The organism is Streptomyces sp. ISL-43, from assembly GCF_018614195.1.
In the GTDB taxonomy this organism is placed as follows: Bacteria; Actinomycetota; Actinomycetes; order Streptomycetales; family Streptomycetaceae; genus Streptomyces.
Genome location: NZ_JAGGOT010000022.1, coordinates 1 through 57,179 on the forward strand (window position 1 = coordinate 1; position 57,179 = coordinate 57,179).

General features: G+C 70.6%; 50 protein-coding genes (1 of these 50 running past the window's edge). 28 read left to right on the forward strand and 22 right to left on the reverse strand.

The features are described 5' to 3' along the window. Positions 1–855: 855 nt before the first annotated feature. On the forward strand, positions 856–1,446 hold the full coding sequence (locus J7F03_RS12165; RefSeq protein WP_214948756.1) for a hypothetical protein: 591 nt from the start codon (positions 856–858) through the stop codon (positions 1,444–1,446). A 262-nt stretch (positions 1,447–1,708) separates the two neighbouring features. On the opposite strand, the gene J7F03_RS12170 is transcribed toward J7F03_RS12165, so the two are convergent. Next, on the reverse strand, positions 1,709–2,149 hold the full coding sequence (locus tag J7F03_RS12170) for a hypothetical protein (RefSeq protein WP_214948758.1): 441 nt from the start codon (positions 2,147–2,149) through the stop codon (positions 1,709–1,711). 67 nt (positions 2,150–2,216) lie between these two features. On the opposite strand from J7F03_RS12170, the gene J7F03_RS12175 reads away from it, so the two are divergent. The 6 genes from J7F03_RS12175 to J7F03_RS12200 all read left to right on the forward strand — a co-directional run bounded on the left by J7F03_RS12175 (position 2,217) and on the right by J7F03_RS12200 (position 10,675). After that, positions 2,217–3,380: an acyltransferase gene (locus J7F03_RS12175; RefSeq protein WP_214948759.1), complete on the forward strand. Its 1,164-nt coding sequence runs from the start codon at positions 2,217–2,219 to the stop codon at positions 3,378–3,380. Further along, complete coding sequence (locus J7F03_RS12180; protein WP_214948760.1) at positions 3,377–4,657, forward strand: acyltransferase; 1,281 nt, start codon at positions 3,377–3,379, stop codon at positions 4,655–4,657. The genes J7F03_RS12175 and J7F03_RS12180 overlap by 4 nt, the downstream gene beginning before the upstream one ends. A gap of 198 nt (positions 4,658–4,855) precedes the next feature. After that, complete coding sequence (locus tag J7F03_RS12185; protein ID WP_214948761.1) at positions 4,856–5,890, forward strand: glycosyltransferase family 2 protein; 1,035 nt, start codon at positions 4,856–4,858, stop codon at positions 5,888–5,890. A gap of 43 nt (positions 5,891–5,933) precedes the next feature. After that, the gene (locus J7F03_RS12190; RefSeq protein ID WP_214948762.1) at positions 5,934–8,312 is read left to right on the forward strand and encodes a hypothetical protein; all 2,379 of its coding nucleotides are present in this window, start codon (positions 5,934–5,936) and stop codon (positions 8,310–8,312) included. A 555-nt stretch (positions 8,313–8,867) separates the two neighbouring features. Further along, complete coding sequence (locus J7F03_RS12195; RefSeq protein WP_251071807.1) at positions 8,868–9,938, forward strand: acyltransferase; 1,071 nt, start codon at positions 8,868–8,870, stop codon at positions 9,936–9,938. A gap of 230 nt (positions 9,939–10,168) precedes the next feature. Beyond that, on the forward strand, positions 10,169–10,675 hold the full coding sequence (locus tag J7F03_RS12200) for a hypothetical protein (RefSeq protein WP_214948763.1): 507 nt from the start codon (positions 10,169–10,171) through the stop codon (positions 10,673–10,675). Between the two features lie 96 nt (positions 10,676–10,771). Here J7F03_RS12200 and J7F03_RS12205 read toward each other — a convergent pair whose 3' ends face one another. The 3 genes from J7F03_RS12205 to J7F03_RS12215 all read right to left on the reverse strand — a co-directional run bounded on the left by J7F03_RS12205 (position 10,772) and on the right by J7F03_RS12215 (position 15,431). Continuing rightward, complete coding sequence (locus tag J7F03_RS12205; protein WP_214949058.1) at positions 10,772–12,277, reverse strand: ISL3 family transposase; 1,506 nt, start codon at positions 12,275–12,277, stop codon at positions 10,772–10,774. A gap of 171 nt (positions 12,278–12,448) precedes the next feature. After that, positions 12,449–14,719 (reverse strand): DPP IV N-terminal domain-containing protein, encoded by a 2,271-nt coding sequence (locus J7F03_RS12210; protein WP_214948765.1) that lies wholly within the window; start codon positions 14,717–14,719, stop codon positions 12,449–12,451. Positions 14,720–14,762: 43 nt separating this feature from the next. Further along, the gene (locus tag J7F03_RS12215; protein WP_214948767.1) at positions 14,763–15,431 is read right to left on the reverse strand and encodes a DUF4097 family beta strand repeat-containing protein; all 669 of its coding nucleotides are present in this window, start codon (positions 15,429–15,431) and stop codon (positions 14,763–14,765) included. A gap of 223 nt (positions 15,432–15,654) precedes the next feature. Between J7F03_RS12215 and J7F03_RS12220 the strand changes: the two genes are divergently transcribed. Then, a complete protein-coding gene (locus tag J7F03_RS12220) occupies positions 15,655–16,416 on the forward strand; it encodes a helix-turn-helix domain-containing protein (RefSeq protein ID WP_214948770.1) in 762 nt (253 codons plus the stop codon). 103 nt (positions 16,417–16,519) lie between these two features. Here the strand turns inward: J7F03_RS12220 and J7F03_RS12225 are convergent, their stop codons facing one another. The 3 genes from J7F03_RS12225 to J7F03_RS12230 all read right to left on the reverse strand — a co-directional run bounded on the left by J7F03_RS12225 (position 16,520) and on the right by J7F03_RS12230 (position 19,549). Then, on the reverse strand, positions 16,520–18,175 hold the full coding sequence (locus J7F03_RS12225) for an FG-GAP-like repeat-containing protein (RefSeq protein WP_214948772.1): 1,656 nt from the start codon (positions 18,173–18,175) through the stop codon (positions 16,520–16,522). Between the two features lie 99 nt (positions 18,176–18,274). Continuing rightward, positions 18,275–18,397, reverse strand: coding sequence for a hypothetical protein (locus tag J7F03_RS41975; RefSeq protein ID WP_285440436.1), 123 nt, complete (start codon positions 18,395–18,397; stop codon positions 18,275–18,277). Positions 18,398–18,415: 18 nt separating this feature from the next. Continuing rightward, positions 18,416–19,549 carry an epoxide hydrolase family protein gene (locus J7F03_RS12230; protein WP_214948774.1) on the reverse strand — a complete coding sequence of 378 codons (1,134 nt, stop codon included), beginning with the start codon at positions 19,547–19,549 and terminating at the stop codon, positions 18,416–18,418. 63 nt (positions 19,550–19,612) lie between these two features. Here J7F03_RS12230 and J7F03_RS12235 point away from each other — a divergent pair, with 63 nt between their 5' ends. Next, the gene (locus J7F03_RS12235; protein WP_214948776.1) at positions 19,613–20,584 is read left to right on the forward strand and encodes a YafY family protein; all 972 of its coding nucleotides are present in this window, start codon (positions 19,613–19,615) and stop codon (positions 20,582–20,584) included. Here J7F03_RS12235 and J7F03_RS12240 read toward each other — a convergent pair. The 8 genes from J7F03_RS12240 to J7F03_RS12275 form a co-directional block, all read right to left on the reverse strand. Next, positions 20,551–21,354: a gamma-glutamyl-gamma-aminobutyrate hydrolase family protein gene (locus J7F03_RS12240; RefSeq protein WP_214948778.1), complete on the reverse strand. Its 804-nt coding sequence runs from the start codon at positions 21,352–21,354 to the stop codon at positions 20,551–20,553. The genes J7F03_RS12235 and J7F03_RS12240 overlap by 34 nt on opposite strands. A 64-nt stretch (positions 21,355–21,418) precedes the next feature. Next, positions 21,419–22,360: an FkbM family methyltransferase gene (locus J7F03_RS12245; protein WP_214948780.1), complete on the reverse strand. Its 942-nt coding sequence runs from the start codon at positions 22,358–22,360 to the stop codon at positions 21,419–21,421. Positions 22,361–22,375: 15 nt separating this feature from the next. Further along, positions 22,376–23,212, reverse strand: coding sequence for a methyltransferase domain-containing protein (locus J7F03_RS12250; RefSeq protein ID WP_214948782.1), 837 nt, complete (start codon positions 23,210–23,212; stop codon positions 22,376–22,378). A gap of 30 nt (positions 23,213–23,242) precedes the next feature. Further along, the gene (locus J7F03_RS12255; RefSeq protein WP_214948784.1) at positions 23,243–24,244 is read right to left on the reverse strand and encodes a diiron oxygenase; all 1,002 of its coding nucleotides are present in this window, start codon (positions 24,242–24,244) and stop codon (positions 23,243–23,245) included. Between the two features lie 8 nt (positions 24,245–24,252). Further along, positions 24,253–25,458 carry an MFS transporter gene (locus J7F03_RS12260; RefSeq protein ID WP_214948785.1) on the reverse strand — a complete coding sequence of 402 codons (1,206 nt, stop codon included), beginning with the start codon at positions 25,456–25,458 and terminating at the stop codon, positions 24,253–24,255. Next, positions 25,455–26,690, reverse strand: a complete 1,236-nt coding sequence (locus tag J7F03_RS12265) for an ATP-grasp domain-containing protein (protein ID WP_214948786.1) — start codon at positions 26,688–26,690, stop codon at positions 25,455–25,457. Before J7F03_RS12265 ends, J7F03_RS12260 begins: the two co-directional genes overlap by 4 nt. A 4-nt stretch (positions 26,691–26,694) precedes the next feature. Continuing rightward, complete coding sequence (locus J7F03_RS12270) at positions 26,695–27,948, reverse strand: ATP-grasp domain-containing protein (protein WP_214948787.1); 1,254 nt, start codon at positions 27,946–27,948, stop codon at positions 26,695–26,697. A 280-nt stretch (positions 27,949–28,228) separates the two neighbouring features. Continuing rightward, a complete protein-coding gene (locus J7F03_RS12275; RefSeq protein ID WP_308379403.1) occupies positions 28,229–29,131 on the reverse strand; it encodes a helix-turn-helix transcriptional regulator in 903 nt (300 codons plus the stop codon). 311 nt (positions 29,132–29,442) lie between these two features. Here J7F03_RS12275 and J7F03_RS12280 point away from each other — a divergent pair, with 311 nt between their 5' ends. The 16 genes from J7F03_RS12280 (at position 29,443) to J7F03_RS12355 (ending at position 45,564) form a co-directional block, all read left to right on the forward strand. Continuing rightward, complete coding sequence (locus tag J7F03_RS12280) at positions 29,443–29,739, forward strand: hypothetical protein (RefSeq protein ID WP_214948789.1); 297 nt, start codon at positions 29,443–29,445, stop codon at positions 29,737–29,739. A 162-nt stretch (positions 29,740–29,901) separates the two neighbouring features. Continuing rightward, positions 29,902–30,135 (forward strand): hypothetical protein, encoded by a 234-nt coding sequence (locus tag J7F03_RS12285; protein ID WP_214948791.1) that lies wholly within the window; start codon positions 29,902–29,904, stop codon positions 30,133–30,135. Positions 30,136–30,313: 178 nt separating this feature from the next. Then, a complete protein-coding gene (locus J7F03_RS12290) occupies positions 30,314–31,357 on the forward strand; it encodes an iron-containing redox enzyme family protein (RefSeq protein WP_214948792.1) in 1,044 nt (347 codons plus the stop codon). 64 nt (positions 31,358–31,421) lie between these two features. Beyond that, positions 31,422–32,111, forward strand: a complete 690-nt coding sequence (locus tag J7F03_RS12295) for a 2OG-Fe dioxygenase family protein (RefSeq protein WP_214948793.1) — start codon at positions 31,422–31,424, stop codon at positions 32,109–32,111. 29 nt (positions 32,112–32,140) lie between these two features. Continuing rightward, on the forward strand, positions 32,141–33,022 hold the full coding sequence (dapF, locus tag J7F03_RS12300; RefSeq protein WP_214948794.1) for a diaminopimelate epimerase: 882 nt from the start codon (positions 32,141–32,143) through the stop codon (positions 33,020–33,022). Further along, positions 33,019–34,275: an MFS transporter gene (locus J7F03_RS12305; RefSeq protein ID WP_214948795.1), complete on the forward strand. Its 1,257-nt coding sequence runs from the start codon at positions 33,019–33,021 to the stop codon at positions 34,273–34,275. Before dapF ends, J7F03_RS12305 begins: the two co-directional genes overlap by 4 nt. 46 nt (positions 34,276–34,321) lie before the next feature. Continuing rightward, on the forward strand, positions 34,322–35,584 hold the full coding sequence (locus tag J7F03_RS12310; RefSeq protein WP_214948796.1) for an ATP-grasp domain-containing protein: 1,263 nt from the start codon (positions 34,322–34,324) through the stop codon (positions 35,582–35,584). A gap of 67 nt (positions 35,585–35,651) precedes the next feature. Then, a complete protein-coding gene (locus tag J7F03_RS42315; protein WP_214948799.1) occupies positions 35,652–37,733 on the forward strand; it encodes a molybdopterin-dependent oxidoreductase in 2,082 nt (693 codons plus the stop codon). Continuing rightward, on the forward strand, positions 37,730–38,719 hold the full coding sequence (locus tag J7F03_RS12320) for an aldo/keto reductase family protein (protein ID WP_214948800.1): 990 nt from the start codon (positions 37,730–37,732) through the stop codon (positions 38,717–38,719). Before J7F03_RS42315 ends, J7F03_RS12320 begins: the two co-directional genes overlap by 4 nt. 37 nt (positions 38,720–38,756) lie before the next feature. Next, a complete protein-coding gene (locus tag J7F03_RS12325; protein ID WP_214948802.1) occupies positions 38,757–39,917 on the forward strand; it encodes an aminotransferase class I/II-fold pyridoxal phosphate-dependent enzyme in 1,161 nt (386 codons plus the stop codon). A gap of 43 nt (positions 39,918–39,960) precedes the next feature. After that, on the forward strand, positions 39,961–41,118 hold the full coding sequence (locus J7F03_RS12330; RefSeq protein ID WP_214948804.1) for a branched-chain amino acid ABC transporter substrate-binding protein: 1,158 nt from the start codon (positions 39,961–39,963) through the stop codon (positions 41,116–41,118). 10 nt (positions 41,119–41,128) lie between these two features. After that, a complete protein-coding gene (locus tag J7F03_RS12335) occupies positions 41,129–42,022 on the forward strand; it encodes a branched-chain amino acid ABC transporter permease (protein ID WP_214948806.1) in 894 nt (297 codons plus the stop codon). Then, positions 42,019–43,026, forward strand: coding sequence for a branched-chain amino acid ABC transporter permease (locus J7F03_RS12340; RefSeq protein WP_251071810.1), 1,008 nt, complete (start codon positions 42,019–42,021; stop codon positions 43,024–43,026). Before J7F03_RS12335 ends, J7F03_RS12340 begins: the two co-directional genes overlap by 4 nt. Further along, positions 43,023–43,919, forward strand: coding sequence for an ABC transporter ATP-binding protein (locus J7F03_RS12345; protein ID WP_214948808.1), 897 nt, complete (start codon positions 43,023–43,025; stop codon positions 43,917–43,919). Before J7F03_RS12340 ends, J7F03_RS12345 begins: the two co-directional genes overlap by 4 nt. Further along, on the forward strand, positions 43,912–44,619 hold the full coding sequence (locus J7F03_RS12350; RefSeq protein ID WP_251071811.1) for an ABC transporter ATP-binding protein: 708 nt from the start codon (positions 43,912–43,914) through the stop codon (positions 44,617–44,619). Before J7F03_RS12345 ends, J7F03_RS12350 begins: the two co-directional genes overlap by 8 nt. A 3-nt stretch (positions 44,620–44,622) precedes the next feature. After that, on the forward strand, positions 44,623–45,564 hold the full coding sequence (locus J7F03_RS12355) for an ornithine cyclodeaminase family protein (protein WP_214948809.1): 942 nt from the start codon (positions 44,623–44,625) through the stop codon (positions 45,562–45,564). Positions 45,565–45,577: 13 nt separating this feature from the next. Here the strand turns inward: J7F03_RS12355 and J7F03_RS12360 are convergent, their stop codons facing one another. Continuing rightward, positions 45,578–46,345, reverse strand: a complete 768-nt coding sequence (locus J7F03_RS12360; RefSeq protein ID WP_214948815.1) for a TetR/AcrR family transcriptional regulator — start codon at positions 46,343–46,345, stop codon at positions 45,578–45,580. A gap of 130 nt (positions 46,346–46,475) precedes the next feature. Between J7F03_RS12360 and J7F03_RS12365 the strand changes: the two genes are divergently transcribed. Continuing rightward, on the forward strand, positions 46,476–47,975 hold the full coding sequence (locus J7F03_RS12365) for an MFS transporter (protein WP_214948817.1): 1,500 nt from the start codon (positions 46,476–46,478) through the stop codon (positions 47,973–47,975). An 84-nt stretch (positions 47,976–48,059) separates the two neighbouring features. Here J7F03_RS12365 and J7F03_RS12370 read toward each other — a convergent pair whose 3' ends face one another. The 5 genes from J7F03_RS12370 to J7F03_RS12390 all read right to left on the reverse strand — a co-directional run bounded on the left by J7F03_RS12370 (position 48,060) and on the right by J7F03_RS12390 (position 54,086). Further along, on the reverse strand, positions 48,060–49,553 hold the full coding sequence (locus tag J7F03_RS12370; protein WP_214948819.1) for a peptide MFS transporter: 1,494 nt from the start codon (positions 49,551–49,553) through the stop codon (positions 48,060–48,062). 419 nt (positions 49,554–49,972) lie between these two features. Further along, the gene (locus J7F03_RS12375) at positions 49,973–52,153 is read right to left on the reverse strand and encodes an MMPL family transporter (RefSeq protein ID WP_214948821.1); all 2,181 of its coding nucleotides are present in this window, start codon (positions 52,151–52,153) and stop codon (positions 49,973–49,975) included. 92 nt (positions 52,154–52,245) lie between these two features. Next, positions 52,246–52,812, reverse strand: a complete 567-nt coding sequence (locus J7F03_RS12380) for a DUF4865 family protein (protein ID WP_214948822.1) — start codon at positions 52,810–52,812, stop codon at positions 52,246–52,248. 175 nt (positions 52,813–52,987) lie between these two features. Next, positions 52,988–53,506, reverse strand: coding sequence for a MarR family winged helix-turn-helix transcriptional regulator (locus J7F03_RS12385; protein WP_214948824.1), 519 nt, complete (start codon positions 53,504–53,506; stop codon positions 52,988–52,990). Between the two features lie 79 nt (positions 53,507–53,585). Next, on the reverse strand, positions 53,586–54,086 hold the full coding sequence (locus J7F03_RS12390; protein WP_214948826.1) for an SgcJ/EcaC family oxidoreductase: 501 nt from the start codon (positions 54,084–54,086) through the stop codon (positions 53,586–53,588). A gap of 525 nt (positions 54,087–54,611) precedes the next feature. On the opposite strand from J7F03_RS12390, the gene J7F03_RS12395 reads away from it, so the two are divergent. Continuing rightward, complete coding sequence (locus tag J7F03_RS12395) at positions 54,612–55,349, forward strand: methyltransferase (RefSeq protein ID WP_251071812.1); 738 nt, start codon at positions 54,612–54,614, stop codon at positions 55,347–55,349. After that, positions 55,346–56,935 carry an FAD-dependent oxidoreductase gene (locus tag J7F03_RS12400; RefSeq protein ID WP_214948834.1) on the forward strand — a complete coding sequence of 530 codons (1,590 nt, stop codon included), beginning with the start codon at positions 55,346–55,348 and terminating at the stop codon, positions 56,933–56,935. Before J7F03_RS12395 ends, J7F03_RS12400 begins: the two co-directional genes overlap by 4 nt. Before the next feature lie 105 nt (positions 56,936–57,040). Here J7F03_RS12400 and J7F03_RS12405 read toward each other — a convergent pair whose 3' ends face one another. Beyond that, a protein-coding gene (locus tag J7F03_RS12405; RefSeq protein WP_214948838.1) for a hypothetical protein crosses the window boundary here: on the reverse strand, positions 57,041–57,179 show its 3' end. It continues 1,646 nt past the right edge of the window; the window shows 139 of its 1,785 coding nt (coding positions 1,647–1,785); its start codon lies beyond the right edge, outside the window; it ends in the stop codon at positions 57,041–57,043.

A 57,179-nucleotide genomic window follows, 5' to 3' on the forward strand; every position in this document is an offset into this window, starting at 1 on the left:
TTTAGACCGAAGCGCTACCTAACACCAGCGTGCTTCTCAACCAACCCGCAACAACCCCAGGTCAACCCACCCCCAGCCCCACGCAACCCGTTCTCACACGACCTGCAACACCCCAGCTCACCAGGCACCCGAGACACCAACAACCCTCCCCCTCAGCGACACATCATCAGCCCAGCCCGGCGCGAGACAGGCCTGGGTTCACCCGCGCGTGGGCGAACCCAGGCCGTGGCCGGTTCATCCCGGCCGGATGAACCGCACAGAAAATCCGTGTCAGAAACTCGGGCGAATCCCATAGTAGGGACCAATAATCTTTGCGAGTTTCCGCTGGATTGACCGCAGCAATCTGATTGTCGACGCGTCATCACGTCCTGTGGTGGTAGACCACTCAGTACCCGAGCCCACCAAATCACTCACGAATACAATCTCGGATGCCAGCAGCATGCGCGCCCAGTCCGCTGGCGCCAAACTTGCATCCTCGCTGAGCGATTTTCCCAACCTCTCAGTTTCGCTTACGAGGTCGCGTGCATTGCGAAACCCCATACCGAACGCCATCTCGTCACTACACCTAGCCGGTCCGCTCCATTCAAGCAAGGATCGCCGCAGTAGTGCAATCTCCGCCGATTCAAGAATCACGCTCGGCGCCAGAAAGTTATTAGACATCAGGTGAGCCCATCCCAGTAGGAATCAAGGTTAGTCGGCTTAAATATTGTCCCAGCGTCAGGATCCATGGGATTGTGAATTACGACCGTTTTACCGTCCGGCCCAAGGTACGCCTTACGATTACCGCTAAGATCCTTCGTCTTTGCCGGGCTTGTCATGACCTCTTCCGCGAGGCGCGCAAGGTCTTTCGTGCTCATGCCAGGGAAGTCGCCCGCATGCTTACCGCCTGCGTGCCCTGCCCTGCGCAAGGCCGACGGCAACTGGACCACCTTCGGTGAGGTTGCCGCCGTCGCCGGACCGATCGGCACCGTGACCTCGATCGCCACCGCCAGCGCGGCCGGCCAGCTCCAGGTCGCGGCCGTCAGCGGCGGCAAGGCCTACCACACCATCCGCAACACCACCGGCAACTGGGGCACGTGGGGCAACGTCGCGCAGGCCGCCGGCGCCACCGGCCCCATCAACTACATCGCCATGGCCGGCGTCGGGGATGACGCCCACATCGTCACCTCCACCGACAGCGGCGCCAACCAGTACCACGCCATGCGCAAGGCCAGCGGCAGCTGGGACCCCTTCACCAGCCTGAGCGGCGTCCTGGGCACCATCACCACCAGGTCCGTCAGCACCACCCACGTCAACGGCGAACTGCAGGTCGCCGTCGTCACCACCGCCAACCAGCCCCTGCACACCATCCGCCACGCCGACCGCACCTGGGCCCCCACCACACCGGTACCCGTCACCGGCATCAAGGGCAACCCCGGCAACATCACCATCACCGGCACCCTCTAACACCGGGCCGTCCCTGGCCCTCCCCGCTCGGCTCCGCCGACCGGGGAGGGCCGACGTCCTTGACCATGGACAACATCTCGGGGTGCGGGGCCGCGTGAACCCCGACCTGGTGCAGGGCGCGGCCCCGGTCGGGTCCATGTCCCTGGCATTCAGACCCGCACTGAGCTACCCCATGAGCGCCTCGCCTCCACGGATGCGCCCACAAGACCGACGGCCTCCTGCGTCTCTTCCGGAGCAGGCGCCATAGCGGGCCTTGATGCCTTCAGCGGGTGCTGCAGGGCGTCTGGGTTCCGGTGCCGAGGTGGTCTGCGAGGGCGAAGAGACATAGCCGCACGAGCTCGGGAAGGTGGCCGCCCTTCTGGAACAAGTCCATGAGGTAGAGCTCTCGCTCTTCAGCGATCTCTGGAGTGTTGAGGCTGGCGCGACGCTGCGCACGGAAGTCCGCCCACTCGGAGTCCTCGTGCTGGATGGTGCGGGACGCGTTGCGTATCCAGACCGGAAGCAGCCCGTCCACCAGGTTCGGGCACAGTTCGCGCAGCATGCCGATGACCGTGTCCGCGTCGGCGAAGGTGAGCTGCTCGACGAAAAGGAACTCGAAGTGCTCTCGATCACAGGGCGGCGTGGGCCCGTACTCCCCGTAGATGCAGTGCCCATAATGCGTCGAACCGTCATGAAAGTAGGTTATCCGCCGGCGCCTACACACCCCCTCTCCTGGCCCGTCCCACTCCCCGCTGCACGAGGGTTGATTCCGCGTCCGTAAAATCTGCCGGATGGTTGACCACCTGATACCCAACCCATATCGCGCGGATGTTGCGGCACCGGCCTCAACCGCCGCAAAACGTCCGAGACTTGCCGCTTTGGACGGGCTGCGACTTATTGCGGCTCTTATGGTGGTTTTCCATCACTATGTGGGATTTGGCGGCAGCGCCGAGGCCGCCAAGAACGCTTGGACCAAGCCGGTGGACGTGGTCTTCCCCACCGCCTCGTGGCTGGCTTCCTACACCTGGACCGGGGTCGAGTTCTTCTTCATCATCAGCGGCTTCGTCATCTGCATGAGCAGCTGGGGGCGCAGCCTGGGTGAGTTCTTCACCTCCCGGGTGGTCCGGCTCTACCCCGCGTACTGGTTCGCCATCCTGGCGACCACGGTCGTGGTCACGCTCTGGCCGATGGTCGCGCAGCGCCTGAGCCTGCAGGGCGTGCTCGTCAACGCCACCATGCTGCAGGAGCCCTTCGGCGTCGGTTCGGTGGACGCCGTCTACTGGACCCTGTTCGCGGAATTGCGCTTCTACCTGCTGTTCGCCCTGGTGGTGTGGAAGGGCGTCACCTACCGCCGGGTGGTCCTCTTCTGTGCGCTGTGGACCGTCGCCTCGGTGCTGTCCCTCTCCGTACACGCGCCCAAGATGGCCCGGTACATCCTGATACCCGAGTTCTCGCCCTACTTCATCGCCGGCATCGCGATGTACCTGATGCACCGCTTCCGGCCGACCATGCTGCTGTGGGGCATCGTCGCGATCTCGTGGCTGTTCTCGGTTCGCCAGGTCAGCCTCTACAACGAAGGTCTGGCCGTCTACCTCGGCCGGACGATGGACGCCAAGCCGGCGATCGTGCTGATGACGCTGGGCTACCTGGTGATGATCGTTCTCGCCCTCGGCGGGCTGTCCTGGGTACGGGGCAAGTGGCTCACCGTGGCCGGCGCCATCACCTACCCGCTCTACCTGCTCCACGAGGACATCGGCTGGACCGGCATCCGGCTGCTCCGCAACCACCTGTCGCCATGGACCCTGGTCGCCGTGATCACGCTCGGCATGCTCATCGTCTCCTGGCTGGTCCACCGCCTCGTCGAGCGCCCCGCCGCCGCGATCCTCAAGCGCGGCCTCACCGACGGCCTCACCTCCCTCCGCCGCAACTCCCCCACGGCGAAGGAACTCGGGTGAGATGGTCCCACGGCAGCGTTGCCGATCTCCTGACAGGCCGGAACAACAGCATGGGCCTGCTCCGTCCATGTCTTTCCATAGCGGTGCTCGTCGCTCACGCACGCATCCTGGGCTTCGACCGGGCGGAGTTCGGCCACTCCTTCACCCACGGCCAGACCGACCTGGGTAAATGGGCGGTCTACGGATTCTTCATCCTCTCAGGGATCCTCGTCACCCGCAGCGGTGCCCGCCTCCCACTCGGCCGGTTCCTCTGGCACCGGGCACTGCGCCTACTGCCGGGCCTGTGGGTGTGTCTGTTCCTCACCGCGTTCCTAGCGGCCCCGCTCGTGTACTGGCGGGTACACGGAACACTGGACGGCTTCCTGGGCCATTCGCACGGCCCGCTCGAGTACCTGCGGTCGAACTGGCGAGTCGCGCTTCACCAGCTGGACGTATCGGATGCCATGGCAGACGCGGTCCAGGCCGGCCTCGCACACGACGGCGGCATCAACGGGGCGCTGTGGTCGCTGTACAGCGAGGTCTTCTGCTACTTAGGTATCGCCGTGCTGGCCGTGACCGGGGTCCTTACCCGGGCTCGCCGGGTCGTCTTGGTGGGCGCCCTCGTTCTGGGATGGCTCGTCATCCGCCAGGCGGGATCCGGCCGGTTCTGGGCGGGCCCGCAGGACAGCTCCTATCCCCAGTACTTCTTCATCCCGCTGTTCGGATCGCTCAACCCGGGGTGGATCATCTACCTCGGATTCGCGTTCGCCCTGGGCGCCGTCATCGAGATGTACAAAGAACGCATCGCCGTCAGCGACGCCCTCGGGATCATGTCACTGCTGGTCCTGCTCGCCGGCGCACGCTACGGATACCTCTTCGTCGTAGGCCTGCCCGCTTTCGCCTACCTCCTGGTATGGCTCGCGGTACGCCTCCCAGCGCCCTTTCGCCGGATCGGTGCACGCCACGACTACTCGTACGGCATCTACATCTACGGCTTCGTCTGCCAGCAAGTACTCCTCGTCTACGGTTTCGCCCGCTGGGGCCTGATCCCCTACCTCGCCGCGTGCCTCGCACTGACCACTGTGCTTGCCGTGCTGTCCTGGCACTGCGTCGAACGCCCCGCGATGCGACTCAAGGACGTCTGGAAACCCGGCCCGACACCAACGCAGACAAAACCAGCCGACCAGCCAGGCCCCACCACGCCCCCGGGGTCGTGGGCTCGCCAACAGCACCCGCCGTCCGACAGCAGCCTCGCAACCGATCCCGACACGGTGAGCGCCCGGCAATCCCAGGTCTGACTGCGTGACAGCGGTACCCGTGAGTACTTTGTCGCGGCGTAAAGGGACCTGTGTCACCCCACGGGCCGCACGCTAAGCAGCTGATATGATCATGGGAATCGTATCCAGGCATTCGCCTGATTCACATCTGGATGGGCCGTCGGTTCGCTCCGAGCCTTTTTCGACGCTCTTATTGGTATTGGGGACAGACGGCCAGTCATGCACGACGCAACAGTCTCGACGCGCAACGAGTCCGGACCTCCGCATCCCACGCTGTCGGTCGTCATCCCGATATACAACGAGCAAGAGGCGTTGCCGCTGACCGTGGCCCGGCTGCGTCCGATCTTGGACGGGCTGGGCGTGGACTACGAGGTCGTCGGCATAGACGACGGCAGCACCGATGCCACCCCGTTCATCCTGCAGAAGATCCGCCAGGACTGGCCCGAGCTGCGCATCGTTCGCTTCTCCCGCAACTGCGGGCACCAGGCCGCGCTGACGGCGGGCATTCACCGGGCCTACGGCGCGTATGTCGTCAGCATCGACGCGGATCTGCAGGATCCACCGGAGAAGATCGCGGAGATGTTCACGCTGGCCCGCGAGCAGGACCTGGACATCGTCTACGGGGTGCGCGGAGACCGCGGTACCGACACGTTCTTCAAGCGGCGCACGGCCGGAGCTTATTACTGGCTGATGCGTAAACTCGTCGGCAAGGACATGCCGAACCAGGCCGGCGACTTCCGTCTCCTGAGCCGGGCAGCCGTCGACGCGCTGAAGTCCCTGCCTGAGCACCAGCCGGTCTACAGGCTCCTCGTGCCGTGGCTCGGCTTCCGCAGCGGCGAGGTCGTCTACGTCCGCGAGGAGCGGGTCGCCGGCAGCACGCACTACCCGCTGTCCAGGATGGTGCGCCTCGCCCTCGACAGCATCACGAACTTCTCCGCGGCCCCGCTGCGTCTCGCGACCTGGCTCGGCCTGCTGAGCTTCCTGGTTTGCTTCTTCCTGGCGGTCTACACGGCTCTGCAGCACACGTTCGGCTCGACCGTGCCCGGCTGGTCCTCGCTGTTCATCGGCATGCTCTTCATCGGCGGTGTCCAGCTGATCTGCGTGGGCCTGCTGGGTGAGTACATCGGGCGGATCTACTCCGCCGTCCAGGCCAGGCCGGCCTACTTCATCGGCTACGACTCCGCGGCGCAGGACGGCACCGAGGGAGCCGAGACCCCCGCGGCAGGCTCCAAGACCTCTGCGTACGCGGCCTGATCCCGAGACGGCCCAGGCGCGACGGGCGAGGAGAGACAACAGCATGGCTACCACCACGATCGCCGCCTCTGAGCGGGAGGCCGCCCACGCCGACCGGGCCCAAGCCGGAAGGGCCCTCGGGCACGGGTTCCGGCCGTTCCTGCCGGGCATCGCCGCCTACCTGGTGCTCGTGGGGCTGCTGTTGCTGGCCGATACCTCCGTGAGTGACATAGCCAGGTACACGGGCTACGCGCTCTGGGGCGTCATGCTCCCGGGCACCCTGGTGTTCCGGGCACTGCGCCGCCACCCGCACACCCTGGTCGAGGACCTCGCGTTCGGTGTAGCCACCGGGCTCGCCCTGGAACTGGCCGCCTGGTACGTCCTGGTCTCGCTCGGAGTCCAGTCGCTCGCCACCGCCTGGCCGCTCCTCGTGGTGATCCTCTTCCTCGCGGTTCCGGGCTTGCGCAAGCACTGGCGTCCTCGTGGCTACGCCCCCACGTCCCCCGGCTGGTCCTGGTCGGTCTCCGGGCTGGTCATGTTCACCGGTGCGTACTTCTACCAGGACTTCCTGTCGAAGTACCCGGCCCTGTCCGACACGGAGACCTCGCGGATCTTCGGCGATCTGCCGTACATGCTGTCGCTCGCCGCGAATGCGAAGAGCAACGCCCCCCTGACCTTCCCCCAGGCAGCCGGCGAACCGCTCCATTACCACTGGTTCTCCTTCGCCCACATGGCCATGACCTCCATGGTCGGCCACATCGACCTGCCCGTAGTCCAGACCCGGCTCATGGTCCCCGCACTCACCGCGCTCGCCGTGGTGCTCACCGCCGTGGTGGCCCGACGGCTCACCGGCCGTGCCTGGGCCGGGCCGCTGGCCGCCGTCCTGCTCTTCGTCGTCACCGAGTTCTCGGGCGTCTACCCGAACAACGTGGACACCTGGACCCTCGGCGCCGCGTCCGTCCGGCTGATGTACTGGTCGAGCCAGTCCTACACCTACAGCCAGCCTCTCCTGATCGCGCTGATGGGCGTCATCGGTGAGGCATTGCTCCGACGCGGCCGGGGAGCCGAGAGCACGCCCGACGCTGTTCCTCCGCTCGGCCGCGGACTCTTCGTCCTGGCCGCCGCGTTCGCGCTGGCCTCCAGCGCGGCCAAAGCCAGCACGCTGCCGGTCACCATCGCCGGACTGGCCCTCGCCGGACTCGTCCTGCTCATCACCACCCGCCGCGTCCCGTGGACGGTGGTCGGACTCGGTACGATCCTCGGCCTCGCCCAGCTCTTCGCGACGGCGGTGATCTTCAAGTTCGAGACCTACGGCCTGCGGGTGATACCGCTGGGCAACCTCGCCCCCTTCTGGTCCGACCAGCAGAACAAGCGACCCGAGCTGGTCCAGGCCCTGGTGGCCGGGGCGGCGGTGTTCGCGTTCGTACTTCACCACCAGATCAAGCTGGTCGGCATGATCCCGCTGATCTGGCGCAGACGGTTCAAGCTCGACCCCCTCCAGTGGTTCCTGCTGGGTGCCACCGTGGCGGGACCTTGCGCGTACTTGCTGGTTCACGGATACAACGCCAGCTACTTCACCATGGCCTCCCTGCCGTTCGGAGCGGTCCTCTCGGCCTGGGGCTTCTGCGAGGCCTTCGACCGCGCCGCGCTGCCCCGCCGGGCCAAGGCGGCGCTCGCCGTGGGCACCGTGGCCTTCATCGCACTGCTCACCTACGTGATCTACCGCTACTCGGCCGGGTGGAGGGCCTACGTCGTACGCGAGTTCGCCGACGGCGACCCACACAAGACCTACGCCCTGCTGCTGCCCCTCCTTCTCGCGGGCGCGGCGTTGGCCGCGGTCCTGCTCGTCTGCACCCTCCTGTGGTGGGCCGCCGGCCGGGTACTACCCGCACTGCGCGGCCGGGGCTCCGTCGTGCTGATGACCGTGGTCCTAGCGGCGGGCGCACCGGGCGTATTCCACGACGCTCTCCAATCCCGCAAGGACTGGTGGCACGGTTCCTGGACACTGCCCGCATCCCAAGTCGATGCGGCGCGCTGGATCCGCGCGCACAGTAACCCCAAGGACGTGTTGGTCACCAACAGCCACAGCTGGGAATGGAACCTCTCCCACGGGCCGAGTTCCGAGAACACCCGCTCAATGTGGCTCAGCGCCTACTCCGAGCGGTCGGTCCTGATCGAGGGCTGGGCCTATGCGCCCCGGATGGTGGCACTGACCCACGGCGCCAGCGCGTACGACGGCCTGTTCTGGGACCAAGACCTCTTTAAAATCAACGAGGCCTCCGTATACCAACCCACCGCGGCCATCCTGCACCGGCTGCACGACGAATACCGGGTCCGCTACATCGTGGTCCTCCGTGCGATGGGCACCGAGTCACCACACCTGGGAGAACTCGCAGAGAAGGTGTTCGACAACCAACGAGTCGGCATCTACCGAATCCAGTAACCGACCGACGCCAACGCCAGGTACAGAGGTGGGCACAGCAACGAGCGCCCGCTCCAAACCCCGCCACATCGTCCACATCCAAGCGCAGCCGGCGCCGCACCTCGCCTCAGTCGATGGTCTGCGCTGACCTCGGCCACCAGGGTTTGGCGGTTCAACGTCAAAAACGTCAGTAGGTTCGACCCAATAGCCGGGTGATCTTCATACGCATCAGGGCCGGGCGGCGGTGAGCCCTCCCTGTCAGCCGTGGCAGAGACATCCCGCTTTGTCGGGTTAGAGTCAGAAGGCCCAAATAGGAGTTCCCCCGTCGGAACGATCATCGGCGGCGCCCCCGCGCTGGTCGACGCCTCCCACCAGCTCCGCGACAAGGGCCCTCGGCACGCGTTCGTGGTCCACGACGACATCCATCGGCCAGACCGCATGCGCCGCGGCCGCCCGGCGCAGGTTCTTAGTAGCATCTGCGAGATGTTGTCCCCTCTCATACCCAGCCCGACTCCTGAGGCTGTTCCAGCGCCCGCGCCCGCGCTGGCCGCCCGGAAGCGTCCGAGACTGGCCGCCTTGGATGGGCTGCGCCTGATCGCCGCGCTCATGGTGGTCTTCCACCACTATGTGGGGTTCGGGGGTGGTGCCACAGCTTCCGAGAACGCCTGGGCTAAGCCGGTCGATGTGGTCTTCCCCACAGCCTCCTGGCCGGCCTCGTACACCTGGACCGGGGTCGAGCTCTTCTTCATCATCAGCGGCTTCGTGATCTGCATGAGTAGTTGGGGCCGCAGCCTGGGCGACTTCTTCACGTCCCGTGTGGTGCGGCTCTATCCCGCGTATTGGTTCGCTGTCCTGGCCACCACGGCGGCGGTCACTCTCTGGCCGGTGGTTGTCCAGCCGCTGGGCGCGAAGGACGTGCTCCTCAACCTCACCATGCTGCAGGAAGCGTTCAAGGTCAGCTCGGTCGATGCCGTGTACTGGACCCTCTGGGTCGAGATCCGCTTCTACCTGCTGTTCGCCCTGGTGGTGTGGAAGGGCGTCACCTACCGCCGGGTGGTCCTCTTCTGTGTGCTGTGGACCGTCGCCTCGGTGCTGGTCACCGCTGGGCGGGCGCCACTGGCCAACTACGTCCTCATGCCCGAGTACTCTCCGTACTTCATCGCCGGTGTGGCGATGTACCTGATGTACCGCTTCAAGCCGACCCTGCTGCTCTGGGGCATCATCGCGATCTCGTGGCTCTTCTCGGTCCGCCAGGTCACCCTCTACAACGACGGCCTGGCCGGCAGCCTCGGCCGGACGATGGACGCCAAGCCCGCCATCGCGCTTATGACCCTCGGCTATCTGGTGATGCTCGCGCTCGCACTCGGCAAGCTCTCCTGGGTCCGCGGAAAGTGGCTCACCGTCGCCGGCGCCACCACGTACCCGCTCTACCTCCTCCACGAGCACATCGGCTGGACCGGAATCCGCCTGCTGCGCCACGACCTCTCGCCCTGGGCGCTGGTCACTGTGATGACAGGTGGCATGCTCACCGCCGCCTGGCTGGTCCACCGCTTCGTCGAACGCCCCCTTGCCGCCATCCTGAAGCGCAGTCTCGCCCGAGCCCTCGAGCCCCTGCGCCGCCCCTCGGGCACAGGAACGGGTACTTAAAAAGCCTTTTGTCCTGGCAGGCGTGTTGGGTAACTGGCACGCCGCCGGCGACTTTGGGCGGATCGTGCGGGCGTGTGAGGATCCGTTCGTGGAGTGCGATGCGGGCGGGCGGGCGGGCGGGCGATGTGGCGATGGCCGGTGCCGCCGACTGCGTGGGAAGAGGAGACCTGTCGGTCAGCTTGAGATCTAACTCGTAGGAGCCCTCGACGCTTGGCTCGCATACTGGTCCGATGAGTCCGATTTCCACACACCATCGGTTCCGGGACCCACGCAGCACGAAGTACGACTTCCTCACGTCTGTCCTCGTGCGCTGCCCCGGATGCGAGAAGGTCGCACACGTCGGGACAGCACCAGACACGGCCGGTGGGCACGACCAGGACCCCTTCGTACCAAGGCGTCTCGTTTGCCAGAACTGCGGGACGGCGAAGGAATGGAGCCGTGGATATGTGGCCTTTCACCGGGACCCGTGCGAGCCAGCCACGGACCCGTACTTCGACGTCCGTCTGTGGCTGCAGACCGAGACCCGGCACGGGTGGGTGTGGGCCTACAACCTGGAACACCTGGACCTGATCAGGCGATTCGTGCAGGCACCGCTGCGTGAAGGGATTCCCTGGCACGACCACGGCCGAAAGATGACCGTGGTGGCCCGCCTGCCTGCCTGGATGCAGCAAGCCAAGAACCGCGACGAGGTGCTGCGGGCCATCGCCCGCATCCATGCCTCACTGCTCCGCACCTGATCCAGGAGCACTGAGCTTGTCGCTTATCCCGTGACGCGTCTGAGGAGACTGTAAAACGTTCGGCTCTGTGCCGTAGTCGGTGGTGACGTTCCGTTGTCACGGCAGGAGGATGCGGTGACGGAGGAGATCGAATCCTGCTCGGCCATGCATCTGCCGCATGATCCTCTTGGTGCGGGTGTTGACGCCTTCGGTACGGCCGTTGTGATAGGGCAGGGTCAGGCCGGCGTTGACGGCAGCGCGGTCGAGTTCCAGGCCGTTGCAGAAGCTGTGCAGGTGGGGCAGGTCGGCTGCACGGACGGCGGCGATCCACTCGGTGAGCCGGGCGTCGTTGCCCTTCGCCGGGGTCAGTAGCTGGGCGAATGTGCCGACGACTCGGGCGAGTTCGGCTGTCTCGGGGCATGCGGTGGTGAGGGTTGCCAGGAGGGTGGTGTCCTTGGTCCACAAGTGTTCGGGGTGTGTGAGCAGGAGCCGGGTCGCGTGGCGCGGGGTGATCACCGGCCGGTTGCCCTCGGCTCGTCCCTGGGTGAGGTAGCGGACCAGGAGGTTGTGGCTGCCGGTATAGCCCTGGGCTTTGATCTCGCGGAACAGCTGGGTGACGGCCACTGCGGGCTCGGCCGCACGTCGAATCCGTAGGTGCTCGCGGTAGGGGTCGACCAAGGTGGTCCGGTAGCGGGGCGCGATGCGGTCGGCCGAGGGTTCGGGGATGCGGGAGTAGCGCTTGACGGTGTTCAGGGTCAGGTCGAGGCGGCGGGCGCATTCCAGCAGTCCGACGCCCTGTTGGAGGAGATCGTGGACCTGGTGCCAGCGCTCGCGGATCGTCTGTTCGTGGACCCCGCCGGGGCGGGCCGGGTTGACCGTGGCCCAGCACGAGGCATGGGCCCGTACTTCGGCCAGGACCTTGTCGCACAGATTCCGCCACAGGTGCCATCGGTCGCTGACCTGCACCGCGTCGGGCAGGGCCCGGCGGATCGCCTCGGCGTAGGTGGCCGAGCCGTCCCGGCACACGGTCTCGATGCCGGGGTGCTCGAGCAGCCAGGCTTCCAGACCGGCGGCCTCGCGGCCGGGCAGCACGTCGATGCGCTCGCCTGTTTCGGCGTCGATGATGATCGTGGCGTACCGGTGCCGGCGGCGCAGGGCGAAGTCGTCGACCTCGACCACTCGCGGGGTTCGCACCGGGGGTATGGGGATGCGCCGCAGCAGGCGCAGGGCGGTGGCGAACGACATGGGCACGGCCAGGGAGTGGGTGAGCCGGGCAGCCGCCCGGCCGCATAACTCCTTCACCACCGCACAGACCTGGCCGGTCAGGCGCGTGGTGCGGCGCTGAAGACGCTCCATCAGCCCGGGGACCTGTTCACGGAAGGTCTGGCGTCGGCATTCCAGGACCGGGCAGACCAGGCGTCGCACCTGGACGTGGACCACAACCTTGCGGCCGTCGACCGGCACATCCGCCATGGTCCGGCTGTGGTATCCGTGGACTTTCCCGGTCAGCACCCCGCACACCGGGCAAGGCGAGGGAACATCCCGGGTCCGGGCCGCGACCCGGATCACCTCACCGTCATCGGCCACCTCCTCGATGACCAACGCTGAGAGCCCCGAAAACACAGTTGCCACAAGGCAGTTGAGATCTCGCATGTGATGTCAACGAAACCCGTCACGTGCCGTCACCACCGACTACGGAACAGAGCCGTTCGTTTGACAGACCCGCACCTGAGGTTGTCGCTGATGGATTTGCGCAGCTGCTCGGTGGCCGTGGTTCCTCGTGGGGTGTCGGGCTCAGGCGAAGAGTTCGGGGCCGAGGGGGATGGGGGTCGGGCGGTAGGCGGGGGGCTGGGTGCCCATCAGTTCGCGTACCAGGAAGTCCCAGCCGCGCTTGCGGACGTAGGTCAGGCAGTCGATGAAGGTGTGCTCGGCGCCGGGGACTATGACCAGCTCGAAGTCCTTGTCGGCGGCGATGAGGCGGTCGGCCAGGCGCAGTGTGTGGTGCGGGTGGACCTGGTCGTCCAGTTCGCCGTGGATGAGGAGGAGTTTGCCTGTCAGGCGGTCGGCGAGGTCCACATTGGACGTGCGGGTCCAGGCTTCGGGGTTGTCCGCGCCGTCGTAGGTCTCCACGAAGCCCAGGTTGAAGTGGCGGGCGTCGTGGGAGCCGGAGAGGGCGACTGCGGCCTTGTACACCTCGGGGAAGTCCAGCATCGCCCGTGCTGTGGCGAAGCCGCCTCCGGAGTGGCCGAACGCGCCCACGCGGTCCAGGTCCATCCACGGCCGGGTCTCGGCCAGTTGGCGGAGGGCCGCAACGTGGTCGGCCAGGCAGCCGGCGTCGGCCAGGTGTCCGTAGGAGGCGTCGTGGAAGGATTTGCTCCGGCCCGGGGTGCCGCGCCCGTCGAGTGCCACCACTGCGAAGCCCAGTGCCGCGAGGGGTTCCGCGTCGAGGCCCATGCCGCCGGGGTCGAAGCAGGGGGCGACCCGGGTGACCTGCGGGCCGGGGTAGAGGTTGTCCACCACCGGGTAGCGCTGGGCGGGGTCGAACCCCCGGGGGTGGTACAGGACTCCGTAGATGTCCGTCACGCCGTCGGCCGCCTTGACGCGGAACCGTTCCGGCGGCGTCCAGCCGGTGGCGGTGAGCTTGGTGATGTCGGCGCGCTCCAGCTCGACCAGGACCTGTCCTGACCAGTCACGGACCGTCGACACCGGCGGGGTGTCGACCGTGGACGCGGAGTCTATGAAGTACTGCTGGTCGGCGGGGATGGTGACGATGTGGTCCAGGTCGTCGTCGGTGACCTTGGCGAAGGCGGAGCCGTCCAGGCCCACCCGGCACACCGTGCGCCGGTACGGGTCCTCTTCGACCAGGCCGGAGGCGGTGAAGTACACGACCCGCTCGGCCTCGTCGACGCGCAGGATCTGCCGCACCGCCCACTGTCCGGAGGTGACCTGCCCGAGCAGCTCGCCGGTGCGCAGGTCGTAGCGGTACAGGTGGCCCCAGCCGTCCCGCTGCGAGTACCACAGCACCTCGTCGGCCAGCACTTGCACGATCGGCGGCTCGTACATCCACTGGTTGGGCTCCACGCGGGTGGCCCCGGTCTCGCTGAGCACCGTGGTGACCTCGCCGGTGACCGGGTCGAGCCGGTGCAGGGTGAGCGTGCACAGGTCGCGGGGCCGGTCGAGGTAGTACACCGCCGAGCCGTCCGGGGCCCACCACGCCCACTTGATCGTGATCGGCGACAACTGCGGCATGAGCAGCGGCTCGGCCTGGGCGCGGAGCACCGTGCCCGCGGCGATGTCCAGCACGACCAGCTCGGCCTGCGGCATCGTCTCGTCCCCGGGGTGGGCGTACCGCTGGGTGTGCAGGAGGGGCGCGCCGCCGTCGGCGGGCCTGGCCTCCACGAGGTGGGTCTGCCGGACGCCGCGCTCGTCGGTTCGATGCGCCAGCACCTTCGTCGAGTCGGGGGACCAGGCCACCGCGGGCGGCAGGTGCGGCAGGCCGATCTTGCGCAGCAGGGTGGCGTTGCTCGTGCAGTCCGGGCCGGAGCCGTAGCGGTGGTCGCTCTCGCCGTCGGTGGTCAGCGCCCACTCGCGGCCGTCGGACAGCGAGCGCGCCCACAGGTCGTGCCCCCGCTGGGACACCGCGATCTTCTGGTCGGGTGACGGCACGTCCAGCGGGCTGCCCGGCGGCGTGAACTCGGCCGGCTCGCAGGCGTAGCCGTCCAGGCCGCAGCGCCAGTACGCGTCGAACGCGGCGAACTCCACGGCGTTGCCGTTCTCGGGCAGTTCGATGGCCATGAACGGCAAGGCCTCGGGGTCGACCTGCCGGCCGGATGCGGTGGCCAGCGCGGCGGCGAGCCGGGTGTGGTCGAAGGCCGGTTCGCGGGTGCCCGCCGCCGGGTCGACCAGGACGAACCGCCTGCCGACGCCATTGTTCACGGCGTACCAGAAGCGGGCGCCTCCCTCGATCCACTGCGGCCTGACCTTGTCGCCGGTGACGAGCTCGCCGGGGCGGGCGGGCCGGCGCAGGAGTCGCTCCGCGGCCTGGTAGTCCTCAGTGGTGCTCATTCTTCTTGTCCTTCCTTGACGGTCCGGTCCTCAGAGCTGCGGGTCACAGGCTGCGGGCGGTGATGTCGCCGTAGCCGGTGGTCGCGTGGATGTTCAGGTCGGCGGCGGCGCCGTCGGTGTTCTTCAGCGCGTTGTGGATCCGGCCGTAGGAGGTGCCGGCGTCCAGGGAGGCGGAGACTCCGCGGGCGGCGCCGACCGAGATCTCGCCGGCCTCGGTGCGCAGTGTGACCGTGCCGCGCACGGCCTCGGCGATGTTGAGGTCGCCCTTTTGCGTGCTGATCTCCGCGGGGCCGCCCAGGCGGCCGACCGAGACGTCCCCGGCGAGGAGGGTGAGGCGGGCGCTCGCGGTCTCGTCGAGCTTGACCGCGGCTTGCGCGCCCTCGAAGGCGACGTCGCCGAGGCGTCCGACGCCCCGGAACTCGGCGCCGGCCGCTTTCGCCTCGACGCGGGATCCGGCGGGCAGCTGGATGGTCACTTCGATGGAGCCGGAGGAGCCGAGGAGCTGGTTCTTCGCCGAGGCCTCGATCCGCAGGACTCCGTCGCCGTATTCGACCGTGGTCTGCTCCGCCGCCTTCACGTCGCGGCTCTTCGAGGCGTCCGCGGGCAGGACCTCGACCGTGGTGTCGGCCCGGTCGGCGGCGATGAACCGGATGCGTCCCGCGGGGATGTCGAGGACGGCGGAGATGGGGGCGGGGGTGTCGAACTTCTGCATCGCGCTTTCCTTCGTTTCGTTGTTTCCGTTGATGGAAAAGCTACGTTGCATTCAGAGATGCTTCAACATGTTCGTTGCGCATGATTGATATATATGCAGGTCAGAGCCGGCAAATCGTTGCAATGGTCTTTGAGATGAATGCAACGAAGGCGGTCTGGCCGTTGCAATGAACTGAAGGTGAACGCTATGCTGGAGGCACCAAGGAGAACCGGAGGAGACTGTGATGCCGGGAGGCAGACTCACCCAGCAGGAACGCCAGCAGATCGCGCTGGGGCTGGCCGACGGCCTCGCCTACGCGGAGATCGCCAGACGCCTCGACCGCCCCACCTCGACGATCACGCGCGAGGTGATGCGCAACGGCGGCGCCACCGCGTACCGCGCCGACCTGGCCCACCGTGCCACCGAACGCCGCACCCAGCGGCGCGGGCAGGCCCCGCCCCGAGGGGCGGAGGCGCCCCCGCAGGCCTACGGACGCGACGCCGAGGCCGTGCGCGCGTACGAGGAGACGTTCACCAGCGTCCTCATGGCTTCGGGCATGCCCAAGATGATGGCCCGGGTGATGGCCTGCCTCACCCTCACCGACGCCGGCAGTCTCACCGCGTCCGAACTCGTCCAGCGGCTCCAGGTCAGCCCGGCGTCCATCTCCAAAGCGATCACGTTCCTCGAGAGCCAGGCCTTCATCCGCCGGGAACGCGACGAACGCCGCCGCGAGCGCTACCTCGTCGACGACGACGTCTGGTACCAGTCCATGATGGCCAGCGCCCGTGCCGCCACCCACCTCGTCGAGATCGCACGACAGGGCGTCAACGTCCTCGTCCCCGACACCCCGGCCGCCACCCGCCTCGAGAACATCGCCCGCTTCCTCGACTTCGTCAGCGAGAGCATCACCCGCGCCGCGGAGCAGGCCCGCGACATCCTCCACACGAAAACCGAACCGCCCTCAGGCGGCGCCGTCAGCGTGCCTCCAACCACCGGCACCGCTTGACCGGGGCGACGATCACCCGCGGTGTCGCAGCGTTCGTCCGGATCGCACGCGAGCTCGGGACGATGCGGCTCTGCGGCCTCGGGCGACCGCCTCCTCACGTCCCTCAGAAGAGCAGTTCCCCTGCCGGGTAGCCGGTGCCGGCCTTGACGGGAGCCGCGAATCCGCCCGTGCCGTTGCCCTTCAGCAGGAAGAGACCGCCCGCGGTGTCGCGGGCCAGCAGGTCCGCCTTGCCGTCGGAGTTCACATCGCCCGGGTGGGTCATCGCGTCATAGCCGGCGAGTCCGGAGGCGACCTTCAGCCGGGGGGCGTAGCCTCCGGACCCGTTGCCCTTGTACAGGTACAGGTCGCCGACGGAGTCCCTGCCCAGCAGATCCGTCTTGCCGTCGCCGGAGAAGTCCCCGGGCGAGAACAGCAGGTCGTAGATGTTCCAGCTGTTTCCGATCTTGACCGGGGCGGCGTAGGCGCTGCCCCCGCTGCCCGTGTGGAGCCACAGATCACCGCCGGCGTCACGCGTGATCAGGTCCGCCGTGCCGTCGCCCGAGAAGTCCCCGGGCGAGACGAGGAGGTCGTGTGGCGACCAGCCGGTGGCCGCCTGGACCCGGGTGGCTCCTGTGTACGCGTGGCTCGCGTCGGCCGGGTAGTGCCACAGCGTGCCGTTCCCGTCGAGGGCGGCGAGGGTGGTGGTGCCGGGCAGCCGGACCACCTCCTTCATGCCGCTCCAGCCGCTGCCGGTCTTGCACGCGGCGGCCAGGGTGCCGTCACCACGGGCGGTGTAGCGGAAGAGGGCGCCGGAGCTGTCGCGACGAAAGAGGGCACCGGTCGCGGGGGCGAACGTCGCGCAGTCGGCCCAGGAGGCGGCGCCGCGAACCATCCGGTGGTCCGAGACCACGGAATCCGGCGGGAGTACATCGCCCACGGGGGACTGGAAGTGCTTGGAGCTGAAGAAGAGGTAGTCGAGCTTCTTGTCCTCGCGGGTGGGCTCGCCCGAACGGCAACGCGGGTCCGTGCCCACCGCGCAGGCCGCCGGGTCGAAGAACTCGGTGTCGGTCTCGTCGGCCTCGATGAAGGTGCCGTGGGCGCCGTCGTCGACGCCCGGGTCGTAGAACTCGCTCAGCGGTGCCGTGCGGGGGCCCGCGTTGAAGTCGCCGCCCAGCACCACCGGTATGCCCTGGTCCTGCCAGGTCTTGGCCTGCGCCGCGAGCTTCTTCGCCTCCAGCAGGCGTATGGACGGATCCCTCCAGTACAGGTGCACCGAGCAAGCCCAGTTCACCCGGTTCTGTATGTAGTTCCTGACGCACGGGACCTTGACCGGCTCGACCTCGCCGCCCACGGTCAGGTCCAGTTCCAGGGTCTCGGTGACCGGGCCCCGGACGAAGACCGCGTTGCCGTAGTCGGCGCCTGCGCAGGAGGGGTCGGCGCCGGTGAGGGTCGCGCTGTACATGCCTTTGAATCCGAGCGGCCCCAGCCTCGCGAGGATCTTGTCGTACTGCGGGCGGCAGACCTCCTGGAGGAAGATCTGGTCGGCGTTCCAGGTGGAGACGGACGCCTGGGCGACGACAGTGTCGATCCGCTTCTCGTCGTCGTACCCCTCCAGTTGGTCGCCGCATTCGTGGCCGCAGATGTTGTAGCTGACGAACCGCAGGGGCGGTGCGGTGGAGGCGGTGACCGTGTCGGCGTGGGCCGGGAGTGCCAGGGCCACGGCGCCGGCCAGGGCGAGGGCCGCCGAACCGGCGGCGGCCCGGAGGGTCTTGTGACGCATGACGGGACTCCAGTGGTGCGAGAACTGTGGGGACGGCCAGGGTAGGTGTGTCCGGAGACCGGCCGAAGGGCCGGGGGGCACCCCTGTCCGGTGGGTCGGCTACCAGTTGGTGCCGATGCCGCCCTTGCCGTCGCCCGTCACGTCCGCGACGCCCGCCAGGTCGTGCGTGCCGTCCCCGTTGGAGCCGAACCGGCCGGCCGACGTGGGAGGTTTCTCGACCACGTCGGCCAGGAGGGCGGGTCAGGCGAAGAAGGCGCGGACTTCGGTGATGAAGGTCTGCGGCTGTTCCAGGGCCAGGAAGTTGCCGCCGTGCTCCAGCTCGGTCCAGTGGGTGATGTTGTGGTCGCGCTCGGCGAAGCGACGGATGGCGATGTCGGTGGGGAGGGCCACGGCGACGCCGGTCGGGACGGTGCCGCGCGGCTTGGGGGCCCAGGCGCTCGGGTCGTGGCCCGACTCGTAGTAGAGGTTCGCCGAGGAGCCGGCCGTGCCGGTGAACCAGTAGACGCTGATGTTGGTCAGCAGGCGGTCGCGGCCCACGGCGTCCTCGGGGAGCTCGGCGGCGGGGTCCGTCCACTCCTTGAACTTCTCGGCGATCCAGGCGAGCTGGCCGACGGGCGAGTCGTGCAGGCCGTGGGCGAGGGTCTGCGGGCGGGTCGACTGGATGGCGACGAAGCCCATCTTGTCCTGCTGGAAGTCCTCCAGCCGGGCGAGGCGCTCCTGCTCCGAGGCGGTCAGCCCGTCGAGTTCGGCGGGGTCCCCGGAGGGGAAGGTGACCAGGCCGTTGACGTGGACGCCGGTGACCCGGCCGGGGGCCTGGCGTCCCATCTCCGCGGCGATCCAGGCGCCGCCGCCCGTTCCCTGGACTCCGTAGGAGGCGTACCCGAGGCGGTCCATCAGCTCGACGAACGCGCCCGCGATGCGGCCGGTGTTCCAGCCGGCCTCGCCGAGCGGGCCGGAGAAGCCGGTGCCGGGCGTGGAGGTCACGATGACGTGGAAGTCCTCCGCCAGCGGCCGGATGACGTCGATGAACTGCACGAACGAGCAAGGCCAGTCGTGCAGGAGGAGCAGCGGGAGGGCCGCCGGGTTCTGCGAGCGGACGTGGAGGAAGTGGATGTTCTGGTGGTCGATCTCGGTCGTGAACTGGGGGAACTCGTTGAGCTCTGCCTCCGCCTTGCGCCAGTCGTAGCCGTCGGCCCAGTACGCGGCGAGGGCCTTGAGGTAGTCGGTGGGCACGCCCCGGCTCCAGCCGGCGCCGGGGATCCCGCGGCTCCAGCGGGTGCGGGCCAGGCGGTCGCGCAGGTCGTCGAGTTCGTCCTGCGGGACGTCGATGCGGAAGGGGTGGATCCGGGCGTCGGTGTTGCTGCTGCTCTCCATGGGTAGGACGATATTCTCGATATAGGAACGATTTCTTCCTAATGACAGAGCGGGCTGAGTTTTGTGATGGATACTTCCGCGCGGTTGCTGCGCCTGCTCTCGCTGTTGCAGACCCCGAGGGCCTGGCCTGGGTCCGAACTGGCCGAGCGGCTCGGGGTGAGCGGCCGTACCGTGCGCAACGACATCGACCGGCTGCGCGAACTCGGCTACCCCGTGGACGCCACGCGCGGAACCACCGGCGGCTACCGGCTGGGCGCGGGCGCCGCGATGCCGCCGCTGCTCCTCGACGACGAGGAGGCGGTCGCGGTGACGGTCGCGTTGCGTACGGCGGCGCAGGGCTCGGTCCCCGGCACCGAGGAGACCTCGCTGCGGGCGCTGGGCAAGCTGGAGCAGGTGCTGCCCTCGCGGTTGCGCCGGCGGGTGCGGGCGCTGGCCGCGTACACCGTGGCGGTGCCGGCGGACCGCCCGGTGCCGGTCGTCTCCGCGGACGTGCTGACCACGCTGGTCTCCGCCTGCCGCGACCGGGAACGGCTGCGCTTCGACTACCTGGACCACGCGGGCTCACCCACCCGACGCACCGTGGAGCCGTACCGCGCGGTGAACTGGGGGCGGCGCTGGTACCTGGTGGCGTGGGACGTCGAGCGGGAGGACTGGCGGACCTTCCGGGTCGACCGGATCCGGCCCCGCACCCCGGCCGGACCGCGCTTCCCCCCACGCGAGCCGCCCGGCGGCGACCTCGCGGCGTACGTCTCCCGGCGGGTGTCGGGGGCGGCTTGGCGCCACCACGCGCGGGTGACCGTGCACGCGCCCGCGGCGGCGGTGATCGAGCGGATCAACCCGGCGGTCGGCACGGTCGAGGCGCTCGACGCCGATACCTGCGTGCTGGTCACCGGCGGCGACACCGTGCAGACCATCGCCGTGCACCTGGGCATGCTCGACTGCGACTTCGAGGTCACCGAGCCGGCGGAACTGGTCGACCACCTGCGCCGGCTGGCGGGCCGTTACGCCCGCTCCACCCCTCCGCCGGCCGGCTGAGCGGAAACCGCGTGGCCGTCGGGCCGGCCCGGCGCGCATCTTCCGCTGAGGGGCGCCGGGCCGCCGGTGGCCGCGGTGGCCAGGGCTTCGGACAGGCGGAAGTCGTCGGTGGCCTCCGGATGCCATTGGACGCCCAGGACGAAGGGGGCGCCCGGTAGTTCCACCGCCTCGATCGTGCCGTCCTCCGCGTGGGCGCAGGCGCGTAGGGCCGCGCCCGGATCGGCCACGGCCTGGTGGTGGTAGGTGGCCACCTCGACCGGCTCCGGGTGGAACGTCGCGAGCAGGGTGCCCGCCGCCGGGTGCACGGTGTGGCGGCCGAAGGCGCCCGGCCGGCCGGAGTGGCCGTCGTGGCCCACCCGGTCCGGCACGTGCTGCTCCAGGGTTCCGCCGAGGGCGACGGCGAGCAGCTGGGCACCCCGGCAGATGCCCAGCAGGGGGATGCCCCGTTCCAGCGCGGCTGTGATCAGGGCGAGTTCCCAGTCGTCCCGGCCGGGGGACGGCGGGCCGCTGCGGGGGCCGCGGGCGGCTCCGTAGCGGGCGGGGTCGACGTCCGGGCCGCCGGGGACGACCAGGGCGTCGATCCGGGCGACGGCCGCGGCGGCCAGGGCCGGGTCGGCCGGCGGGAGCAGCCCGACGAGGCCTCCGCCCTCGCGCAGCCAGTGGGTGTAGCCGTGCGGGACGAGGTCGGCCGGCAGGTCCCAGGCGCCCCATCGGGCCTGCTCCCGGTAGGTGCTGACGCCGATCAGCGGCCGGCGCGTCGAGGCGCTCACCGTGGCCCGCAGGCGGTCGGCGGCGCGTTCGGGACGGGCGCCCGGGCCCCGCGGTCGGCGCCGGTCACGGCGTGCGGCAGGCGTACAGGAACCGCATGTAGTACAGCTCCTCGGGCGTCCAGGTCTGCGGGTCGCACATCCGCTTCTTGCGTTCGGGTGTCAGCCGGACCAGGGCGCCCTTGCTGTGGCGGAAGCCGCGTACCTCGAAGAGGGTCAGGCCGGCGTCCTCGATGATCTCGAAGATCTCCTCGTATCCGGTGTCGACGAGGTAGTCCGGGGTGTGGAGTTCGAGGAAGAGGTGCTGGACCGAGCGGGCCAGGGTGTCGCGCATGCCGCGCAGGACCAGGCCCTCGCCGCCGTGCACGTCGATCTTGGCGACGGTCGGCGACCAGTCGGCGCGCAGGGCCCAGGTGTCCAGGTCGATGCCCGGCACGCTGTGTGACTCGTCCACGGCCGTCTTCTTGCGGCGCTTGACCTGCCAGGTCCGTCCCGGTACGGCGAGCAGGCCGGCCGCCGGGGCGTTGTGGCCGGCGACGATCCGGCGTTCGAAGCCGGTGGCGGAGAGCCGGTCGCGGACGCGCGAGGGCAGGTTGCGCAGCGAGGACAGGTAGTCGCGGCGCCAGTTGGACCATTCCCCGTCGGGTTCGACGGTGCGGCCGTGGAAGGAGACGTCGCCCTCCTTGTCGGTCAGTGCCACCTGGGCCACCCGCACGTCGACGCCGTTGCGGGCGATGTTGCGGTGCATCACGTCGACGTAGGTCGGCTCGGGTTCGAAGGCGACGACGCTCAGGCCCGGTACGTGGCGGGCGGCCCAGCAGGCGAAGAAGCCGTACAGGGCTCCGATGTCGGCGAACTTCGCGCCCGGTTCGCGCAGGGCCGAGGACAGGAGCGAGGCGACGACCGGCTCGTAGGCCTGGCCGGGGACGCAGTCCCGTACGACGCTGAACTCGGGGTCTTCGAAGAGGAACTGGGTTCCCTCGGTGTAATAGGTACTGATCGTGCTCATGGTGGCCCGAGCCCCTTACTTGATAGCGAGAATGCCTTCGAAGGACAGGTACTTCTGGATGGTGACGATGCTGCTGAAGCCGGCTCCGCGCAGCAGGTCGTAGGTGGCTTCGGTGGGCTGCGGGGCCATCACCGAGCGGAGGCTGCGCGCCTTGTTGTAGATCTCGTCGGCGCCGAACCCGTTGTCGAATTTGAACTCGAGGTAGAGCTGCTGGACCATGTCCTGGAGCCGGGAGTCCGGGTAGAGGACCTTCTCGAAGAGGAGCAGGGCGCCGCCTTCGACCAGGCCGTCGCAGATCCGCTCCAGTACCGCCTTGCGCTGGTGGGGCGGCGCGAACTGCAGCGTGTAGTACATGATCACGGCGTTGGCGCCGGAGTAGTCCGTGGTGAGCGCGTCTCCCTGGGTGATCGTCACGTTCTCCAGGTGCGCGCAGTTGGCGCGTGCGGCGCGGACCATGTCGGCTTCGATGTCGATGCCGACCAGGGTGATGTCCTTGCTGGTGGGCTTCTCCGCGATGCCCACGAGCAGGGTGCCGGTGGAGCAGCCGACGTCGATGATCGTGCCGCCCGGCCGGGAGAAGAACTCGACGCACTTGCGGATGAGTTCGTGTCCGTGCAGGTAGAGCGGGACGCTCTTGTTGACGTGTGCGTCGAAGCGGCTGGGGGTGTCCCCGGCGAAGCTCCAGCGGGTGTCGGTGGCGACGATGTCGTCGCCCACGGTGATCTGGCCGCCGGGGGCGCCGCCCGTCCGCGCGGCGGGGAACACCGTCTGCGGGGGTACGGCGCCGAGGGCCGGTGCGGGGATGTCCGCCGGGGCGAGGGTGGCGGCTGCCGAGGTCGTTTTCGTGCTCATCTGCTTCTTCTCATCCTTCGGGGCCGGTACTTAGAGGGGCGCGGGGAGGGGGGAGGCGAGAGGGACGATGTGCGGGCCGGCGAACGGAGCCGCGAGCGGCCGGAGGGCGGCCGCGGAGCCGGGCAGGAGCAGCCCGGCCTCCTCGAAGGCGTCGCGGCCCTCGGCGCTGTCCAGGACGCCGGTGTTCTGCATCAGGCGCAGGGTGTGCCGGGCGGTCTGGCGGGTGTTCGCCGACACCTCGTCGGGGGCGTAGCAGTCGCGGATCACGTCCTCGGCGGTGTCCCGGGGCAGGCCCGCGTCGGCCAGGGCGGCGCGCGAGGTGGCCAGGTCGGGGGCGAGGCAGGCGTTGATCAGTCCGGGCAGGTCGCGGGCGGCGATCAGCCGGGTGGAGGGGTCGATCGAGGTCCACACCTCGGGGAAGAACCGGGAGAAGAACGCGTGGTGGTAGCGCTCGTCGTAGGCGTGGTCGGCCGCGAGGGCGCGGATGGTGGGGTGGACGGAGTCGTCGGCGGGGAGCTGGTCGAGGATGGAGGTCACCATCGTCTCGAAGACGCATGCCTGGAGCAGGTGGCGGACGGAGTCGTAGCCGGCCGTCGGGTTGCGGACGGGCACGTCGAGGCGGTCCAGGACGGGGTCGAAGTCGTAGGCGACGGGGGTGACTCCGGTGGCGTCGACGACCTGGCGCAGCATGTTCATGCTGGCGAGGGCGTGGAACCCCTCGTCGGTGAGGATCTTGAGCGCGTCCTCCCGGGTCTGTGCGCTCAGGTCCATCGCCACGTCCCCGGTGGCCATCCGGGTCAGTGCGCGGTTGACCACCCTGGTCTCCAGGTTCACCGTGTACCGCAGGTAGCGGTAGAGGTGCTGGGTCAGGATCCGGGACCGCACGCGCGGGTCGAGGGCGAGGACCGCCGGATGGTTCATCTCGGGGACGGCGGCGGCCGAGAACGGCAGGTGTCCCGGGAGCGAGGCGTCGAATACGCGGGGCGGCTGCGTGCGCACGCCGGACTTCGCGTACCAGTCGTCAAAGAGCATGGGGATCGTCAGTTCTGTTTCGTCGGGGCGCCGCGGCGGTGTGCCGCGACGCCGTCGCAGAGGCCGGCCAGGCCCGAGGCGAGGGCCAGGGCCAGCAGGAAGGTGACCGCCGAGGAGTCCGAGGCGAGCGAGAAGCGCACGCCGGCGTACGAGCCGACGGACTCGCCCAGTCCCATCCCGATGGCGGAGAGCGTGAACGCCGCGGTCAGGGCCCGGGGTCCGAGCCGCTCGGCCAGTTCGGCCTCGATCAGCGGGAGCAGCAGGCATTCGGCGACGCTGGCCAGGGCGGTGGCGGCCAGGACGCCCCACACCGAGTCCCACAGGGCCAGGACGAGGAAGGCCAGGGCGAAGATCGCCAGGCCCGCCCCGCTGCCGTAGCGGCGTACCGCTTCGCTGCGGTCGGCGAGCGCCGTCACCGGCAGCTGCAGGGCGATGACGACCACCGCGTTGAGGGTGAAGACGGCGCCGAGCAGGCTGTCGGAGCCGGTGCGCTCGTGGAGGAGGAGCGGGAAGGTGGCGTACAGCTGGGCGTAGAAGCAGAAGGCGACCGCGAGCAGGGCGACCAGCTTCACCACCCGGCGGTCGATCAGGAGCTTCAGGGAGGCCCGGTCCAGGCGGACTTCGCTGCGGGCCCGGCCTCCGGGCAGCAGGGCGGCCATGGCGGCGCAGGCCAGGGAGCCGCATCCGAGGATCAGGAAGTTGGGGCGGCCGCCGAGCGCGGCTTGCAGGACACCGCTGAGCAGGGGGCCCAGTGCGGCGCCCACGTTGAGGGCGGTGGCGAGCAGTCCCAGGCCCCGGAAGACCTCCCGGGGCCGGTCGTTGACCAGGGCGACCTTGATGGAGAGGACGACGGCCCCGTAGCCGACGCCGAGGAGGGTGAGCGCCACCCAGGCGAGGCCCGGCGCGGGGGACGCGGCCAGCAGCAGGAATCCGGTGCCGACGGCCGTCATGCTCGTCATGGTGACGGTACGGACCGAGCCCCTGCCCAGGAGCGGCGCGACGGCGATCCGGCCGAAGCGCATGGCCAGCGTCGCGTAGGCGACGAGGAGCGCGGTGAGTGCCGGGGACCAGCCGAGGTCGTGGGCGCCGATGATGCCGAGGACGGCCAGGCCTCCGCGGACGAAGAGGTTGACGGCTCCGAAGAGGGCCACCGAGGCGGCTCGTCCGCGGGTGGACAGGGCCGGCGGCGGTCCGGCGAGTGCCGTGTCGCTCATTCGGTCTCGAACCGCAGGCCGGCGGCTATGCGTCCGGCGAGGGCGGCCGCGTCCTCGCCCCGGTCGGTGCCGGCGGCCACGACCGCGCCGCGGGCGAAGGAGTCCCGTAGCGGTGCGATGAGCTGTCCGGGCCGGGCGACGACGTCCACGGCGATGCATCCGGGCTCGGTGCGGGCGGTTTCGGCCCCCAGCACCTTGGTCAGCCGGCCTGCCGGGGGGACCGCGACGTGGACGGCGGCGCGCCTGGCGGGGTCCGCGACGGGCAGGTGCACCGGGCGGCCCAGTACGTCGTCCAGGACGCTGCCGAAGAGTTCGAGGCCGGGCCTGCGGTGTTCGGTCAGGGCGTGGATCCAGTCGCCGCCGGTGCGGGAGTGGACCTCGCCGCAGACGATCCGCCGGTCCGCGGTCACCCAGAACTCGACGTGGAAGAGGCTGTGGGTCAGCCCGACCGCGCGGACCGCGCGGTGCACGGTGTCGATGGCCGCCTCCCGTACGGCGCCCGGCAGTGCGGCGGGCTGCTCGTGGCCCAGTTCGACGAAGAAGGGGGGTTCCGTGGTGCGCTTCGCCGTGATTTCAAGGACGTGCGGGACGCCGCCGACGATGATTCCCTCGGCGCTGTACTCGCTGCCGTCGACGAACTCCTCGACCAGTGCCTCGTCGCTGAACTCCAGCGCGGCGCCTACCAGTTCGGCGAGGTCTTCGCGGCCTGCGCCGGCCTCGTAGAGCTGGACCCCCTCGCTGCCGAAGGCGTCGCGGGGCTTGACGATCCACCGCCCGGTGCGGGACTCCAGCAGCCGCAGCGCGTCCTTGGGATCCGCGATCCGGTGGCACTGCGGCTGGGGCAGCCCGGCGGCCGCCAGCGCGGCGCGGCACAGGTCCTTGGTGCGTGCCGTGCGGATCGACTCCACGCTGTTCCAGGGGAGTCCGAGCGCGGCGGCGGCGCTCGCGGCCGGCAGCAGGGAGTACTCCCTGAAGCCGACGACGGCGTCGAGCGGGGTGCGCGCGTGGATCGCGGTGGCGAGCGCGCGGCACGCCTCGGCGTCCCGGTAGTCCGCTTCGGCGGTTTCCACGACGGAGGGAAGGCCGGCGGTGCCCGCCAGGTTCTCGGGCAGGTCGGCGACGATCAGGCCTATGCCGCGCCGGGCGGCTTGTCCGGCGGTGCGGCGGGACCAGTCGGCGACGTGGCCGGCCGGTCCGCCGCCGCCGAGGACGAGGACGAGGGGCTGGTTCATGGGATTACCCGACTTCCGAGCGTACGAGGGCCTGTGCGGCTTCCAGGGCTGTCGTCACGCTCTCGTGGGAGGGCCCGCGGGAGATGAGGCTGCCGAGCACGGCGCTGGTGAAGCTCGCGGGCGGCTGGGCGACCGCGCTGCCGATGGGCGCGTCCTGGGCGAAGTGCAGCACTCCGGGGACGGCGAGTGCGGCGGCGACGCCCTCGACGGCGCCGAGCTTGCCCTCCCGGTCGCAGAGGACCTGCCAGGAGCCGGCCACCAGGTGCGCGTAGGGCATCGGCGTGTTCGGGCCGAGGCCGCAGACGGCGATGAGCACTTGCTGGAGGAAGGAGTAGCCGCGGCTGAGCGGGATCAGGTGGGTGGTGATGTAGCCGCCGCCGGTGCGGCTGTTGAGCTCCAGCACCACGGGCAGGCCGTCCGGGGTGACCTTCAGCTCCAGGTGGATCGCCGTGGTGCCGAGGCCCAGGGCGCCGACGGTCCGCGCGGCGGCGTCCAGTACGCGTTCCTGGACCTCCTGGGGGAGGCTGGTGGGGTGGGTCTGGAGGTACTCGATGAAGAACGGCTCCCGCACGAACTTGTCGGTGACCGCCGCCGCGACGAGCCGGCCGTCCCGGACGATGCCGTCGACGCTGTGCTCGGTGCCCTCGATGCGCTGTTCCAGCAGGAGCTGCCCGGGGTTGTAGCGGAAGATCGGGTCGTTCGCCGGGTCGGTGTAGCGCCGCAGTTCCTCGAAGGCGTCCCTGGCCTCCTCGTAGGTGGAGACCGAGAAGATCCCCTTGCTCGCGGAGGCGCTGACCGGCTTCAGGACGGCGGGCAGCGGCACCCGTACGAGGGCCTGCTCCAGTTCCTCCGCGGTGCTCACCCGGGCGAAGGCCGGGGTCAGGTCGGGGCAGGAGTCCGCGAGGGCGGCGCGGGTGAGCGCCTTGTTGCGGGCGGCCCTGGCGGCGAGGGGCGTGTTGCCCGGCAGTCCGAGGGCCTCGGCCACCGCGGCCACGCCTTCGACGTCGCGGTCGCCCCAGCACACCACTCCGACGACGTCACGGACGTCCGCGACCCGGCGGGCCGCGGCGACGAGCGCCGGCAGGTCGAAGGTGTCCACCCGCACCCACTCCGCGAGGTACCCCTCCTGCACGGTCACCGGGTTGTCCGCGAGCAGGACGACGTCCAGGCCCAGCGAACGCGCCGCCTCGTAGCAGGGCTCGGCCTCCGCGGGGCTCGGCCGGGTGTTGACGAACAGCACGGTTCTGCCGTTGGACATGACCGCTCCCCTTCCACTGGTCGGTTCCCGGCTCGGATGCCGGACCGCCGCGAGGCCGTCGGCTTCGCTTCAGCAGGATCATGAGTCACCGGGGGGAGCCGCAGGGGGGATCGCCCCTGTCCAGTAGGAGACATGACCTCTGAAGGCCAGTCCGCCGGGGTGCCGGGGGAGCCGTCCGGGGCAGGTACTTCCAGGTCGCCGCCGTCGGCCGACGTACGGGCGTACGGCGGCCGGGCGGGTCCGCGAGGGGGCCGCCCGGGCCGCTGCCCGTACGGAGGGGCTATTCGGGCGAGGGAGGGAGGTAGCCGCGTTGGACGGCATGGACGCCGGCCTGGAACCGGCTGCGCGCGTCGAGGTGCTGCAGGAGGCCGGCCGAGGCCCGGCGCACGGTGCGCGTCGAGACGCCCAGGCTGTTGGCGATCGCCTCGTCGGTGCGGCCCAGGGCCATCTGCCGGATGAGTTCGACCTGCTGCTTGGTGAGCTCTCCCGGGTCGGGCCGGGCCGGGGAGCCGAGCGGCTCGGCGGACTCCCAGACGCTGTCGAAGAGGGCGCACAGGATCGCGATCAGGCCGGGGCTCGTGACGACGACCGCGCCGACGGCGGTGTTGTCGGTGTCGGCGGCGATCAGGGCCACCTCCCGGTCGTAAATGATGATCCGGTTCGGCAGGCTCGGAGTGGTACGGATTTGCGCGCCGAGGCTCTCCAGCCACTCGGCATGCACTACGGTCGGCGGGTCACGGCGGATGCTGTCGAGATAGACGGTCCGCATCTTCACGCCGCGTTCGAGCAGACTGCGGTTGATGGGCCGGGAAGCCTCCATGTTGGCGGGTGTCTGCGGCCCGCCGGGGGCGAAGGTCAAGAACTCCTCCCTGACCTGGCTGTTGAACGTCTCGATGTGTTCGCGGATGGAGTCGATCCCGTCCAGGTACTGCATCCCGACGCCCGCGGCCGGCGAGTGCTGGTGCGCGTACTGCGCGACCAGTTCCGCGACGGCGGCCCGGCTCGCCTCGACCTGCTGCTGCTGTGCGGCCAGATCGGCCTGCTGACGCGCGATCAGGGCTTCCAGGCCCAGGATCGGGTTCACGGCCCTAATCTGGCACGAGTCGTCCGCGGAGGCGCGCACCAGCGCCAGCTCACTCAGCCGGCCCAGGGCCAGGCGCACTTCCGCTTCGGACAGTCTCAAAAGGGCGGCCCACCCTGGGACGTCGCCCTGCGGGTGAGCCAGCATGGTTCGGTACACGGATTCGGTGACCGAATCAATCCCCAGTCGAGTCAGCATTCAATTTTCTCCCGTTACACACCCATTCCGCTTTCGCGCGCGGAATAGTGACAGCAAGACTATCCGACCGCATCCGGCCGGACACGGGAGTTCCTCCCGGCTCCTTAAGCGTGGAATCCGGTTTCGGTCGCGTTTCCTGGCTGGAAATCGGTGTTCGGGAGCGGCTTTCAGCCCAAATCGCACGGTCAGTCCCCCAACCGTCCCCAAGGTCACCCATGTATCTCGTCCATGTCTACTTGTCGTCCCATCCGGCCGGCGAGCTGCTGCCGGGCCACACCGCCTCGGTGATGACCGCCGTCGCCGAGGGCCGCGCGGAGGTCGTGCACGTCGCCGTCCACGCCGACACCGCGGCCGACCCCGTCATCGGCGTCTACCTGCGGGCTGCCTCCCTGCACGCCGCCGAGGCTTCCACCAGGGCGCTGTGGTCGGCCGCCCGGGCCGCCCATCCGTGGCTGGACGGGTGGCAGCTGCTGCGCGCCGAGGTCCCGATGCTGCCCGTCCCCGAGTGGTGACGGCGCACCCGGGCGCACCCCAACCGCCTTTGTCCTCCTGAGGACATGGCCAGTTTGCCCGTCCCGGATCCCCTTCAAGTCGGATCGGCCACTGACCAGAATCAGAATCAGTGATCGGCGATGAGTGAATCCGCCGAAGCCGCATACGGGGAGGGAATGACGATGCGTCGAGCGAAGGTCCTGGGAACGGCAGTCGTACTCGCAGTAGCAATGGGCATCAGCGCCTCGGTCGCCGCCGGCACCGCGTTCGCCCAGCTCGCGGCCGTCGAGGTCGCGCCGGGCTCGGACCGGCAGAGCTCGGATCCGCTGCCGGCCCCGGCGAACGACGCCGGCTGGCAGGGCCCCACGCCGCAGCCCACGCCGTCGGCGACGACCGCCGACGCCGGCTGGCAGTAAAAGCCCGGAATCAGGCAATCCGCTCGCCGGCTTCCGCCCGGGCGTGATGAATCGAAGAATTCAGGCGCGCGCTCGCCGAAACCGAACCGACAAAGCCGTCGGCGCCGGCCACCCCTCATGCCCTGACCATTCAGGCAGCTGGGCCATTGGCGTGAACACATACACAAGGAACTTATCTATGGAAACCCGTGAGCTGCACGCTCGGACCGCGGCACCGACCGATCCCCTGGCTTTCGTCAACGAGATCTCCGAGTGGCTGACCAAGCCCATCGCCGAGGTCGACGCCGCCTATGCGGGCGAGGCCCGTGAAATCCTCCTCGCCGGCATCCGCGGCCTGAACGACGAAGCCCTGATCGGCAATCAGAAGGCTTTCTACGCACAGCAGTTGCTCCTTGCACGCATCTACCGGCTGCACACGCTGATCCCCGACGGCCCGACGGCCGAGGGTTCGGTCGTGGTGCACGAGATCACCAGGCTGATCGAGGACGCGACGGCCCACGCGGAAGACGCCCGGATCGAGCCGGGCCTCCTGAACGAGGCTCCCGAGGACCCGCACGCCTACCTGTCGTGGCTCAAGCGGCTCGCCCGCGGCCACCGGGTGTTCAAGCACGCGTACTACCACGAGTTCATCCGCGACCAGGCGACCGCCGACGACCTGCGCACCTACGTGATGCAGGAGTCCGTGGTCGACGGACGCTTCGACGACCTCCTGGCGATGATGCAGGTCGGCACCTCCGGCGCGGCCAAGATGGAGATCGCCGCGAACTTCTGGGACGAGATGGGCAACGGCGATCTCGAGCAGGTGCACACCCTGCTGTTCAACAAGATCTTCGAGGTCTTCGAGATCCCGGAGGACGAGCTGGAGCGCAGCCTCACGGCCAACGCGCTGCTGTCCGGGAACCTCGCGGTGATGCTCTCGCGCTACCGCCAGTTCTACCCGGAGGCCGTCGGCTTCCTCGGGATGACCGAGTGGATGGTTCCCGACCGCTTCGTGCAGGTCGTGCACGCCTGGGAGCGCCTGGGCCTGCCGGACATCGGCATCGTCTACCACCGCCTGCACATCACGATCGACTCGCAGCACGCCGCGGGTTGGTTCCACAACGTCGTCGTGCCGGCCGCCGAGTCCGCCCGGATGCGCCGGGCCATCGCCCGCGGCACCCTGTGGCGCCTGAACTCCTCCGCGCGCTACCTCGACGAGCGCATGCCCGTAGCGGCCGTCTGAGCCCGCCGGGCGCGGTGCGCCCGCTCGTCATCCCCCTCGGCTCCCCTGCTCGAAAGGCTTTGTCATGCCCCTGAACTCCCAGGGCTTCTCCGTCATCGACCTGCCCGAGGTCTCCCCGGAGATCTTCGCCAGCTACGAGGCCCTCCCGGTCGACGACTACATGGGCAACGGCACGCGCTTCAAGCGGTTCGACCAGTACCGGCTGTCCCCCAAGGACGACACCTGGCACTTCGAACTGCTGCCGCACCGCGACTACACCACCTACAAGACCTTCAACTCGGTCGGCGGCGGCATGCGACGCGGCTACGAGCCGATCGAGGTGGACTTCACCCCGCTGATCGCGGTCGGCGCCGAGGCGCTCGGTCTGGACCGGTCCGAGGACTGGCAGATCAACGTCCACCAGAACCGCACGCGTGCGGACGGCGGGCGGCCCGGCCCGCTGACGCCCGAGGGCGTGCACCACGACGGACACGAGTTCGTCATGATCGCCGTCTTCCGCCGCGAGAACGTGGCCGGCGGCGAGACCCGGCTGTGGGAGCCCGGCGCGGACGCCCCCTTCTGGGAGGGCACCCTCGACCCCGGCCAGGCCGTCCTGCTCGACGACCGGGCGCTGGCGCACGACGTCACGGACGTGCTGTCGGCCGACGGGGGCCCCGGCCACCGGGACATCGTCATCGTCGCCTTCTCCCGCTGGAGCGAGAAGTGGTACGGCGACGACCACGACGAGGCCGCGCTCGCCGACCGTCCGGCCTGACCCGTACCGCGACCCGAGGGCGAAGAGCGATGAGCGACTTCACGAAGTATCAGGCGCTGGGCAACGACTACCTCGTACTGGACCCCCAGCGGGTGGAGTTCACCGCCACCGCCGAATCGGTCAGGCTGCTGTGCGACCGGCACGTGGGCGTGGGGGCCGACGGCGTACTGATCGGCCCGCTGGGCGTTCCGCGGCCGGGCGCCCCGGTGGAGCTGCGGATCTTCAACTCCGACGGCAGTGCCTGCGAGAAGAGCGGGAACGGCCTGCGGATGTTCGCCCTGTACCTGGCGGAGAACTACGAGGCGGCGCGGCCGTCCGTCGTCCTGCGGACGGTGGCGGGCGACTCCCGCGCCGAGGTACTGGACTTCGCCGCGGGCCGGGTCCTGGTGGAGATGGGGCTGCCCGCCTTCGAGGAGGGGGTGACCTCCGAGCTCGCCGTCGGGGACCAGCGCCTGACCGTCACCAGCCTGCATCTGGGCAATCCCCATACGGTCGTGGTGCGGGACGAGGTCTCGGCCCCGCTCGCCAAGGAGCTGGGGCCGCTCATCGCCTGGCACCCGCGGTTCGCGGCGGGCACCAACGTGCAGTTCGCGCGGGTGGTGGACCGCGGCACGATCGAGATCGAGGTGTGGGAGCGCGGGGCGGGCTACACCCTCGCCTCGGGCAGCAGCGCCTGCGCCGCCGCGGCGGCGACCCACCGGCTCGGCCTGGTGGACGGGCGGGTCACGGTCGAGATGGCCGGCGGATCCGTCGGGATCTCGATCGGCGAGGACGGCGCGGTCACCATGACCGGCGAGGCCGAGCCGGTCGCCGAGGGCCGCTTCGCCCCCGCGTTCCTCGACCGGCTGCGGGCCGCCGCGGCGGACGGCCGGACGGTCGCGGCAGTGGACGGCCGGAGGACCGCGGCATGACCTCGCTCGCTCCTGCGGGCCCGGGGCTCGCCCCGGGCGGTTTCCTGCCGCTGCTGGCCACCCGGCTCACCTCGGTCGCCGCAGCCGGGATCTTCTTCATCGCGGCCGCCTGGCTCCTCATCGACGAGGGCGGCGGCAGCACGGAGATCGCCGGTCTGGCGGTCGCCATGACGGTGCCGAGCCTGTTCGCGGCGCTGCAGGGCGGCGTGCTCATCGACCGCTACGACCGCAGGCTGATCGGCCGGATCGCCGAACTGGCCAGGGCCGGCGCGGTCATCGCCCTCGCCGTGCTGCACTCCGCGGGTCCGCTCGCCCTGTGGCAGCTCTACGGGGTCACCCTGCTCCTGGGGCTGGGCAACGCGGTGACGCTGCCCTGCTACGGCGCGATGCTGCCCCAGGTCCTCCCCCGCCGGAAGCTGGTCAGCGGCAACGCCATCTGGCAGATCGCCACCCAGGGCGGCGGTATCGCCGCCTCCGCGCTCGGCGGGCTCCTGGTCGGCGGGGGCGGCGTGGGCATCGGGCTGTGGACCGCCGCCGGGTGCTACCTGGCGGCCGCCGCCTGCCTGCTGTTCGTACCCCGGGCCGCTGCACCGGCCGCGGCGCAGAGCCCGGCGGCGCGCAACGGCTGGCGCCAGGACCTGGCCATCGCGGCGCAGGTCGTGGCCGCGGACCGCACCCACCTGCTGGTCACCGTCTTCTCCATCCTCCCGCCGAGCATCCTGGCCGCGGCCAACGTCCTCCTGCCGGTCTTCGCCAAGGACCAGCTGGGCGCGGGTCCGGCCGGCTTCGGCCTGCTCGAGGGGGTCTGGGGAGGCGGGGCGCTGCTGGGCGGAGTACTGATCTCCCGGTACGCGGGCCGGATCCGCGACGAGCTGCGCACGCTGGTGCTCTCCCTGCTCGCGGTCGCCGGGACGATGCTGGTGTTCGCCGTCATCCCGCGGATGGGCTGGTCGCTGGCCGCGGCGACGGCGCTCGGCCTCACGCTGAGCTGTTCGAGCATCCTCTTCCCCGCCTACGTCCAGGCCAAGACGCCGGACGCGGTGCTCGGCCGCGTCCTGAGCGGTGTGCAGTTCGCCTCGTCCGTGGTGCAGCTGCTCTTCGCCGTCGCGATCGGGATCGGCGGGGCCTTCGTGCCCGCCTGGCTGATGTTCGCCGTCATGGCGCTCTCCCTCACGGCGGCGGCCGCACTGCTCTCGGCGCTGCTGCGCCGCGCCCGCACGCCCCGCACGCCCCGTACGCCCTCCGGCGTCTGAACCACATCCCCCTACCCCTGTCACACCATCGAAAGGATGGCTGCGCATGTCCGACAACTCTTCGTCCGAGGGCCCCGCGCTCCAGGACCGGACCCTCCTCATACTCGGTGCGGCGGGCCCTTCCAAGCCGCTGCTCTTCCAGGCCGCCCGGGCGCGGGGCATCCGCACCGTCCTGATCAAGGAGAACGCGACCTGGGAGAAGGAGTACTGCGACGACGTCCTCTCGCTCCCGGTCGAGAACTACACGGACTTCGAGGAGACCGTCGCCGCGGTGGTGGACTACTGCCGCGGCCAGCGGGTCGACGGGATCATCACCACCTTCGACAGCGCCGTTCCCGTGATGGCCCAGGTCGCCGAGATCCTCGGGCTCAACGGCCCGTCCCCCTCCGCCGCCGCGGCCCTGCGGGACAAGGCGGCCATGCGCCGCCGCTTCGCGGAGCTCGGCCTGCCCTCGGCGGCCAGCATCCTGGTCCGCACCCTGGAGGAGGCCCGGGCGGCCGTCGCCGAGATCGGCTACCCGGTCGTCATCAAGCCGACGTACGGCACCGGCAGCGCGGGAGTGGTGCTCGCCCACAAGGCCGAGGAGGTGGAGGCCGCCTTCGACAAGGCCCGCGAGGTGGGGCTCAACCTGAGCGACTGCTCGGACCTGGTGGTGGAGGAGTACCTCGACGGTCTCGAGGTCACGGTGGACGCCCTGGTGTTCGAAGGGGAGATCCTCTTCCACAACATCTCCGACAACCCCGAGCTGATGCCCGGCCCCACGTTCCCCGAGGTGGAGTTCATCACCCCCACGGCGTTCCCCGCGGAGACCGTGGCCACCGCCTTCGCGGCCAACGAGCTGACCATCAAGGGGTTCGGCCTCGACAACGCCGTGGTGCACGCGGAGATGCGGATGACCACCCGCGGTCCGCGCCTGCTCGAACTGCACCCCCGCCCGGCCGGCCAGCGCGTGCCGCAGATCATCGGCCGCTCGCTGGGCGTCGACCTGATGGGCGCCGCGATCGAGATCGCCCTCGGCCACCGTCCGACGATCACGCCGCAGCGCAAGGGCTACGCCGGCTACCGGGCCGTGTGCCCGGAGGTCCCCGGCACGCTCAAGGCCATCAACGGCCTCGGCGACGCCCGCTCCAGCGCCGGCGTCTACGACATCGAGGTCGTACTGGACCCGGGCGCGCGGCTGGTCACCGTACCGGAGGCCGTGCAGCAGGACGCCACGTACGTGTACGTCGAGGCCGACACCTACGAGGAAGTGCACCAGCGCCTCCTCGCCGCCACCGCCCTGGTGGAGCTGGAGCTGGAACTCCAGTGAAGCGCGGCCGGGGCGGCGCCCGCCGGCGCCGCCCCGGCGCGGACGCACCTCCCGAGAACGGAACACCGTGACAGAGTCGAGAACCATTCCGGGTGCGTGCCCGCTGGACTGCCCGGACGGGTGCAGCTGGCTGCTGACGGTCGAGGACGGCACCGCGGTCAAACTGCAGGGCAACCCGGAACACCCGTACACGCAGGGCGCGCTGTGCGTGAAGGTCAATCAGTTCCTCGAGCACACGCGGGCCCCGGACCGGCTCATGTACCCGATGCGCAGGGTCGGCGCCAAGGGCGAGGGGCGCTTCGAGCGGATCTCCTGGCACGAGGCGCTCACGGAGGTCGCGGGGCGGCTGACGGGCATCGTCGACGAGTACGGCGGCGAGGCGATCTGGCCGTACCAGGGGACCGGCACGCTGGGGTTCCTGCAGGGGCTGCAGGGGCGGGCGGGAAGCCGGCTCTGGAACGTGCTGGGCGCGTCGCGCCACGACATGACGATCTGCTCGATCGCCGGTCTCGCCGGCCTGGAGTACACGCTGGGCAGCAGCCGCGGCCTGGATCCGCAGAGCCTGAGCGAGTCACGGCTCATCCTGCTGTGGGGCACCAACACGCTCACCTCGGGCCACCACTTGTGGAAGCCGATCCAGCAGGCGCGGCGGGCCGGCGCGCGCGTCGTGGCGATCGATCCGGTGCGGACCAAGACGGCGCAGGGAGCCGACGAGCACCTGGCGCCGCTGCCCGGTACGGACGCTGCCCTCGCCCTGGGCCTGCTCAACGTGGTGGTCTCCATGGGCGCCGAGGACCGCGACTACCTGGAGCGCCACACCGTCGGCTGGGAGGAGTTCCGCGAACGGGTGCTGGAGTTCACGCCCGGGAAGGTCGCGCGGATCACCGGTGTCGACGAGGAGCAGATCGTCCGCCTGGGCGAGGCGCTGGCCACCACGCGGCCCACGGCGATCAGGGTCGCCCAGGGGATCCAGCGGCACGCGGGCGGCGGCACGGCCGTACGGACGCTCGCCTGCATTCCGGGGGTGACGGGCGACTGGGCGCTTCCCGGCGGTGGCCTGCACTACACGACGGACGGGTACTTCGGCGGCAACCGCGAGGCGCTGTACCGGGACGACCTGCTCAAGCAGCCGGTGCGCGGCCTGTCCATGACGAGGCTGGCGGAAGGGCTGCTGGAGGCCTCGGGCCCGCCGGTCAAGGCACTGGTGGTGTACGGGGCCAACCCGGTGGCCAGCTCGCCCGACCAGAACCGGATCCGGCGCGGACTGGAGCGGGAGGACCTCTTCACGGTGGTGCTCGACCACTTCCAGACCGATACGGCCGACTACGCGGACATCCTGCTGCCGGCGACCATGCAGCCCGAGCACATGGACCTGCACGACGGCTACGGCCACATCTACCTCACCTGGAACGAGCCGGCCGTCGCGCCGCCCGGGGAGTGCCTGCCCACGACCGAGACCTTCCGCCGGCTGGCCCGCTACATGGGGCTGGAGGAGCCCTCGCTGTACGACTCCGACGAGGAGCTCGCCCGGCAGCTGCTCGATTCCCCGCACCCCTCCCTGGAGGGGATCACCCTGGAGGGGCTGCGCGAGCGGGGCTGGGTCCGGCTCTCGTACCCCGCCTCCTTCGCCCCGTACAAGGACGGTTTCCCCACCCCTTCGGGCAAGCTCGAATTCGTCTCGGAGAAGGCCCGCGCGGACGGGCTGGACCCCCTCGCCGGGTTCACTCCGGCGCGGGAGGTCTCGGATCCGGAGCTGGCCGGCCGCTATCCGCTGGTGCTGCTCTCCGGGGCCTCGCACTTCTTCCTCAACACCGTCTTCGGCAACAAGCCCGCGCTGCGCCGCAGGGCCGGCGACGCCCATGTCGTCGTGCACCCGCAGGACGCGCAGGCCCGCGGTCTCCTGCCGGGCGACCGGGTACGGGTCTTCAACGACCGCGGCTCCTTCGAGGCGGACCTGCGGGTGGACGACACCGTCCGGCCGGGCGTGGCCTCCAGCCCCAAGGGCAACTGGCCCAAGTTCAACGGCGGTTCGGGGTCGACCGCGACCGTGGAGGAGCGGGACGCGGACATGGGCGGCGGAGCCGTATTCCACGACAACCGGGTGGAGATCGAACCGGTCTCCCGCCCCGCGCAGAGAGAGAACCGATGAAGTTCAGCCGTCTCGGCAACAGCGGTCTGATGGTCAGCAGGATCGCCTACGGCAACTGGCTCACCCACGGCTCGCAGATCGACGAGGAGACCGCCGTCGCCTGTGTACGGGCCGCGCTGGACGTGGGCATCACCACCTTCGACACCGCCGACGTCTACGCGGGCACCCGGGCGGAGGAGGTGCTCGGCCGGGCGCTCAAGGGGCACCGCCGGGAGTCGGTCGAGCTGTCCACCAAGGTGTGCCTGCCGACCGGCAGCGGGCCCAACGACAGCGGGCTGTCCCGCAAGCACATCCTGGAGTCGGTGCACGGGTCCCTGCGCAGGCTGGGCACCGACTACGTGGACCTGTACCACGCGCACCGGTTCGACCGGGGGACACCGCTCGCGGAGACCCTGAAGACCTTCGACGACCTGATCAGGCAGGGCAAGGTCCTGTACATCGGGATCTCCGAGTGGACGGCGCAGGAGATCCGCGAAGCGCTGCTGCTCGCCGACGAGCTCGGGCTGGACCGCTTCGTCGTCAACCAGCCGCAGTACTCGATGCTCTGGCGGGTCATCGAGGAGGAGGTCGTCCCCCTCTGTGAGCGGGAGGGCCTGAGCCAGATCGTCTGGTCCCCCGTCGCACAGGGGGTGCTCAGCGGCAAGTACCTGCCGGGCCGGCCCCCGCCCGCCGCCTCCCGCGCGGCCGACGAGAACGGCGCGAACTGGGTCGGGGCCTTCATGGGCGAGGACGTCCTGGAGCGGGTGCAGCGGCTGGTTCCGCTCGCCCGCGAGGCCGGTCTGACGATGGCCCAGCTGGCCGTCGCCTGGACCCTGCAGAACCCCAACGTGGCCGCCGCGATCGTCGGGGCCTCGCGCCCCGAGCAGGTGCGCAGCAACGCCGAGGCGGCGGGGATCACCCTCGACGCCGGCCTGCTGGAGCGGATCGACGAGGCCCTCGGACCGGTCGTCGAGCGGGACCCGAAGAAGACCGACAGTGCCTGGTAGCGGCGCGGCACCGCCCCGCCGCCGGATGGGGAGAGACATGGATTTCGTACCGTTCGAGCTTTTGGAATGGCAGTCCCGCGACGACGGCGCGGCAGAGTTCAGCCTCGCCGACAGCGGCTGCCAGCCGGTGACGATGCGCGAACTGCTGGGCGACGGCGGCGCGCTGGAACAGCTGCTGGACACCCCGCTGCACTATCCGCCGGAGCGCGGCGGCGAGGAGCTGCGCCGGCTCGTCGCCGAGCACCACTGCGGCACGGCGGACGATGTGATCGTCACGGTCGGGGCGGCGGAGTCCAACGCGATCGCCCTGGAAACCCTGGTGCGGCCGGGCGATCACGTGGTGACGCTGTCCCCCGGCTACCGCCAGGTGTGGGGCGCCGCGGTCAACCTCGGGGCCCGGGTGGAGGAGGTGCACTCGACGCCGGCCGGCGGCTGGCGGCCCGATCTGGACGCCCTGCGCAAGGCGGTGCGCCCGGACACCCGGCTCATCTCGCTGACGAACCCGAACAACCCGACCGGGACCGTCCTCACCGAGCGGGAGATGGACGAGATCGTGGCGGTGGCCGCCGGGGCCGGCGCGTGGATCCTCGCCGACGAGGTGCACCGGGGCACCGAGCTGTCCACCGACGTGACCACGCCCAGCTTCTGGGGCCGCTACGACCGGGTGGTCTGCGTGGGCAGCCTGTCGAAGGCCTTCGGCATGCCGGGGCTGCGCGTGGGCTGGCTGGTCGCTCCGCCCCGGATCCTGCCGGACCTCTGGCGGCGGCACGAGTACGCGGCCGTCTCCACCGGATCGGTGTCCATGGCGCTCGCCGAGATCGCCTTGGCCGAGGGCACCCGGCAGCGGCTGACCGGCCGCTACCGGTCCCTGATCCGGGAGAGCTGGACCTGGCTGCGGGAGTGGGCGGACGCCCATCCGGAGCTGGTCTCGGTGGTGGAGCCGCAGGCCACGGCGCTGGGGTTCATCAAGTACCACGTCGATCTGCCCAGCGTCGAGGTCGCCGAGGCGCTGCGGGTGCGGGGCGGCGTACTGGTCGGCGCGGGCGCGCACTTCGGCGTGGAGGGCCACGTGCGCATCACGCACGGCCACGATCCCGCCTACCTGGCCGCCGCGCTCGAGCGGATGGCCCGCGTACTGAAGGAACTGGCCTCGCAAGAGGAAGCCGGCGGGCGCTCCGGCCCGCCCGGACAGAAGTGAAGAGACAACCGTGCGCACGATTCGGAAAGCGAGATATTTCCACATGAGCCGGAAATCCGCCCTGGTCGCGGTCCTTGCGGTCGCGGGTCTGCTGACGACCGGCTGCGGTCAGGGGCTCCTCGCCGCCGACGACGCGAAGGCCGGGGACGGCCCGATCGCGCTCGGCATGGCCGTCCCGATGTCCGGCAGCAGCGCGGACATCGGGCCGTACATGAAGAACGGCGCCCAGCTGGCCGTGAACGAGATCAATGCCGGCGGCGGCGTCCTCGGGCGCAAGCTGGAGCTGCGGGTCGAGGACGACGCCTGCGATCCGAAGACGGCGGTCGCCGCGGCGACCAAGCTCATCACCTCGAAGATCGCCCTGTCGGTCGGCGGGTACTGCTCGGGCGCGACGCTCCCCACCCTGCCGGTCTTCGCCAAGGCGAAGGTCCCGATGATCATCCCCGCGGCCAACTCGGACGATCTGTACAAGCAGGGGATCAAGAGCACGTTCCTGATCAACGGAACGGGCACCCAGCAGGCGGACGCCGCCATGGCCCGGATGGACAAGGCGGGTTCCCACCGGGTCGCGGTGATCCACGACAACACCAGCTACGCCAAGAACATCGCGACCCTGATGGACCCCCGGCTGAAGCGGCCCGGCGGCCCCGAGCAGGTGGCCGCGGCGGCGCTCACCCCCGGCGAGAGCGACTACAGCGCCACCGTCGGCGAGGTCCTCGGCGCGAACCCCGACTTCATCTACTGGACGGGTTACGACAAGGAGGGCGGCCTGCTCGTCCGGCAGTTGAGGCAGGCCGGCTACCAGGGGCAGATCATGGTGGCGGACGGCGCGGTCAGCCCGTCGCTCGCCGAGATCGCCGGCGCCGAGAACGTCCGCGGGGTGCTCGCCACCATGACGCAGACCCCCGAGACGATCGAGGGCGGCGAGGCGTGGACCGCCTCGTACCGCAAGGAGTTCGGATCCGCGCCCGGGCCGTTCTCGACCCAGTCCTACGACGCCGTGCGGCTCGCCGCCGAGGCGATCAGGCGGGCGGGCGGCACCGAGGACACCAAGGTGGTCGCCGCCCTGACGGAGATCAAGGACTTCAAGCTGTTCTCCGGGCCGCTGAGCTTCACCGCCGACCGGACCCTGACCGAGGGCGGCTTCGTGATCCTGGTCTGGCGGGACGGCCGGTTCGTCCGCGCGGACGACGGAAAGTAGCCGGTCTCCCATGGTGCAGCTCATCTGGAACGGCCTCTTCGTCGGCGCGTTCTACTCGCTCATAGCCCTGGGCTACAGCCTGGTGTACGGAGTCATCAGGCTGCTCAACTTCGCGCACGGCGACATCTACATGCTCGGCGCCTTCGCGGGCCTGTGGCTGCTCGGCGCCCTGGGCGGCTTCTCCGCCTCGATCCCGGTGCTCGCCCTGCTGCTGGTGCTCGTGGTGTCCATGCTGGCCACCGGGGCGGCCGGGGTGCTGATCGAGCGGGTGGCCTATCGCCCGCTGCGCAAGGCCCCCCGGCTCTCGCTGCTGATCACGGCGGTCGGCGCCTCCTTCGTCGTCGAGTACGGCGTGCGCATCGCGGTCGGTCCCAACCCGCAGGTCTACCCCATGAGGCTGGACGGCAAGGCGCTCACCCTGTTCGGTGCGCGCTTCACCCCCCAGCAACTCCTGCTGATGGGCGTCGCCGTGGCCCTGATGCTCGGGCTCGACGCGTGGATCACCCGCAGCCGCGAGGGGCGGGCGATGCGCGCCATCGCGCTGGACCAAAAGGCCAGCCTGCTGATGGGCATCGACGTCGACAAGGTCATCTCGCGGACCTTCTTCGTCGGGTCCGCGCTGGCCGGCGCCGCGGGCGTGATGGCCGGGATGTTCTACGGGAAGATCGACTTCCTGATGGGCTTCATCATCGGGCTCAAAGCCTTCACCGCGGCGGTCATCGGCGGCATCGGAAACCTGAAGGGCACCATGCTCGGCGGGCTCGTGCTCGGCCTGCTGGAGTCCTTCGGCTCCTACTGGCTCGGCGGCGAATGGCGCGACGTGTTCGCCTTCGGATTCCTCATCGTCCTGCTGAGCGTGCGTCCCACCGGACTGCTCGGCGCCCGCGAACAGGAGCGCGTATGAACGCCCGGATACGAAGCCTCGCGCAGAGCCGCGGGGCGGGGCCGGCCGGGCTGGCCTGCGCGGTGCTCGCGCCCTTCCTGATCGCGACCCCTTACGCGCTCAACGTGATGACCAGTGCCGCGATCTTCGTGATGCTCGCGGTCGGGCTCAACATCGTGGTCGGGTACTGCGGGCTCCTCGACCTGGGGTACGCCGCCTTCTTCGCGGTCGGCGCGTACACCGCGGGCGTCCTCAGCACGGAGTTCGGGCTGTCCCTCGCGGCGACGGTCCCGGTGGTGATCGCCGTGACGGTGCTGGCCGGGGTGCTCGTCGGAATCCCCACCCTGCGGCTGCGCAGCGACTACCTCGCCATCGTGACCCTAGGGTTCGGCGAGATCATCCGCATCGTGGCCAACAACCTGGACATCACGGGAGGGCCGTCCGGGATCTACGGGATCCCCGGCCTGTCCCTGTTCGGCTTCAGCCTCGAGGGGCCGGTGTCCCTCTACTACCTCGTCGTGGTGATCGTCGCCCTGGCGGTCCTGCTCGCCGGCCGCCTCGACCGCTCGCGCCTGGGCCGGGCCTGGCGCTTCATCCGCGAGGACGAGGACGCCGCCGAGGCGATGGGCGTGCACACCTACCGGGTCAAGCTCGCCGCCTACATCGCCGGGGCGGTCTGGGGCGGGCTGGCCGGGGTGCTCTTCGCGGCCCAGTTGTCCGCGGTCTCCCCCGAGAGCTTCCGCTTCATCCAGTCCGCGCTCGTCCTGATGGCCGTGGTGCTCGGCGGCATGGGGAGCCTGCGGGGCGTGGTGATCGGGGCCGTGTGCATCAGCCTCGTGCCCGAACTGCTGCGCGGGGTCGCCGACAACCGGTACTTCGCCTTCGGGCTGGTGCTGATCGCCGTCATGGTGCTCCGGCCGCAGGGGCTGTGGCCGCGCGCCGCGCGCGAACCGGCGGCCACCGCGCGCCGATCCGGCAACCGGACCGCACCACCACCCGTACCAGCGCAGAAGGAGGCCCGATGACCGCGGAGAAGACCGCGGCGGCCACTGCCGTGGCCGCTCCCCCCTTGCTGTCCATCGAGGGGGTGCACGTCGCCTTCGGCGGCATCCGCGCCGTGGACGGCGTGGACCTGGCCATCGGGCCGGACGAGATCGTCTCGGTGATCGGCCCCAACGGGGCGGGCAAGACCTCGCTGTTCAACTCCGTCACCGGCTTCTACCGTCCGACGGCCGGCCGGATCCTGGTGTCCGGGCACGACGTGACCCGGGCCCGGCCCTCGGCCGTCGCCGCCCGGGGCGTGTGCCGGACCTTCCAGAACCTGCGGCTCTTCCCCGACCTGTCGGTGCTGGACAACGTACGGGCCGGACTGCACCTGCGCGGCGGCCAGCACGTCCTCGACGCGCTGCTGCGCACCCCGCGCTACCGGCGCTCCGAGCGGCAGGGCACGGACGAGGCCCACCAGTGGCTGGACTTCGTCGGTCTGGGCGCCGACGGCCCCGGGGCCGTCGACCGCGCCGGGGCGGTACGGAACCTGCCGTACGGTGCGCAGCGCCTGGTCGAGATCGCGCGCGGGATGGCCCAGCGGCCGCGCCTGCTCCTGCTGGACGAGCCGGCGGCCGGCCTCAACTCGGCGGAGAAGGAGGCGCTGACGGATCTGATCCGGCGCATCCACGCGCTGGGGACCTCGGTCGTGCTCATCGAGCACGACATGCGGTTGGTGCGTGCGGTGTCGCGGCGGGTGGTGGTCCTGAACTTCGGCAGGAAGATCGCCGACGGGCGGCCCGCCGACGTCTGGGCCGACCCGGCCGTCATCGACGCCTACCTCGGGGCCGATCCCGACTACGAGGGCGCGGCGGGCGGCGGCGCTGGCGCTGTCGAAACCCCTGAGCGCGACCGGGAGGACAGCCTTGCTTGAGCTGGAGGACATCGACATCCACTACGGCGGCGTCCAGGCCCTGCACGGCCTGTCGCTGTCGGTGCGGGCCGGCGAGATCGTCGTCCTGCTGGGAGGCAACGGCGCGGGCAAGACCTCCACGCTGTCCGCGGTCTCGGGGCTGGTCAGACCGGGCGGCGGGCGGATCCTGTTCGACGGTGAGGACATCACGCGGGCGAAGCCGCACGAGATCGTCGCCCGCGGGCTGGTCCACGTACCGGAGGGGCGGCGCGTCTTCAGCCGGCTCTCCGTGCACGAGAACCTCCAGCTCGGCGCCTATCTCGTACGCCGTCCGGCGGAGGTGGCCGCGCGGATCGACCGCGTGTACGGCCTGCTCCCCAAGCTGGCCGACCGCCGCGCTCAGGCCGGCGGCAGCCTGTCGGGCGGGGAGCAGCAGATGGTCGCGATCGGCCGGGCGCTCATGGCCTCGCCGCGGCTCTTGATGCTGGACGAGCCGTCGATGGGGCTGGCGCCGGGTACGGCGGCGACCGTCATGGGGCTCGTGCGGGACATCAAGGAGCAGGGGACCGCGGTGCTGCTCGTCGAGCAGAACGCCCGGGCCGCGATGCGGATCGCGGACCGCGGATACGTACTGGACACCGGCAGCTGCCTGTTCGAGGGGCCCGTCAGCGAGCTCGCCGGCGATCCCCGGGTCGCCGAGGCCTATCTGGGGGTGGGGTGACCCGTGGACCTCACCTCACTGCCCCTCATCGACGCCGCCGAGCTGGAACGTCTGGTGCCGATGCGCCGCGCGATCGCCGTGGTGGAGGAGACCTTGCGGAGCGGCGCGTGGAGCCCGCAGGGTGACATCCCCCGGACGGTGGCCGAAGTCGGCGCCGGGCAGCTGCTGTTCATGCCGGCGCGGCTCGGCCGGTACGCGGGCGTCAAACTCGCGGCCCTGGCCCCCGGCAACGCGGAGCTCGGCCTGCCGCGGATCTCGGGGCTGTACGTCCTGCTCGACGCGGGGACACTGCTCCCGCTGGCACTGCTGGACGCCGCCGCCCTGACCTCGCTGCGCACCCCGGCTGTCTCCGCCGCGGCCGTGCGGGCCCTGGCCGTCCCCGACGCGGCGCACCTGGTCGTCTTCGGGACGGGGCCGCAGGCCCTGCGGCACGTCGAGGCGGTGCGGGCGGTCAGGCCGATCTCCCGGATCAGCGTCGTCGCCCGGCATGCCGGGCGCGGGCAGGCCTTCGCGGCCCGGTGTGCGCAAGCCGGCACGGACGCGGCGGCGGCCGGGGCCGGGGTGGTGGCGGACGCCGACATCGTCGTCTGCTGCACCACGTCCCGGGAGCCGCTCTTCCCCGGCCGGCTGGTGCCCGGCCACGCCACGGTGGTCGCGGTCGGATCGCACGAGCCGGACGCGCGCGAGGTCGACACCGAGCTGGTGCGGCGGTCCACGCTGGTCGTGGAGAGCCGTGCGGCGGCGCTGGCCGAGGCGGGCGACGTCATCGTCCCGCTGCGCGCGGGAGCGGTGTCCGCCGCGCACATTGCGGGCGACCTGGCCGACCTCGTCACCGGACGGCTCGTCCACGACCCCGCGCGCCCGCGCCTGTTCAAGAGCGTGGGCATGGCGTGGGAGGACCTGGCCGTGGCCGCGGCGGCGTACGGGCTCGCCACGGGGAGCTGAACGCCGTCGGGGTTCAGCGCGGCAGGCGCAGGGCCAGGCCGTCGAGGACCACGTCCAGGCCGTAGGCGAACTTGGTGTCGCGGATCTCGACGGGGTCGACGGCCTCGCTCGCGGTGGCGGCGTAGGCGTCGGTGAGGTGGTCGTGGCCGGCCGCGGCCTGCTGGGCGGCGGGCATGAGGCGGGCGATGAAGCCGGCCTCGGTCTCACCGGAGCGCGCGACGGTGGTGAGCCAGGCCGCCTCGGTGGTGCTCATGCCGATGACGTACGACACGACCGTGTCGATCGCGCGGGTCGGCTCGGGGAAGCCCGCGGCCGTGAACAGGGCGGCCAGGCGCTCGGAGAAGGACATCAGGTTGGGGCCGAGGTAGGCGAGGCCCGCCTGGCCGAGGACCGAGGACAGCCACGGGTGGTTCAAGGCCGTCGTGCGGAAGGACCCGGCGGCCTGGGTGACGGCGGTGCGCCAGTCTTCCCGGGCGAGCTCCGGGGAGGGGACGGTGATCTCGGCGCACACCTCGTCGACGGCGAGCTCCATCAGCTCCTCCTTGGTGGCGACGTGCCGGTACAGGGAGGTCGCCCCCGCGTTCAGGCGGGCGCCGAGCTTGCGCATGCTCAGGGCCTCGATGCCCTCGGCGTCCAGCATGAGGACCGCCTCGCGGACGATCGCGGTCCGGCTCAGCGCGGGCTGCTGGGCCTCGCGCTGCCGGCGGGTCCATACGGACGGGATCGGGTTCGCGTCGGCGTTCGGGTCGGCCTTGGCGGTCGTGGCGGGCTTCGCGGTCATCTGGGGGCTCCTCCTTTGCGTACGTCGTTCGCATCCAGCGTACACACGTCAAGTCTTGCGCACGCTGTTCCGCTGTGCGTACAGTGTGCGCATCGAAGGAACAGCGTGCTCAGGCCGGAAGGAACGCCCCATGGAAACCCGCAACCCACGTCGCTGGTGGATCCTCATCGTGCTCTGCCTCAGCACGCTGGTCCTGGTCGTCGACAGCATGGCCCTGACCGTCGCGGTGCCTTCGATGTCCGCGGACCTCGGGGCGAGCGCCCAGGACACCCAGTGGATCCTCGACTCCTACATCCTGGTCTTCGCCGGGCTCCTGCTCACCTCGGGCAGCCTGGGTGACCGGTTCGGCCGTCGGAAGATCATGATCATCGGCCTGCTGCTCTTCGGGGCGGCGTCACTGGCCGCGACCTTCTGCACCAGCCCCGGCGAAGTGATCGCCGTACGCACCGCGATGGGCGTCGGCGGTGCGCTGATCATGCCCTCGACCCTGTCGATCCTCATCACCGTCTTCGACGAGGACGAGCGCGGCAAGGCGATGGCGGCCTGGGGCTCGGTGTCCATGCTCGGCCTGGTCGGCAGCCCGGTGCTCGGCGGCGTCCTGATCGACCACTTCTCCTGGCACTCGATCTTCTTCATCAACGTCCCCGTCGTCGTACTGGCGATCGCGGCGGCCCTCGTCCTCATGCCGGAGTCCAAGGGGCCCTGGCAGAAGCCCGACCCGCTCGGCGCGGTGCTGTCCGCGGCCGGCATGACCGCCCTGATCTGGTGGATCATCGAGCTCCCGCAGCACGGCGCCTTCGGCGGCCGCTCCGGCGTCACCCTGGCCGTCGCGGTCCTCTCCCTCGCCGGGTTCGTCGTCTGGGAGAACGTCACCCCCTCGCCGATGGTGCCGCTGGTCCTGTTCAAGCACCGCAACTTCAGCGGCGGCTCGCTCTCGCTGACCCTCGTGCAGATCGGCAACGGCGGCCTGCTGCTGGTCCTCACCCAGTACCTGCAGTTCGTCCTCGGCTACTCGCCCGTCAAGGCGGGGCTCGCCTTCGTACCGCTCGCCGTCGCCGCGCTCATCGGCAACGGGGCCGGCGCCGGGCTCGCCGCGAAGATCGGCAACCGCCTCCTGGTCCTGGCCGGAATGATCGTCATGGCCTCCGCCTTCGCCCTGCTGGCCACCGTCTCGGCCGACACCGGCTTCGCCGTCCCCGCCGTCGCGCTCGGCCTCCTCGGCCTCGGTGCCGGCCTCGCGATGCCCGCCGCCGTCGGCGCCCTCATGGGCACCATCCCCGAGGAGAAGGCGGGCGTCGGCTCGGCCCTGAACGACACCATCCAGCAAGCCGGCACCGCGCTCGGCATCGCCATCCTCGGCTCGCTCCTGACCAGCGGATTCGGCAAGCGGATGCCGGCCGACGCCCCCGAGGCGGCCAAGCAGTCGATCGGCGGCGCACTGGCCGTCGCCCAGGGCGAAACCGGCCTGGTCCACGCCGCCCGGGAGGCCTTCACCTCCTCGATGTCGACCACCTTCACCATCAGCGCGATCGGCGTCCTGGCCGCTGCCGTGCTCGCCGCCCTCGTCATGCGGGACGCCAAGCCCGAACCCGCCGCGGCCCCCGCCGAGGAGAAGGAACTGACCGCCTGAGCCCCTGCCCCGCGAAACGGCCGGTGCCCCACCAGGGCGCCGGCCGTTTCGTGTTCGCCCCCGGTCCCGGCCCGGGCGTGCGGGTCAGACGCCCAGGAGGCGGGTCAGCGGGCGGCGGGCGAGGAGCAGGCAGGCGGCCACGGCCAGGGCGGCGAGGCCCAGCGCGAGGAAGTAGCCAGGGCCGGGGACCTGGTGGCCGGAGACCTTGAGGGCGTTGCCGCCCACGCCGCCGCCGAGCGCGCCGGACAGCCAGAACAGGGAGACCATCTGGCTGGTGAAGGTGGCGGGGGCGACGGCCGTGGTGGCGCTCATGCCGACGGGGGCGAAGGCGACCTCGCCCGCGGCGAGGAGGAGGAAGGCCGTCACCAGCCAGAGCGGTGAGACGCGCTCCCCGCCCGAGGCGGCGAGCGCGGCGAGTGCCATGAGCAGGTAGGCCGAGGCGGTCGATCCCATCCCGATCGCGTACTTCACGGCGGTGGGGATGCGGTCGCCGGAGCGCTTCCACAGCCAGGCGAACAGGGGTGCGGTGAGGAGGACGAACATCGGGATGGCCGCGTGGAACCAGCTGGCGGGCACCGTGGTCCCGAACATCTCCCGGTCGGTGGACTCCTTGGCGAAGAGGGTGAAGACCGAGCCGCCCTGCAGGAACAGCGCCCAGAAGACCGCCGAGGCCAGGAAGAGCCAGATGTAGGTCTTGACCCGGATCCGCTCCGCCGCGCTCAGCAGCGGGTTGCGGATCAGCCGCCAGAAGCAGATCACGGGCGAGACCACGCAGAGCAGGCCGATGAGGGCCATGACATGGCCGATCTCGAACGAGCCCAGCAGGGCGTCCGTTCCGTATCCGGCGAGCACCAGGGCGGCCGCGGCGAGGGAGACGCGCAGTACGCGGCCGCGCTGGAGCGGGGTCGCGGCGCGCTCGGGTGCGCCGCCGACGCCCTGGAAGTGGCGGCCGCCGCGCACGTATTGGACGAGGCCGGCGCCCATGCCCAGGGCGGCCAGTGCGAAGCCGAGGTGCCAGTTCACGCCTTCGCCGACCGCGCCCACGACGAGCGGTGCGATCAGGGCGCTGACCTGGACGCTCATGTAGAAGACGGCGAACCCGGCGTCGCGGCCCGCGCGGTCCTGGCGGTCGTAGAAGGAGCTCAGCAGGCTCGCCATGTTGGGCTTGAGCAGGCCGGTGCCCGCCGCGATCAGCAGCAGGCCGGGGTAGAAGAAGCCGGTGAGGGGCACGGCCATGCACAGGTGCCCGAGGCCGATCGTGACGCCGCCGTAGAGCACCGCGCGGTACGAGCCGAGGATGCGGTCCCCGATCCAGCCGCCGGGTACGGAGGCGATGAACACCGAGGCCATGTAGAGGCCGAAGAGGAGGGCCGCGTCCTCGTTGGACATGCCGAGGCCGCCGTCGGAGGCCGGCTCGGTCGCGTAGAGGACGAGGATGGCCGACATCCCGTAGAAGCTGAAGCGCTCCCACATGTCCGTGCCCCACAGGGTGAGGAACCAGCGGGGCTGGCCGAGCACTCCGGCGGCGGACTGCTCGGGCGGGTGCGGTGCGAGGCGGGGCTGGGTCGGGGCGGCCATCGGTCTTCGGCTCCTCCGTGCGTACGGGCAGTCGGGCAGAGGGGGAGAGGGTCGCGGCGGCCCTTCGGGAACGACCGGAGGACTACCGGAGGGCCGGCGGAGAGCGGCTGGAAGACGGGGCGCGTACGGCTCGCGTACAGCTCGCGGAGGCGGGAAGACCTGCGGCGCCCGGGCAGGGGGATGCCGGGCGCCGCGGTGAGGAAGGCGGGATCCAGGGCGGCCCGGCGACGACGGGGCGGGGGGATGCTCGCCGTCGGTGGGGCCGCCCTGGTGGTTCGTCCCGCACACCGTCAGGAAAGCGCCCGCTGCTCGCGATGGACTACAGCGGTACCGGACCTGCCGGGCCCGGGTGGCGGGCGGACGCACCGCGGCCCGGGACGGGTGTCCGTCCCGGGCCGCTCGCACAGGGTGACGCCCGGTCAGCCGTGCTTCTCGATGTTGAGCTTGGGCAGCATCCGGTCCAGGCCGGCCGGGATCCACCAGGCCTTGCGGCCCATCAGCTGCATGGCGGCCGGGACGATCAGGAGCCGGATGACGATGGCGTCGACGAAGACCGCGACGGCCATGCCGAAGCCGAACTGCTGGAGCATCCGGTCGCCGCCGAGCATGAAGGCGCCGAAGACCGAGATCATGATCGCGCCGGCGGCGACGATGACCGATCCGGTGTGGGCGAGGCCCTCGCGGATGGCCGTGGCGGGCTCCTTCGTGCGGTCCCACTCCTCGCGGACCCTGGAGACCAGGAAGATCTCGTAGTCCATGGAGAGGCCGAAGACGATCGCGAAGATCATGATCGGGAGGAAGGCCTCGATCGGCCCGGGCTCGACGCCGAACATGCCCTTCTGGAAGACCAGGGTCATCGCGCCCAGCGCGGAGCCGATGCTCAGCAGGTTCAGCAGGGCGGCCTTGATCGGGATCAGGATCGAGCGGAAGACGATCACCAGAAGCACCAGCGAGAGGCCCACGACGATCGCGATGAACACCGGCATGCGCTTGGCGACGGTGTCGGAGTAGTCCACGACGGCCGAGGTGGCGCCGCCGACGAGGTACGTCGCCTTGTGCTGCTTGGCGAGTTCGGGCAGGACGTTGTCCCTGAGTTCGTGGACGAGGTCGGAGGTCTTGGCGTCCTGCGGCGCGGAGGTGGGGAAGACGATGACGGTGAACGCCTGCTGGTCGTTCGAGGGGAAGGCGGGTGTGGCCGCGGCGATGCCGGGGGTGGAGTTGAGCTTGGCCGACAGGGCCTCGCCGGCCTGGCTGTCGCCCTCGGCGACCACGACGAGCGAGCCGTTGAAGCCGGGGCCGAAGCCGTCGGCGAGCAGGTCGTACGCCCGGCGGCTGGTGGACGCGGCGGGGTCGTTGCCGGCGTCGGCGAAGCCGAGGCGCATGTCGAGGGCCGGTGCGGCCAGCGCGCCGAGGGCGACCACGGCGAGCAGCAGGCCGGCCAGCGGGCGGCGCTGCACACCGCTCGACCAGCGGCGCCAGGCGGCCCCGCCTTCGGCGGACTTGCCCTTGGCGACGCGCTTTTGCGCCTTGGCGGTGAACTGACGGGCGAACCGCTTGCCGAAGATCGCCAGCAGGGAGGGCAGCAGGGTGAGCGAGGCCAGCATGGTGACGAGCACGGTCAGCGCGAGGGCGACGGCAGTGCCCTGGAGCGAGCCGAGGCCCAGCGCCACCAGGCCGAGCAGGGCGACGATGACCGTGCAGCCGGCGAAGAAGACCGTGCGTCCGGCGATGTCGAGGGCCTTGGCGGAGGCCTCCTCGGGGCTTGCCCCCTTGACCAGTTCGGCCCGGTAGCGGGCGAAGATCAGCAGTGCGTAGTCGATGCCGACGCCGAGACCGACGAGGATCAGGATGTACGGCGTGTAGCTGGCGATGGTGAAGACGTGCGAGACGATCACGATCGCACCGAGGGTGCTGCCGACGGCGAACACGGCGGTGATGATGGGCAGTCCGGCGGCGATGATCGTGCCGAACATGATCGCGAGGATCACCAGGGCGGCGAGCATGCCGGTGCCTTCGGCGGCCCCGCTCTCCTGCTCGGCGATCTTGCGGGCGGCGTCACCGCCGAGCTCGACCTGGAGCTGGTCCGACTGGGCCGTTCGCGCGGTATCGAGGATCTTCTGGGTGTCGGCCTTCTCCATGTCCTCGCTCTTGCCCTTGAGGACGACGGTGGCGTAGCCGATCGTGCCGTCCTTGGAGACGGCCGAGGTCTCCGTGTAGGGGCTCTGGACCTGGGCGACCGTGGGGAGCTTGGCGACCTCGTCCAGCATCGCGGTCACCCGCTGCTTGGTGTCGGCGCCGGCGAGTCCGGCCTCGTCGCGCAGCACGATCTCCACGCTGTCGCCGGCCTGGGCGGAGCCGTGCTTCCCGAGGACCTCCAGCGTCTGCTGGGTTTCCGTTCCGGGCAGCGAGAAGTCGTCCTTGTAGGAGTCTCCGACGGCCGAGGCGCCGCCCCAGACGCCGAACAGAATGACGGTCCACAGTAGGAGGGCGGTCCAGCGGTGGCGCTGGCTGAAGCCCGAGGTGCGTTCCAGAAGGGTCTTGCGGGGGGGCGGCGGCGTGGCGGGGCTGCCGACGCCCCTGACCGGGGTGGTGGTCACCATGCACTCCTTGTCTAGGCAACTCGCCCAGATCTCCACAGCGGCGTCGAGCGCGGCTGGAGCCTCGCTCGAGCGCCGGGCGGATGTGCCTGGACTCAGCTGGTCGTGTTCTGCGGTGGGCGGGACAGGTGCAGCACGCGCAGCACGCGGACGCCGTCCTTGGGCTGCGGGGCGCCGTGTCCCTCGTGGAGGAGGGTGCGCCGGGTCACCGTCATGGTGGCCGGATCGAGTTCGGTGATGTGCGAGTGGACGGCCGGGTCTTCGAGGACGGTCCGGTGGCGGGCCTCCTCGGCCCGCGCGGCCTCCCGTAGATCGGTCAGGGGCCCGAGCGCTTCGCTCTCGGAGAGGAGGTACGAGGTATCCCCGGTGCCGAGGTGCTGTTGGAGCACGGTTCCCGTGTGGACGGGCACCGGGCCGAACGCCGCGCACAGTCCCGCGTACTCGGCGCCGGTGAGGAACGATCCGAACTCGGCCGGATCGGCCCATATGTAGAAGGGGGCGTAGCTGTTGTGGCCCGCGTCGGCGGCCTCCGAGACGCAGAAGGCCTTCATCAGGAGCCCGGGCCGCCGGTCCCAGGGGGCCGAGCGGTCGGCCACGCGCCGGGCGATGCCGGTCATGTCGTAGTCGGCCGGCAGCGTGATGGAGTAGTGGGCGCTCAGCACGGTCGGGGTCACCTCATCCGGTTGCTCTGGCCGGCGGACAAGGCTGCCGGTGACCGGAGTGTGACGGGCCGCGCTCGAGCGGCGGTGGTGCGGCCGGATTGCGCCGGAGGTGGAGGAGGGCAGGGGAGGGCAGGGCAGGGCAGGGGAGCCGGCGGGGCTCAGGAGCCGGCCGGACTCAGGAGCCGGCGGGGACCTTCGCGGTCTTCACCGGTTCGCGGGTGAGCAGCCGCAGGGTCTCGGTGTGGAAGATCTCGTTGCCCTTGGTGGTGATCTCCAGGAGCAGCTGCTGCTGTTCCTCGGTCAGTCCGGAGAGCAGTTTGCCGAGGGCGGCGCGGTATTCGACGAAGACCGTCTCGACCCGCTCGGCGAAGGCCTCGGGGACGGCTTCGACGATGACCCGTCTGCGGTCCTCCGGGTCGGGGCGGCGCTGTACGAATCCGGCCTTCTGGAGGTGGTCTATCACCGCGGTGATGGCCCCTCCGCGGCTGAGTCCGACGCGCTCGGCGAGCCGGCCGGGGCTCATCGGGCCTTCCAGGTCGAGCAGGCTCAGGCAGTTGAAGTCGGTGGCGTTCAGGCCCACCGACTGGGCGACCGCGGACTGGAAGAGGACGGTACGCGCGGCCTGCACCCGCAGTGCGGTCGCGAGCGACATCAGGGTGCCGAAGGAGCGGTCCTCTTCACCGTGCGGTTGCATCCTCGAGCTGCCTCTCTGCCGGTCCGGTGCGGCCAGAGTACTGGCGGGGACCCGCATGTGTGCGTCCGGTCCCGGCCGGTCAGCGGGCCTGCCGGGAGCGCAGGGCCCGGTCGACCCGCAAGCGCACGGCCTTGGAGGCCACCGCGAACAGCGGTCCGGAGGTCGGGAACGGCTTCACCCGGCTGTTCTGGAAGGACGCGATCATCCAGCGGCCTCCTTCGCGTACCAGGATCAGGGTCTGCCTCGAGAGCCGCTTGGCGGTGACCTCGTGCTGCCAGGGGAAGAGCGCCGCTCCGGTGGAGACGACGACCGCGGTGTGCTCGTCGATCACGCGGACGCTCTCGATCTCCTCGCACAGCAGCCGGGTGCCGTACAGCATCGTGCGGAACATCAGGTCGTGCATGTCCGCGATCTCCTCGCGGCCGTCCAGCATGACCCCGTTGAACTGGACGTACGCGGCGTCCGAGGTGAAGAGCCGGGCGTATCCGGCGCCGTCGGCGCGGTTCCAGCAGTCGGACAGCTCATCCAGCAGGGAGCGGACCTCTTCGACGACGGCGGGGCTGGTGGCGGTGGTCTGCATGACGATTTCCTTTGCTCTATTTTCGTGCTTCTCGCTTTCCGTGTATCTCTAATTTAGAGAGGTGTAGCGAGGTCTGTCAACCCCGCCAGCCGCGCTTGAGCCGGTGTCGAGGAACCTTCAGGACCATCGGGCCGCCCGTCAGAGGAGCCCGGCCACCCGCCAGGGGGCACCGGAGACTTTCGGAAGAGGTGCATTCCCATCGACAACCACGAGACCGCGCAGACCGGTGGTCCGAGGCCGCCGCAGGCACAGACGACACCGCGGGGTCCGGGCGGGCGCCCGGCGTTCCTGGACGTCTTCACCCCCATCGGGGTCCGAGTCGCGGCCACCCTGCGCATCGCCGACCACATCGCGGCAGGCATCGACACCCGCGACGGACTCGCCGCGAAGACCACGACCGACGCCGACTCCCTGGGCCGGCTGCTGCGCTTCCTGTCCTGCAGGGGCGTCTTCGAGGAGACGGAGTCCGGCACCTACGCGCTGACCGACACCTCGAAGCTCCTGCTGGACACCCACCCCTCGCGGATGCGGCACTGGCTGGACCTGGAGGGCGCGAGCGGACGCATCGACCTCGCGGCCTGCGGCGGCCTGCTGCACGCGGTCCGCACCGGTGAGCCCGGCTACGACCAGGTCTTCGGCCGCCCCTTCTGGGACGACCTCGCCGACGACCAGGTGCTGACCGACACCTTCAACGACCAGATGGCCGCCGTCCAGGGCAAGCTCGCCCCCGCGGCCGCCGGCGCCTACCCCTGGGACACCCTGGGCCACATCGCGGATATCGGCGGCGGAACCGGCGCGCTGCTCGCGGAGATACTCAAGGTCGCCCCCGCCGCCCGCGGCACGGTCGTCGACCTGCCCGGCACCGTCGAGGGCGGCGCCGCCCGCTTCGAGGCGGCCGGCCTGTCCGGCCGTACGGAACTCATCGGCCAGAGCTTCTTCGACGAACTCCCGGCCGGCGCCGACATGTACGTACTCAGCCAGATCCTGCACGACTGGGACGACGAGGAGTCCGTCGCCATCCTGGGGCGCTGCGCCGAGGCCGCGGGCGAGACCGGCCGCGTCATGATCGTCGAGCGGGTCATCGCCGAGGACGAGGGCAAGCAGCTGAACACCGAGTACGACCTGCGCATGCTCGTCTTCAACAAGGGCCGCGAGCGCACCGTGGAGGAGTTCGCCGCGCTGGCCGCCCGTGCCGGGCTCAAGCTGCGCGGCGTCACCGGGCTGCCCTCGTACCACTCGCTGCTCGAATGGGAGCGCGCGTGACGTCCGGGACACCCGGTCCCGAGGTGCTGGTGGTGGGTGCGGGGCCGGTCGGGCTCTGCACCGCCATCGAGCTGGTCCGGCGCGGGGTCCGCGTGCGGATCGTCGACCGGCGGCCGGAGCCGCGTACCGGCACCCGGGCCTGCACGGTGTGGCAGCGGTCCCTGGAAGTCTTCGACCTCATGGGCCTGCCCGTCGAGGAGTACCTCGCCTCGGGCGTGCCGTACACCTTCCGCACCCACCACTTCACCGGGCACCCCCCGCACGTCCGCGACGCCGCCCAGCCGGGCACCCCGTACCCGCGGCCGCTGCTCGTCGGGCAGCAGGACACCGTGGCGATGCTCACCCGCCATCTGTCGGGGCTCGGCGTCGAGGTGGAACGCGACCGTACGGCCGAACCCGTGGGGCAGGACGCCGACGGCGTCACCGTGCGCCTCGAATCGTCCGACGGGAGCGCCGAACTGATCCGCGCGGGCTGGGTGGTGGGGGCGCAGGGCCCGCACAGCTCGGTCCGCGACGGGATGGACGCGTCCTGGGAGAAGAAGCACTACCCCGGCACCCAGCTGCTCCAGGTCGACACGCGCTGGCAGGGCTCGCTCCCGGGCGATCCCGCGCACTGCCACCTGTTCCTGACCCGGGAGGGCTCGCTGGGCAGCGCGCCGCTGCCCGACGGGCGCCACCGCTTCTACATCGGCGTCGCCGACACGGGGCGGACCGGAGATCCGGAGGTCGAAGAGGTACTGGAGGCCGCGCGCCGGGTCACCGGCGTCCACGACCTGGAGTTCCACGACGCCCGCTTCAACTGGCGGGTTCGGCTGTACAACGCGGTCGCCGGGTCCTACCGCGACGGCCGCCTCCTGCTGGCGGGCGACAGCGCGCACACCTTGATGCCGGTGACCGCCCAGGGCATGAACACCGGCGTCCAGGACGCCTTCAACCTGGGCTGGAAGCTCGCCGCCGTGGTCCGGGGCGAGGCCGGGGACACCCTGCTCGACAGCTACGAGGCGGAGCGCCGGCCGGTGGCCCTCGGCCTGGCCGAGCGCAACCACCGCACGTACTGGGGCGGTACGGGACCGGTGCCGCCCTTCGACCGGCTGTACGCGGCGCTCGACCACATGGGCGCGGGCCACACCGGCCTGCCGCTCGCCTACGGGGACAGCCCGCTGAGCGGGCAGCCGGAAGGCGTGGCGGCGGACGGGCCGGGGCCGGCCGCGGGCGACCGCGTGCCGGACGCGCCGCTGCACTCCCCCGAGGGCCGGCTGTTCCGCCTGATCGGGCGGGACTCCTGGACGCTGCTGGCCTTCCCCGCGGACCCGGCCGACGCCGAATCAGCGGGGCTCGCGGCCAAGGAGATCGGGCCGGCCGGCTTGCGGGCCGGCGTCACCGCCCGCGTGGTGGGCAACGCCTTCGGCGGCACCGTCGGCGGCGGCACGCGGACGCTGGCGGACCCGGACGGCGTGCTGCGCGCGGCGTTCGGCGCGGAGGCCGGGGCGGTCTTCCTGGTCCGGCCGGACGGGTACGTGGCCTTCCGCGGCGGCGCGCACGACGGCGCGGCCCTGGAGCGCCACCTCGACGCGGTGCTCGGCTAGGCCCTCCCGGCCGGCTGCGTCCCGGCGCCGAAGCGGCCCCGCGACCTTGTGGTCGCGGGGCCGTTCTTGCGGGCCGGGGCCCGCCCTCGGGTCGGGAGGCCGCCGTCAGAAAGACAGCGGGAACAGGGCCTCGAAGTCGCCCGTCCGGGCCGCGCGCAGGACCGCGAGGGTCCGTAGCGGCGTGTGGTCGGCCTTGCCCAGGGCCTCGGGGGTCTCCGCGCAGCGGTCGCCCGAGCACAGGCCC

Excerpts from the sequence above, each read along its gene's own strand:
- J7F03_RS12290 (WP_214948792.1), top strand. The coding sequence starts at position 30,314 with ATGGAAACCCGTGAGCTGCACGCTCGGACCGCGGCACCGACCGATCCC.
- J7F03_RS12215 (WP_214948767.1), bottom strand. The coding sequence starts at position 15,431 with ATGCAGAAGTTCGACACCCCCGCCCCCATCTCCGCCGTCCTCGACATC.
- J7F03_RS12190 (WP_214948762.1), top strand. The coding sequence starts at position 5,934 with ATGGCTACCACCACGATCGCCGCCTCTGAGCGGGAGGCCGCCCACGCC.
- J7F03_RS12395 (WP_251071812.1), top strand. The coding sequence starts at position 54,612 with ATGCGGCACTGGCTGGACCTGGAGGGCGCGAGCGGACGCATCGACCTC.
- J7F03_RS12225 (WP_214948772.1), bottom strand. The coding sequence starts at position 18,175 with ATGCGTCACAAGACCCTCCGGGCCGCCGCCGGTTCGGCGGCCCTCGCC.
- J7F03_RS12220 (WP_214948770.1), top strand. The coding sequence starts at position 15,655 with ATGCCGGGAGGCAGACTCACCCAGCAGGAACGCCAGCAGATCGCGCTG.
- J7F03_RS12390 (WP_214948826.1), bottom strand. The coding sequence starts at position 54,086 with ATGCAGACCACCGCCACCAGCCCCGCCGTCGTCGAAGAGGTCCGCTCC.
- J7F03_RS12200 (WP_214948763.1), top strand. The coding sequence starts at position 10,169 with ATGAGTCCGATTTCCACACACCATCGGTTCCGGGACCCACGCAGCACG.
- J7F03_RS12210 (WP_214948765.1), bottom strand. The coding sequence starts at position 14,719 with ATGAGCACCACTGAGGACTACCAGGCCGCGGAGCGACTCCTGCGCCGG.
- J7F03_RS12365 (WP_214948817.1), top strand. The coding sequence starts at position 46,476 with ATGGAAACCCGCAACCCACGTCGCTGGTGGATCCTCATCGTGCTCTGC.
- J7F03_RS12245 (WP_214948780.1), bottom strand. The coding sequence starts at position 22,360 with ATGAGCACGATCAGTACCTATTACACCGAGGGAACCCAGTTCCTCTTC.
- J7F03_RS12360 (WP_214948815.1), bottom strand. The coding sequence starts at position 46,345 with ATGACCGCGAAGCCCGCCACGACCGCCAAGGCCGACCCGAACGCCGAC.
- J7F03_RS12165 (WP_214948756.1), top strand. The coding sequence starts at position 856 with ATGCCAGGGAAGTCGCCCGCATGCTTACCGCCTGCGTGCCCTGCCCTG.
- J7F03_RS12340 (WP_251071810.1), top strand. The coding sequence starts at position 42,019 with ATGAACGCCCGGATACGAAGCCTCGCGCAGAGCCGCGGGGCGGGGCCG.
- J7F03_RS12255 (WP_214948784.1), bottom strand. The coding sequence starts at position 24,244 with ATGCTCTTTGACGACTGGTACGCGAAGTCCGGCGTGCGCACGCAGCCG.
- J7F03_RS12230 (WP_214948774.1), bottom strand. The coding sequence starts at position 19,549 with ATGGAGAGCAGCAGCAACACCGACGCCCGGATCCACCCCTTCCGCATC.
- J7F03_RS12310 (WP_214948796.1), top strand. The coding sequence starts at position 34,322 with ATGTCCGACAACTCTTCGTCCGAGGGCCCCGCGCTCCAGGACCGGACC.
- J7F03_RS12305 (WP_214948795.1), top strand. The coding sequence starts at position 33,019 with ATGACCTCGCTCGCTCCTGCGGGCCCGGGGCTCGCCCCGGGCGGTTTC.
- J7F03_RS12185 (WP_214948761.1), top strand. The coding sequence starts at position 4,856 with ATGCACGACGCAACAGTCTCGACGCGCAACGAGTCCGGACCTCCGCAT.
- J7F03_RS12270 (WP_214948787.1), bottom strand. The coding sequence starts at position 27,948 with ATGTCCAACGGCAGAACCGTGCTGTTCGTCAACACCCGGCCGAGCCCC.
- J7F03_RS12325 (WP_214948802.1), top strand. The coding sequence starts at position 38,757 with ATGGATTTCGTACCGTTCGAGCTTTTGGAATGGCAGTCCCGCGACGAC.
- J7F03_RS12175 (WP_214948759.1), top strand. The coding sequence starts at position 2,217 with ATGGTTGACCACCTGATACCCAACCCATATCGCGCGGATGTTGCGGCA.
- J7F03_RS12345 (WP_214948808.1), top strand. The coding sequence starts at position 43,023 with ATGACCGCGGAGAAGACCGCGGCGGCCACTGCCGTGGCCGCTCCCCCC.
- J7F03_RS12335 (WP_214948806.1), top strand. The coding sequence starts at position 41,129 with ATGGTGCAGCTCATCTGGAACGGCCTCTTCGTCGGCGCGTTCTACTCG.
- J7F03_RS12265 (WP_214948786.1), bottom strand. The coding sequence starts at position 26,690 with ATGAACCAGCCCCTCGTCCTCGTCCTCGGCGGCGGCGGACCGGCCGGC.
- J7F03_RS12295 (WP_214948793.1), top strand. The coding sequence starts at position 31,422 with ATGCCCCTGAACTCCCAGGGCTTCTCCGTCATCGACCTGCCCGAGGTC.
- J7F03_RS12385 (WP_214948824.1), bottom strand. The coding sequence starts at position 53,506 with ATGCAACCGCACGGTGAAGAGGACCGCTCCTTCGGCACCCTGATGTCG.
- J7F03_RS12260 (WP_214948785.1), bottom strand. The coding sequence starts at position 25,458 with ATGAGCGACACGGCACTCGCCGGACCGCCGCCGGCCCTGTCCACCCGC.
- J7F03_RS12330 (WP_214948804.1), top strand. The coding sequence starts at position 39,961 with ATGAGCCGGAAATCCGCCCTGGTCGCGGTCCTTGCGGTCGCGGGTCTG.
- J7F03_RS12250 (WP_214948782.1), bottom strand. The coding sequence starts at position 23,212 with ATGAGCACGAAAACGACCTCGGCAGCCGCCACCCTCGCCCCGGCGGAC.
- J7F03_RS12280 (WP_214948789.1), top strand. The coding sequence starts at position 29,443 with ATGTATCTCGTCCATGTCTACTTGTCGTCCCATCCGGCCGGCGAGCTG.
- J7F03_RS12285 (WP_214948791.1), top strand. The coding sequence starts at position 29,902 with ATGCGTCGAGCGAAGGTCCTGGGAACGGCAGTCGTACTCGCAGTAGCA.
- J7F03_RS12320 (WP_214948800.1), top strand. The coding sequence starts at position 37,730 with ATGAAGTTCAGCCGTCTCGGCAACAGCGGTCTGATGGTCAGCAGGATC.
- J7F03_RS12375 (WP_214948821.1), bottom strand. The coding sequence starts at position 52,153 with ATGGTGACCACCACCCCGGTCAGGGGCGTCGGCAGCCCCGCCACGCCG.
- dapF (WP_214948794.1), top strand. The coding sequence starts at position 32,141 with ATGAGCGACTTCACGAAGTATCAGGCGCTGGGCAACGACTACCTCGTA.
- J7F03_RS12370 (WP_214948819.1), bottom strand. The coding sequence starts at position 49,553 with ATGGCCGCCCCGACCCAGCCCCGCCTCGCACCGCACCCGCCCGAGCAG.